Source organism: Mesorhizobium sp. WSM4828 (assembly GCF_055811175.1).
In genome coordinates this window covers 53,983-105,023 of the sequence record NZ_JBVVQK010000012.1, presented here as the reverse complement: position 1 = coordinate 105,023, position 51,041 = coordinate 53,983, and the positions used below count along the sequence as shown (strand labels likewise).

Genomic DNA, 51,041 nt, shown 5'->3' with positions numbered 1-51,041 from the left:
GTTGGTGATGCCGATACCGGTGATCCGGGTTCTGATCTCGGCCTCGCCGATCGTCAGCGTTACGTTCATCGCCGGCGGGTTGTTGATCGTTGCCCAAGCGGCTCGCACCGAGGCACGCATCTTCCCCAGCCGCGAGCCGAATTCCATCTTCTGGCGCAGTTGCACCATCCTTGCGTGCATGCCGATCGAGAATTGATGCACGAAAGGCCGGCCGTTGGCGGTTGCAATGTCAATCGCCATCACCTCGCCGTCGGCAAACGATTTCAGTGCCGCATCGAGCGTCTGCGGAATACCGAGGCCGCGCGCAAAAAGGTTCATTGTACCAGCCGGCAGAATTGCCAGCGCCTTCTCCCCATTCATCAAACGGGCTGCCGCGGCCGAAATGGTGCCATCGCCGCCGCCAGCCAGCACGACATCGATGCCGCGCCTGGAAGCTACGCCGTCCAGCGTGGCGACGATATCCTTGCCGGCGACGATTTCGATATCGATCGAGTGGCCGGCAGTCTCAAGCGTGCCGCGCATCCGACTGGCGAAGGCCTGAAGATCGATGGTGCGCAGGGTGCCCCCGTCCTTGTTCAGCACCGCTGCAAACCGCATGGCCGTTCCATTTTCCAGCACCTATCGGGCCGGGACGGGCCCCAGCCGGGAGTGGAACGGGGCGGCCGGGAAAATGTTCCTTTCGACCAGCGCGGCGAATCCGAGAACCATCGACATCGCACCGGGTGCACCACGGCTTTTTTCGGAACAACAGTGTGGTCACAACGTTGTGAACATGCAGAAGACGCTGCGCCCGCAGTGACGCCAGGCGGGCAGGGCGTGCACGAAATCACCGACGAGGAGACACTAAGATGATCCGCACCCTTTTAACCACGACAGCAGTCGCAACATTGATTGCGACGGGTGCATTTGCGCAATCGGCGACGACCCCGGCGCCGGCGCAACCACCCGCCGCCGAGGATACCGCTCCGGCGATACGTGCCGAGGGCAGCCTTGCCACCAACATCATCGGCGAATCCGTCTATAATGGCACCGGCGATGATGCCCAGAATATCGGCAACATCAGCGATATCGTCTTCGACGAGCGCGGCGAGGTAAAATCCGTCGTCATCGGCGTTGGCGGTTTTCTTGGCATAGGAACCAAGAACGTCGCTTTCGACTACAAGAAGATGCAATGGGCCGAAAGAAATGGCGACCGTTGGCTGATAGCGCAGACGACGAAGGATGAGTTGACGGCTCAGCCGGATTTCGACCGGAGACCTTACGATCCGCCGCCGCCACCAGCTTCGGCCGATAATGCGGTGCCTGCCGCCCCTTCCACCAGCGCGCAAAATACAACCCCTGCGCCTGCCGCGCCGGCTGAGCCAGTCAAGCGCGCCGAAGGCAATCTCGCCACCAATATCATCGGCGAGACCGTCTATAACGGCACCGGCGACGACGCCCAAAACATCGGTGACGTGAACGACATCGTCATCAACAAGGAAGCCAAGGCGCAATCGCTGATCATCGGTGTCGGCGGCTTCCTCGGCATCGGCGAAAAGAACGTCGCCTATGATTTTGACAAGGCGCAATGGGCCGAAAGAAACGGCGATCGCTGGCTGGTTGCGCAAACGACCAAGGAAGAGCTGCAGGCGCAGCCGGACTTCAACCGCAAGGCCTATGATCCGGCCCCGGCAACCACTGCCGCGGCTACTGCGCCCGCCACCGTCACGCCTACCGTGACGGCCAGCAACACCGCGACGACCAACAACACTGACCAAGCCAGCAAGACGGCTCAAAACGCTCCGGCAGCGGCGCCTCCGGCTAACTCGGCGGCCGACCAGACCAAGACCGGGTCGATCGACAAGTCGACGCTAACCGAAATGCCGATGGGCGAAATCCGGGCCGAGGATCTGGTTGGAACAACCGTTTACGGCGCCAACGATGTCAACGTCGGCGAAATTGGCGATATCGTGCTGGGCAGCGACAAGAAGGTCGACGCAGTCATCATCGACGTCGGCGGCTTCCTTGGCGTCGGCGAGAAGGAGGTGGCGGTCGGCATGGACAACCTGAAATTCATGACCGACAAGAACGGCAAGCGCTATCTCTACACGAACTTCACCAAGGAGCAGCTTGAGGCGCAGGCCCCCTACGACAAGGCCACCTATGCGCAAAATCGCGACAAACAGCGCATGATCATGCGTTAAGCTGCACACAGGCCGACAAAGAAGCCCGCGCCGGCAACGGCGCGGGTTTTGCTTATGTCTAGGGAAAGCCGGCGACATGGCCGGCAACACCATTGTCCGTCAATTCGGCGAGCGCCAGGGACTGGTCGAGATGCTCGGCCCGCCAGGCGAGCAATTTCTCGGCAAATTCCAACCGCGACGGCAGATAGGCTGGATCGTCAGCGACGTTGGTCAGCTCGCCGGCATCCTTCTCCAGGTCAATGAGCAAGGGCGGCAGGCCGCCGCCGAAATGCACATATTTGAACTTTTGCGCGCGGATGACGGCGAGATTGCACTGACGCGGACCGATGCCGAAATACCGTTCTGCATCACCATCCGCGATCGAGCGGAAATCGAATTCCCAATGCGCCGCATCGCGCCAATCGTCCGGCTCCGTGGCGTCCAGGAAAGGGACCAGCGAGCGGCCGTCGAGATGCGGCAGCACTTCGCCGCCAGTGAGCGCGAGCAAGGTCGGTGCCAAATCCACCGCCTCGGTGAAGCGGTCGACACTGCTGCCGGCAGCCTTGCGGCGGCGCGGATCGCGAATGATCAGCGGAATATGGAAGCTGCCGTCGAAGAAGCCGCCCTTGCCCAGCATGAAATGGTCGCCCATCATCTCGGCGTGGTCGGAGGTCAGCACGATGACGGTGTCGTCCCATGCATCGGCTGCCTTGACCGCTTGCCAGACACGGCCAAGCTGCGCGTCAACCTCCGAGATCATGCCGTAATAGAGCGCCCGGATGCGGCGAAAATTATCGTCGCCCCAGTCGCGCACCTTGCCCCCCGAGCCCGGGCGGAATTTCGACCGTTCCTGCCGGTCAAATTCAAAGGCGAGGTAGGGGTGGCTTGCTGCTTCGGCCTGCCAGCTTTTGGCGCGGTCAAAAGCTGGACCGATGGCCGGATCGTACATGGTATTGTAAGGCGCCGGCACGATGAAGGGCGGGTGGGGGCTGATGAAGGAAAGGTGCGCGAACCAGGGCGTATCGCGCTCCTGCTCGCCGAGCCAGCGGATGAATTCGCCGGCCAGGAAGGCGGACGGCGTCTCGTCGTTCGAATAGATTGGCGGAGCGTTGCTGATCGCGCCGTCGTTTTCCAGGATTTCGCCCACCGGGCGGTGAATGGCGGGGGAGCCGGCGCCGGCATCGACGCCGCGCGCCTTGAGCCATGACAGCCAGGGCTTCTGGTGCTCGGGCAGAAGCTGGCGCACGGTGAAGCCGGGCAGCACGCCTTCATAGCTCTTCAGCTGCGGGTCGCCAGGCGCCAGCGTGCGCGGGTCGCGCGCCATGTCGGTATAACCGAACAGCGTCGGATCATAGCCAAGGGCGCGCGCCCAGAGCGCTATGTTGCCGTGGCGGGCATCGAGCGGTGTGCCGTTGCGGCAAACACGATTGTTCATCTGGTAGAGGCCGGTGTAGAGGCAGGCGCGCGCCGGCGAGCAAGGTGCGGCGCCGCCATAGTGCTTCGGGAACAGAACGCCCTCGGCAGCCAGCGCGTCGGCGTTCGGCGTTTTTACCACCTTGTGCCCAGCAGCTGACAGGCAGTCGCCGCGCCATTGGTCGCAGGTGATCAGGAGAATGTTGGGGCGTTTTCCCGTCAACCGCGGTATCCTCACGCTGGCTACATGCGTCATTCATGGAGCGCAATTTCGGCGAGTATGCAAGCCGGTCCGGTTCGCCGAATGGTGAACAAAACCTGCTTGATCGTTCACTTTAACAGCACAGTCCATTCTGTGTTTGCCGCCTTTGCGGCCAGGAGGCGGATCCTCATATTTGCGTGGACAGCGGCAAGGGCCGCACCAGCACAAGGGAAGGAGCAGAAACATGCTCGACCAGGTCAAGGGCTTGCATCACGTCACCTCGATGGCCGGCGATGCACGCCAGAACAACGAATTCTTCACCGGTACGCTCGGCCTGCGCCGGGTCAAGAAAACGGTCAATTTCGACGCACCCGACGTCTACCACCTCTATTACGGCGACGAGGTCGGCACGCCCGGCTCGGTGATGACCTATTTCCCGTTCCCGAACATCGGCAAAGGCCGCCATGGAGTCGGCGAAGTCGGTACCACCGCTTACTCGGTGCCCGAGGGCACGCTCGGCTATTGGGAGAAACGGTTTGCCGAGCAAGGTGTCACCGGGCTGTCCCGCGGGGAGACGTTCGGCGAGAAGCGTCTTGCGTTCGCCGGTCCCGACGGCGACGGGTTTGCGCTGGTCGAGGACAGAGCGGACAGCCGTGCGCCATGGGCCAAGGGTGGCATTCCCACCGACGAGGCGATCCGCGGCTTTCACTCGGTGTCGCTGAGGCTGAAAGATGGCGGCGCCACCGAAGAGCTGCTGAAATTCATGGGCTATGAAGAGGTCGACAAGTCCGGCAACATCAGGCGGCTGGCGGTGAAGAACGGCAACGGCGCCGACGTCGTCGATATCGAATCGCTGCCAGGGGCCGGCTTCGCCAATCTCGGCGCCGGCTCGGTCCACCATGTCGCTTTCGCCGTCGAGAACCGCGCCAAGCAGCTCGAAGTGCGCAAAGCACTCCTCGATACAGGTTATCAGGTGACGCCAGTGATCGACCGCGATTATTTCTGGGCGATCTACTTCCGCACACCGGGCGGCGTGCTGTTCGAAGTTGCCACCAACGAGCCGGGCTTCGACCGCGACGAGGATACCGCCCATCTTGGCGAGGCGCTGAAGCTGCCGTCGCAACACCAGCATTTGCGGCCCTATCTCGAGCAGCATCTGCAGAAACTGGAAGACTGAGGGCAAGGTCATGAGCAAGGATTCGTATATTCACAAAGTGCTGCCCGGTTCGCCGGGCGGACCGTTGCTCTTCGTCTTCCATGGCACCGGTGGCGACGAGGCCCAGCTTCTGTCGCTTGGACGCGATCTCGCGCCGCAAGCGACGATCGTCGCTCCGCGCGGCGATGTCTCGGAACAAGGCGCCGCACGCTTCTTCCGCCGGACCGGCGAGGGCGTTTACGACATGGGCGATCTCGCGCGAGCGACAGAGAAGATGACCGGCCTCGTCAAGGCGCATGTCGAGGCGGCAAGGCCATCTTCGGTGCTCGGCCTCGGTTACTCCAACGGCGCCAACATCCTGGCCTCGGTGCTGTTTGCCGAACCATCGCTGTTCGACGCAACGGTGCTGATGCATCCGCTGATTCCGTTCGAGCCGAAGGTCAAGGGCAGCCTTGGCGGCGGCCGCATCCTGGTCACCGCCGGCAGGCGGGACCCGATCTGTCCGCCTGATTTGACGGCGCGGCTCGAAGCCTATTTGCGCGCCGATGGCGCCGATGTCACAGTCGAGTGGCATGACGGCGGCCATGAGGTGCGGCCGAGCGAGATCGAGGCGGCGCGGCGACTGTTCGCCGTGGCGTCGGATGAAAGGACCGCAAGCCATGTCTGACCTATTGCCGGAGATTGAACTGGAGGACCGCGGCTCGAAGGGCCGCTACCTCCTGCGTGGGCCGGTCGGCGCCGAGGCGGAGATGACCTTCACCAAGATCGGCGAGCACCAGATCATCATCGACCATACCGAGGTGCCGGATGCATTTCGCGGCCAGGGCGCGGGGCTTCGCCTGGTCAGCCGTGCCGTCGAGGATGCACGTGCGGCGGGCAAGACGATCATCCCGCTTTGCCCGTTCGCCAATGCTCAGTTCCGCCGCCATCCGGAATGGGCGGACGTGCTGAAGCGGTAAGGCACAGCCTCAACGAATGTCGAAAGAAGGGGTGCGCGGCTTTACCGCGTGCCCCTTTTGGCTATTGGGGGCGTACAAACGCAAGGGGGCAAACATACGGGATTTGCGCGGAGCGCCAACCTTGCCTAAGTATTGCCAGCAACCGGCTCGCCGTCCGCGGCCCGACCACTTCAACCGAATGGCCCTCCATGACCGAATCCGATCTCGTTCCCGTCTTTGACGGCCACAACGACACGCTGCTCAGGCTCTACCAGTCGAAGGATGCGGACGTCGAAAAGCTGTTCGTCGAGGGGACGCCGGGTGGCCATATCGACCTGCCGCGCGCGAAGAAAGGCGGGTTTGCCGGCGGCATGTTTGCGATCTTCCCGCCGCCTGTCGAGAAATCCAAACGCGGCGCGGTGCCGCTGGCGCCGAGCGACAGCGAGCCCTTGCCACCCGAGATTCCGCGCGCCGATGCGCTCAACTCCACCGTAGCGATGGCCTCGATCCTGTTCAGGCTGGAGCGGGCTTCGGCACTTACTGTCTGCCGCAGCGCCGGCGATGTGAGGAAGGCGATGGCGCAAGGCTCGATTGCGGCGGTGTTCCATATCGAAGGGGTCGAGGCGATCGACCCTGAGCTCACCCTGCTCGACGTTCTCCACGCAGCCGGCCTGCGCTCGCTCGGCATCGTCTGGAGCCGTCCCAATGCCTTCGGCCACGGCGTGCCGTTCCGCTTCCCGTCGTCGCCCGATACGGGACCAGGGCTGACCGATGCCGGCAAGGCGCTGGTGAAAGCCTGCAACCAGCTGAAGATCATGATCGATCTTTCGCATCTCAACGAAAAAGGTTTCCGCGACGTCGTCGAGATCAGCGACGCACCGCTGGTCGCGACCCATTCCAACGTGCACGCGATCTGCGGCCATTCGCGCAACCTCACCGAATGGCAGCTCGGCGCGATCCGCGACTCCGGCGGCATGGTCGGGCTGAACTTCGCCACCGGGTTCCTGCGTGAGGACGGCAGGATGAACGCCGACACCAGCCTCGACATCATGGTGCGCCATGTCGATTCGCTGCTGCAGGCATTGGGCGAAGACGGCGTCGGCCTGGGCTCGGATTTCGACGGCGCCATGATCCCGGCCGCGATAGGCGACGTTGCCGGCCTGCCAAGACTGCTCGACGCGTTCGCGGCACGCGGCTTCGGGCGCGCGCTGATCGAGAAGATCGCCTATCGCAATTGGCTCGGCGTGCTGGAAAAGACCATCGGCTGAGCGGGTGATGCCGGCTTGACCGGAACGCGATTTGGGGGCGGACTATTCGAAACCCATGCGTTTAAGCCAGTCCTGGCCAATGCCGCGGTCGCGGATGATCGGTAGCGGATCCGTCGAATCCAGCCGCGCGCAGATGCGGTAGACCTCGAGCGTCTCGGCGTTCATCTCGCCGCGTTTGTAGAAGAACATGGCCGCGGCATAGCGGGTGCGGCCCGACCATTTTTCGCCGAGCGGCGTGTTGACCAGCTGCCACTGTTCGGCGGCTTCGGCGTCTTCCTCATGACGTTCGGTTTCGTCGGACATGCTCAGAAATCCGCGGGTGGATTGGCGGTGCGGCGATCGAGCCTGACGAACGGCCGCGGCACCAGTTTGGCACGCTTCATCAGCTTGTGATACCGCAGCTCGCGCCTGGGATGGATCTCGACGCAGAGGTCCGCTGCAGGCGGCTCGGGGGCGCAAATCTGGTCCACGCATCGCCGGGTCGCTACCTTTCGCCGACGGTGCCTTCGACCTCGGTTTCTCCAAGGATCCCTATCTCGACGTGAACATTGGAACTTGGCAGCCATGCAGAAGTTGCTTGACAGTGGCGAGCACCGTTCCACTGATCTTCGGGGCCGAAAGCCGGTCGGCTAGCCGGCGATGCTGGAGACCATCACCGCTGGAGACTATCACCCCGATGAAGACGACAGAGGCGCGCGAAGCCCTCCTCGAACCGGCTCGAAAAAGCGACCCCGAAAAGCGCGGCCGCAAGGCGTCGAAAGAGACAAGGCAGCTTCAACTGATCGAAGCGACAATCGATTCACTGGCCAAGCGCGGCTTTTCGGAGACGACGATGGCCGACGTCGCAGACGGCGCCGGCCTATCGCGCGGCATCGTCAATTTCCATTTCGAGAGCAAGGAGAAGCTGCTCGTCGCCACTTTGCAATACATGTATGACGAGTATTCGGCGCATTGGCGCAGCGCCTTGCAAAAGGCCGGCGATGACCCTGCCCGTCAATTGCAGGCATTGGTCGCGGCCGATTTCGACCGCTCGATCTGCAACAAGCGCAAGCTTGCTGCCTGGTGTGCCTTCTGGGGGGAGGCCAAATCGCGGCCGAAATATCAGGCGCTGAGCAGCGCACGCGATGCCGTCTACCAAAACATCTTCATCGATCTTTGCGCGGCGCTCCAGAAGAGCGGCCGCTATGCCTATGAGCCACAAGTCATGGCGCTGGCACTCAGCGCCATGCTGGATGGTCTGTGGCTGCGTTTGATGATGGACACCGAAGACACCACACGCGAGACGGCGCTGCAGGCCGCGAACGAATTCCTGTCTGCGGCATTCCCCAAGCACTATCCGAGATCTGCAGCCAGCGCTGCCAAGCCGGCGTGAAACAATCAAAGAGGATGGAACAGCAATGAAGACATTGACGCGACCTCTGAGAGCGCTGGTGGCTTCGGCTGCAGCGCTGGGGCCGGACAAGGACCTCGTTTTGTTTGACCAGTCCCGTTACGAGGACCCCGGCTTCCATCCGCTGCCGGTGGCGCCGGAACTCAAACAGCGGATGATCGCGGAATTCGAGAAGATCAAGGCCGGCTATTGAACTCCGAGATCGAACGAGCCGATGTGGTCGTCGTCGGCGCCGGCTTCACCGGCCTTTCGGCAGCGCTTGAGCTGAAGAAGGCCGGCGTCGATTTCGTGCTGCTCGAAGCCCGCCATCGCGTCGGCGGACGCGTCGAAGCCATGCCGAATGGCCTCGGCGAGCGGGTCGACAGCGGCGGTCAGTTCCTGTGCGAAGATATGCCGGAAGTGATGGCGCTGCTGCGGGCGCGCGGCAAGACATTGGTCGAGACGCATTTCGCCGGCGAATTCATCACCCAGCCGCGGATGAACGAGGCGCAAGCCAAGCACACGTACGGCACCGCGATGCAAATACGCGAGCGGATGAACGCGATCGCACCGAACGATCCGGCCATTGCCGGTTTGACCGTCGCCGCATGGCTCGATCGCCAGAACGATCCTGATGAAGCCAAGGCGGCCTTTCATTCGCTGATTGAGGGCCTTTGGTGCCTGGCAATGGAAAAGCTGCCGCTGTGGTACGTCATCGACAATGACCGCCGCATCATCAACGAAGTGTCGGAGCTGCAGTATTTCGTGCGCGAAACCATGCATTCGCTGGCAGATGATCTTGCGCGGGATCTTGGCGATCGACTGCGGCTGAACACAGCTGTCGAGGCCATTGAGCACGGGCCGGGAGGGGTTCGCGTCGTTTCGCCTGCCGGCGCGATCGAAGCACGAGCGGTACTGGTCGCCGTACCGCCGATGATGACCTCGAAAGTGGATTTCGTGCCGCCATTGCCGGCTGCGCTGGAGAGAGCTCTCGGCGTCTGGCAAAGCGGCGTGGTGATCAAATTGCTGGTGCGCTATCCCAAGGCTTTCTGGCGCGACAGGGGCTTGAGCGGCATGGTGATGTGGCGCGACCCGCACGGGCTTTTTGCTTGCGATGCCAGCAATGACGAGGCTCATCCAGCACTTGTCGTCTTCATCGGCGGGCCGCTGGCCCGGCGCTGGCGCGAACTGGGCGAGGCGGCACTGCGCGCCAAGGTGACGTCAAAACTGGAGGAAGCGCTCGGCGCCGAGGCGGCCGGCTTCTCCGATCTCAGCTATCGTGACTGGACGGACGATCGCTGGAGCGGTGGCGGCTACAGCGACCTTATCGTCGATGCGACGGCAACCTATGCCGAACGCATCATCCGCGCCGGCGCGCCGCCGATCCATTTCGCCTCGTCGGAGCTGTCGCCATCATTTCCGGGCTACGTCGAGGGCGCCATCGTCGCCGGCCGCATTGCTGCGCTAAAAATTATTCAGTCGGCCATCGCCATCAGAGCCTCAGGGTCATAAGCCAGGCGGATCGAGCTGCCGACCGGGATCGACGCGCATTGCCACGAGCTCAGCCTGCTGGTCAGGCCGCTGATCAACATGTGCGTAATGTTGCCCCCGCTGATCATCACGCGCGAGCAGATCGACGACATGGTGTCGATCTTGCGCGAAGGCATTTCGCGCACGATGGACGATCTGCGCCGGGAAGGTGTCTGGGAGGAATAGGCGTTTATCGGCGGCGGCCTTGTCGACGTCTTGCCTTTGCTGGCGGCGGCCCGTGGCTCCATATCGGGTTTCCTGGAGGCGAACTGCCGTCTTGAACTATGCGTGGTGTGCCCGCGTTCTGGCGGCCTTCTGCGCCGCCGCCTTCCTTCCGCTGGCGCCTTTCGTCTCGGCGGCTTTCTTTGCGGCTGCCGAGCGCTCCTCAGCCGTCCGGCGCGAGGCCGCACGCTTGGCCTGCTGCGCCAGCGCCTCGTGCGATGCCGTGCTCTTCGGCTCGTGCTCGAGCACCTTGGAGACGGCTTTCGAGATCCGCGGGCGGCGTTTCGGCTTGCGTTCGCCCTGGCCGGCCTCATAGGCGTATTCGGCGCTTTTGCGCGTGCTCTCCTTCACCTTGCCCTTTTTGGGCGGGGGCAGGTCTACGCCTGCGCGTCTTGCCTCGGAAAGCCCGATGGCGATGGCCTGCTGGGTCGAGCGCGCGCCGTGCTCACCGCGGCGGATCTTATCGATCTCCTCGTGCACGAACTCGCCGGCCTGCGTGCTCGGCGATTTGCCCTCGCGCTTGTCCTTTCGGGCCTTCTCGATGGTTTTCTTGTCCGGCATTGTCTTTCTCCCACATACGGGTTGCGACAGCCATTCTGGTTGCAGCTGCGCGCTGTCTTATGAGGATCATAACGCGTTGAGGACGCAAATGATCCCGGGACGGGTGATCCAAGCCCCAGCTGTCAGGACGTCGACGCCGATCTGTCCGAAATCAGATGGCGCAAGAACCATTGGGTAGCGAGATCCGCGACTTCGTCCAGGGCACCGGGCTCCTCGAACAGATGTGTCGCGCCAGGGACGATGGCGAGCTCCTTCTCGCTACGAAGCGCCGCCAGCGCCGAGCGGTTGAGCGCGATCACTTGCGTGTCCGCGCCTCCGACGACGAGCAAGGTCGGCGCCCGGACGCGCGGCAGGGCGAGCGCTGCAAGATCGGGCCGGCCACCACGCGAAACCACGGCGGCGCCGGCGCCCGTGCTCGCGCCGAAATAGCCAAGAAGCAACCCCGACGTGTCCGGCGAGGCGCCGAGCCAATCGGTGATGCCGACCAGCCGGTCGGCGAGCAGTCCGATATCGAATCGCAACTCGGCCGTGACCTGGTCGATCCGCTCCTCTTCGGCCGTCAACAGGTCGACGAGGAAGGTGGCGAGGTTCGCCTCGTTCAGCCTTCCCGCCACGTAGCGGTTGCGCGGGCTGTGGCGGCTGCTGCCGCTGCCATGGGCGAAGAGCACAAGGCCGCGAGCATCCGGGGGCAGCGAAAGATTGCCCTCAAGGGCGACAGGCCCCGCGGGAACATGCACGACGTGCTCGCTATTCCGGTCCATATCCAACTTCCGCTATTGCGATCTGGTGCCGTCCGCCGGACCCGCGCTCGCGTGCCCAGCCAACTCCTCGTCGGAAGCGGCAGGCTTGGGCACGGACCTGGCGAGCAGCGCACGGACCTCTTCATCGCTCGTCTGAGAGAAATCCACGTACCAGCGCCCGACACCGAGCAGCGGCTCCGGTGTCGTCGCGCAAACGACCTCGTCGGCGTCCGCCCGCATCGCGTCGCAAGTGTCGGGACTACCGACGGGAACGGCCGCGACAATATAGGCGGCGTGGTTTTTTCGCAGCGCCCTGATCCCGGCCCGCATGGTCGATCCGGTCGCAAGCCCGTCATCCACGAGGATAATGGTTCGTCCATTCAACTGCGGTGGGGGTCGCCCGTTCCTATAGAGGTGCTCGCGGCGCAGAAGCTCTTTTTCCTCTTTTGCGGCGACCGCGTCGATAACATGTGGCGGGATCGCGAGACCGTTGACGATTTCGTCGTTCAGGACACGTACGCCTGAGGGCGCGATCGCCCCCATGGCCAGTTCCTCGTGACCGGGGACGCCGAGCTTGCGCACGACGAAGACGTCGAGCGGTGCCTTGAGTGCCTGCGCGACCTCGTAGCCGACCGGCACGCCGCCTCGGGGCAGCGCCAATACGATCACGTCGTCGCGGCCGGCAAAGCGAACGAGCTCCCCGGCGAGTCGCTGCCCGGCCTCGCGGCGATCTGAAAAGATGATTGCCATGACCTTCAATCCGCGTGCATCTGTTTTTCCCGGTGGATGTTTTTTCACCAGCCTGCGGCCACATCCCGTGGGATGGCTGAGGCACCGGTACCACTTTGGAACTCGCTCGCTGCCCTGGACGTTCCAAGAATAGTTTCGATCGCGAGGTGCCGGCACCCGCACGCGTTAACGCGGATCGGGAAGATCGAAGATAGCGATCCATATCGTCCGGCGATTTCGCGATGCGCGGCAACAGGCGCGTCTGGCGACTTGTTGCCTCAGCAGTCAGGGAAGGAATATCCCATGCAAGTTCAGGAGATCATGAGCCGTCGGACCGAACTGGTCGGCCCGAACACGACAATCAGGGATGCCGCTCGGAAAATGCGGGCCGATAATCTCGGCGCCCTTCCGGTCGGCGAGAACGACAGGCTGGTCGGCATGGTGACGGACCGCGACATCGTGATGCGCGGCGTCGCCGAGGAGCGCTCAGCCGGCAACACGACCGTTCGCGAGGTCATGTCCGAGCATGTCTATTGGTGCTTCGACGACGCCGACATTACCGATGCGGCCAAGATCATGGCCAAGCATCAGGTGCGTCGCCTTCCGGTGATCAACCATGACAAGCGCCTCGTCGGCGTCATTGCCCTGGCCGACCTCGGGCGGACCGATGAGGAAGCCGCCAAGATCGCACTCGAAGGCGTTTCCGAGCCGACGGACGATCCCCGGCGCTAGACGCTCGCCTGAGCGGTTGCCGTGCTCGCCGTTCTCCCCTCCCTCGGGGGTGAACGCCGCTTGTCAGGCAGCATTCAGTTTGGCTATCGCGCTTTCACTTCTATGCGCCGTGTCTTGTCCTTTGCGGCGGGATTCTTCGGAAGCTCGACAGTCAAAACGCCGTTCCTGAAAGTGGCCTGCACTTTGTCGGCATCGATCTCCGCTTCCAGGGGGATCGTCCGCTGAAACCGGCCATAACTGCGTTCGCTGTAGGTTTGGCCGCGGTCGCTTTCCTTGTGCTCCGAACGCTTCTCGCCCGTAATGGAGAGGGTGTTCTCGCGCAGCTTAAGCTCAACATCCTTCTGCTCGAGCCCCGGCAATTCGGCGGTGACCTTATAGGCTTGGTCTGTTTCATGTACGTCGACGCTCGGCCAAAGATCGCCGGCCGTAGTCGCTTCGGCCATTGGCGCAAAGAAGTCGTCGAACAGGCGATCGATCTGCCGGTGGAATGACGTGAGTGGGTCTCGCGCGGACGGGTAGAGGCTGCGCGATGGCGTCCTGGGCGCCAAATCGTGATGTGCCATGGTTCTTCTCCTGTTTTCGTGTCTGCATCACTCGTCGCCATGCGATCGGCGGCAGCAAACAAAACTCGTCCACCCATGAGGATGTTCCGGGCGCCGGCCAAGAAAGGCGCTCGAAAAAACAGCGGCAAAAAGCCGGCCCGAATCCCCTTGCAACGGAACCTCCGACAATGAATGCGCACCAGGACATACGCATCGGGGAACAACGGGCAGGTACGGCTGTTTGGTCACAACAGCCTAGTCGGATTTGAACGGAAGGAGGATTTTCGATGAACGCCACCGGACTCGACGTATTCGACAAGACACTGCAGACCACGAACATCTGGCTCGACGAGATCATGGACGAGATCGGACCGGATCGGCAGGTCGCCTGGCACGTTCTCGGAGCGGTGCTGCACGCCCTGCGCGACCGTATGCAACCCGATCTTGCAGCCCACCTCGGCTCGCAGCTTCCGATCCTGGTGCGCGGCGCCTTCTATGACCAATACCAGCCTTCCAAAGCTCCCGAGAAGATGCGGTCGCTCGACGAGTTTCTGGCCAAGATCAAGGCGGAGCTGGAATTTACCCGTCCGGTCGATTCCAAAGATGCATTCAGGGTCGTGTCCAAGGTGCTCGCCCATCACGTCGGAGAAGGACAGATGCACAAGGTCTGGGAATCCCTGCCAGGAGAGATCAGACGCATCGCGGAAGCTCAGCAAGCGGCGTGAACGGCGCCAGCGCGGGTTTCTCGGTCGCAATCTCCCGGAGAAATAGCAATGCCACTCACCCTTATCAGCCCGGCGTTCCGGGCAGGCGGAAGAATTCCCGAAAAATATGCGCGTGACGGCCAGAACGTCTCGCCGCCGCTCAAATGGTCCGGTGTCCCGGATGGAACCAAGAGCCTTGTTCTTGTCGTGCGCGATCCCGATGCGCTAAGCGGGATTTTCGGGCACTGGGCGGTCTTCAATATCCCGCCGGATGCCGGCGGACTCGCCGAAGCCGAAGACGGCAAGCCCGGCCCGTCCGCACTCAGGCAAGGCACCAACGATTTCGGCAATGCCTATTACGATGGTCCGCAGCCGCCTGCAGGGCATGGCGTCCACCATTACCACTTCCTACTGGCCGCGCTCGATGTGCCGAGCCTCAGCGTACCGGGACAGGCGGGCGTGCATCAGGTCTGGAAGCAAGCCCAGAAACACGCGTTGGAGGAGACGGAGTTGGTCGGAACCTACGAACGGCCGGCGTGATGCGGGCCGCGCCGGTCGCCGCCTTCACAATGTAATCTGGGCAAGCGGTTTTCGGGCAGGGCCGTGGATGACCGAACCGTCGGCGGCGAAGATCGAGCCGTGGCAGGGACAATCCCAGGTGTGGTCCGCATTGTTCCAGGTCACGGTGCAGCCCTTGTGGGTGCACGTCGCCGAAACCGCCTGGAGTGCGCCTTCGGTGTCTCTCCACGCCGCAATCTTTTCGTCTCCCCTGACGATCACGCCACCCATGCCGGGCGCAATGTCATGGGTGCTCGAGACGATCGATTGACTGCGGCCGTTCTTGTGGAAGTCCTCGGGATAGGGCCGGGCCGGATCGTAGAGTTTTTGCCATGGGCTCGGGCGGCCGCAGATCAGGTCGGCGATCATCGTGCCCACGGCCGTCCCGTTGGTGATGCCCCAGGCGTTGAAGCCCGTGGCAATGTGGAAGCCGGCGGCCTTGGCGGGATCGGGTTCGCCGGCATATGGGATCCTGTCGGCCGTATCATAATCCTCGTTGCACCAGCGCCACGCGACGTCGCCGACCGGAAGGTTCTTTTTTGCCCATTTTTCCAGTTCGACAAACCGCTTCGCCACGTCGCCATCCCCGCCGGTGTTGAATTTGGGGCCGAGCGTGACCAGCAGCGGTCCTTCGGCATCACGGCCTGTGCGAATGGAATGCGTCGGGTCGTCGATGCCGATGAACATGCCGTCGACAGCGAGGGGATCATCGATCCGAAAGGCCATCACGGTGTGGCAGCGCGGTTGCGTCCGGTTCGCCATGCCGACGGGGCTCTTCACCGTCATGTTGGTGGCGACGACAACGTGACCGGCATCAACGGCGCCGCCATCGGTGACGAGGCGCCAGCGGCTTGCCTCGTCGATCGAGGTGGCGCGGCTGTTTTCGAAGATCCGACCGCCACGGGCCGTCACCGCTTCCGCCAGGCCAACCAGATACATCGCCGGATTGAACTGCGCCTGGTCGGGGAACCGTAATGCCGCGGCCGTTTCGAAAGGCAGCGGTGCGCGTTCGAGAACCTCGGCCTCCAGCCCGACCTGACGCGCGGCCTCCGCCTCGGCCGCGACCTTCGCGCGCCGGCCATCATCGCAGGTGTAGGTATAGGCGTCCTTGCTCTCGAAATCGCAGACGATGGCGCAGTTGTCGACCCAATCGCGGATTTGTCGGGCGCCGGCGGAATTCGCATCGGCGTAGACTTGGGCCAACTCCCGGCCGACAGTGCCGATGAGATGGCGATAGATCAGCGCATGCTGCGTGGTGATCTTGGCCGTCGAGCGGCCGGTCACCTGGCCACCTATGCGCAGGCCTTCGAGGACGACCACCGACCGGCCCGCCTCACAAAGGCGAAGCGCCGTCGTCAGCCCGACAATTCCAGCCCCCACGACAACGGCGTCCGCACGGATCGAACCTTCCAGCTGGGGATAGTTCGTGGATCTGGCTGCCGCCACCCAACAGCTTCCCGGTTTTCCCAAGAGAATGGCCATTTCAACCGCGCCCCTTGCGTCTCGATTTACTTCCATCGACAACCGCGCCGGCAGGGGAACGTTCCCGAGCTTGGTCGCTTTCAATCGATCTCTCGCCCCTCCGGGTCAGAAAAGCACCGGAAAGATGCGAGGTGCAGGCCATCACCCAGGTGATCGCCTCGCGGTCGTATTCGTCGCCGGAGCGCCAGTTCTCGAAGAAGGCGTTCAGCCTATCGACACGCCCCGGCCACATACCGGCAGCCTGCAGGCCGAGCGACACGCCGTAATTGGTGAAGGCGAACTTGGTATCGCGCAGCCATGGCGCGCGGCTGAAATAGCCGGGCGGGTCGACCCACATCGTTTCCAGGGTTCGCTGCGAACGCCTCGTCTGCGCCCCGGCCCACGGCTCGGCGGGAAAGAAATGGGCGAGCCACAGCATCATGCCGAGGCCGAGGTCCTGCTCGATGTCGAGGGTGCGCCAATCGCGCTCCATCAGGTTACGCATCTGCGCGATCTCGGGCGCCAGTGCGTCCTCATCGAGCATCCGGTAAGAGACGTAGCCGTCATAGGCGTCCATGCTGCCGAGGCCGTAGCCGGGGTAAGGACCGCTCAGATCCTCCTGCATCTTCCAGATCACGCCGCGGCCGGGGACCAAAAAGGCCGGGTGAATGTTCCGCGCTAGCGCAATGCCGCGCTTGCGGTATTCCGGCTTCAGATCGCCGAGACGCGCCAAGGCGAACAGCCACATCGCCAGATAGTGGAAGTACTGGCCGTCGCGATCGGCCGCTTCGCCGATCCTCAGTCCGCGCCGGCGGCCGAGCACACGCTCGACATCGGCCACCAGCCGCTCGGCCGCGTCCAGCCAGCGCGCTTCGCCAGTTTCCGCGAAAAGCGAGACGTAGAGCACGACCCCGAATGCATCGGTCCACAGATACCGCAAGCCGTTGGGCCAGATGCCTTCGGCGCGCATCCAGTCGAGTTTTTGCAGGACGTAGTCGACGTCACGCAGCATCGCGGCAAGTCCCGAATCCACGGCAGACTTTGCCGATTTTCGGTTCCATGCGATTGCGAGCATGCGGCATATCTGCCTCCCCTCCGGTTGACCTGGCCAGATATCGCGAAACGATCTGATCGGCGGCAGGTTCCTTGGCCGCGTCCAACGGCGCGACCCGGGAACCCTCCGCCTGATCATGAGTTTGCGAATTGGCCTGGCTGGTACCGGGACCACACGCCCCGAACTCGTGCCCGGACTGGCCGGGAATCCGGCGACAGTGCACTTTTGCGGCTGCAGCGATGCAGCGTCAGGCAACTCATTGAAAAGCATGGTGATCCCGACAGGAATCGAACCTGTGACCTACAGATTAGGAATCTGCCGCTCTATCCTACTGAGCTACGGGACCATCGCGCCCGACACATAACCGCTTCGGACCGTTTCGCCAAGAGGCAGCTAGGCCGCTCGCTTGGGTTCGACCGCGAATGGGCTCAGGCCCAGCCACGTCTGCATTTTGCGGGCGATATTCTGGTCGCCCGTCAAGATCACTTTCGGGCCGGCCTTCTCGACGGTGATCAGCCCCATCCAGATTTCGGTCATCGTGTGCAGGTCGGTCGAGACGTAGAGATCGACATCGAAGCCTGGATCGTACCAGCAGAGGTCGACCTCGCCGTGCTTCTCGACGATCAGCCACCACGACCGTTTGGAGGCGGGAAGCTCCTGGTATAGAAATTGTATCACGGTGCGGCCGTCGGGCAGCGGCGACGCGTTGAGGTTGCGCCGCATGTCCCACATCAGCAGCGATGGATCGAGGTTCTTCAGCGACAGCCGCGACTCGACCCATTTCTGCCCCCAAAAGCCCATCGCCTCGACGACGGAACGCAGATCCCTGCCTGCCTCGGTCATCCGGTATTCGAAGATGCCTTTCTCGCCGCGCACCTCCTTGCGCTCGACGATCCCGGCCAGCTCGAGCTCCTTGAGGCGTTGCGACAGAAGGGTCGGCGACATTTTGGGGACGCCGCGGCGCAGATCGTTGAAACGGGTCGAGCCCGCCACCAATTCGCGAAGCAGAACCATGGTCCAGCGGGTGCACAGCACCTCCGCGGCCATCGATAACGGGCAGAACTGTTTGTATCCGGACTGGGTCACGATGTTGCCTTCCCCTCAAACTCAGCCGGGACCATAGGCCTTTCCCGGCGGCGCGGCGAGTACAGAAACTGTACCGGCCCGGTGTGGTGGATTTGAAGTTCCTGCGTTCTGGGTGGCATCAGCGTCAGGAACTTCAAATCCAAAACCACACTGGAAATCCAGGCATTTGCTGGTGTTGCATTCGAATCCGAAATTCGCTCGCTGCGTTGCTCCAAAGTGAATGCGAATTTCGGATTCGTCACACCAGTACAGATCGCGGACTGGCTGGCGCCGGCCTTGCCATGCGACCCCTCTGCCGCTGCACGGGATACCCCTGTGCACGACAGGAGACATGACCCATGACCGCTTACGTTATCGCAGACATCAAGGTGAGGGACCCGAAGTGGATGCCGGCCTATGCCGCGTCGGTCCACGACCTCGTACACAAGCACGGCGGCAGATATCTGTCGCGCAGCGGCAATGTGAAGACGCTCGAAGGCAAGCCGCTCGACACGACGCTGATTGCCTTGATGGCGTTCCCGACCGAGGCCGCGGCGCGCGCCTTCACCGACGATCCTGCCTACGCACCCTTCGTTTCGGCCCGTCAGGGCGGCAGCGACAGCCGTTTCCAGCTGATCGACAACTCCGATCTGGCCGGAACCATCCCGTATTTGCCGAAGGGATGATCTTCCTCTGCATTCGTCGCATCGGGACAGGGATCTCCCAGCAACAACAGCCACAGCGCCCACCTGCCGGGCCTCCTTACTTCCGGCGGCCGGCCGGGCTGTGCTTTTCAAGAAGAATGGAACGACTATGACAATCAACTTTCGCAACAAGTTCCTCGCTGCCGCGGCGCTGCTGTCGGCCTGCACTGCGCTGGCGCAGGCGCATCAGGCAGCGCCCGCGTCCGGTCCCAATCCGCTGGCCGACAAGGTACGCGCGGCCAACAGCCGCTTCGAGAATGTGGCGGCGGCGACTGCCGAGGGCTATGCGCCGATTCCTTGCGCCAGCGGCATCACCGGCGGCGCCATGGGCATCCACTACGTCAATCCCGGCTACCTCAAGGATGACGCGGTCGATGTCGCCAAGCCTGAAGCCGTCATGTACGAGCCGCTGGCTGACGGCACGCTAAAACTAATCGCGGTCGAATACATCACCTCGAAAGGCCCGGCCTCGCTCGATGGGCATCTGTTCAACTTCAACAGCGCGCCCAATCGCTACGGCCTCGGCCCGTTCTACGAGCTGCATGTCTGGGCCTGGAAAGGCAACCCGACCGGCGCGTTCGCGGACATGAACCCGAACGTGTCGTGCGAACCGACGACTGCTGCCAGCCAGTAAGCAGCCGAGCCAGGCGGCGCCCGTTGCCGCCTGGCCGCGCTGAATTGCGGGGCAGCCGGCAACGGGCGCAAAGACGGCTCAGATAGCGGAACTTTCGGGATGCCGGCGCGCTTTAGTGTCCCGAAGGAGAGACCGCATGAGCGCCACCAAAGAGTTCTTTGAAACCTGGCTGCAGGAGAATGTCGGCAATCTGCCCGCCGAGAGCGAGGTGAGCGTCGCCGTCCTGGCGCAGCAATTCGAGCAGGATGCCGATGCTGCCGGCTATGGCCACGAGGTTCGCGAAGACGAACTCGGCAATATCCAGGAGGCGATCGAGGCAGCCCTGAAGAAGGCGAGGACAGGCGAAGAACCGCAGCCCGCCGACGACAATGAGCTGGCGCCGGTTATGGAGGCACTGGAGGTCGAGGATCCGAAGAGCGGGCCGTAGCGGTTGCGGCTCTTCCCTTCCACGCTACATGACCGGGCATAATGGATGCCAAACACCTCACACTCGGCGTCGTGATCGGCGTGGCTATCGGCGTCGTGTTGGACAACATTGTTGCGGGCATTGGCATAGGTATTGCTCTGGGCATTGCCTTCGGCCTTGCCCGGAAGTCGTCCGGCCGGAAGTGACCAGCAGAACATGTCCTGCCGGGCCGCTCAGAGGTGCGGCGGTCGCGGCACCGCCGTGCCAAATGCTACGCCGCCAGCGCCGTCTCCGCCAACTTCACCCAATAGCTCATGCCGTGCGGGATGACCTCGTCGTTGAAATCGTAGGCCGGGTTGTGCAGGCCGGCGGTATCGCCATTGCCGATGAAGATGAAGGCGCCCGGCCGCGCTTCCAGCATGTAGGAGAAATCCTCGCCGCCCATCACCGGCTGGATCGCGCGGTGCACATGGCTGTCGCCGGCGACGTCGGCCGCGATGTCGCTGGCAAAGACCGTCTCTTCCGGATGGTTGAAGGTGACGGGATAGTTGGCATTGTAGTCGACCTCGATCGTCGCACCGAAGGCAGCGCCCAGGCCTTGGCAAAGCGCGCGGATGCGCTCTTCGGCCTTCTTGGCAACCTCCTTCTTCAGCGTGCGTACGGTGCCGGCGATCTCGGCGGTCTCGGGAATGACGTTATAGGCGTCGCCGGCGTGGAATTTCGTCACCGAGACGACCACCGCCTCGACCGGATCGGTGCTGCGCGAGGCGATCGTCTGCAATGCGCCGACCAGCTGGCTGGTGATGACGATCGGATCGATGGTGCCGTGCGGCATCGCCGCGTGGCCACCCCGGCCCTTGACGGTGATGGTGAATTCGGCGGTCGCCGCCATGATCGGGCCCGGCCTGATGGCGAACTGGCCGACCGGCAGGCCCGGCATGTTGTGCATGCCGAAAACCTTGGAGATGCCGAAGCGCTCCATCATGCCGTCCTTGACCATCTCGTTGCCGCCGCCGCCGCCCTCTTCGGCCGGCTGGAAGATGACCGCGACGGAGCCGGCGAAATTGCGCGTTTCGGCGAGGTATTTGGCGGCACCCAACAGCATCGCGGTGTGGCCGTCATGGCCGCAGGCGTGCATCTTGCCGGGGACGGTCGAGGCATAGGATTTGCCGGTGATCTCGTTGAGCGGCAGGGCATCCATGTCGGCGCGCAGGCCGATGGTCGAGCCTTCGCCGTGGCGGCCGCGGATGATGCCGACGACGCCGGTCTTGCCCAGACCCGTCACGATATCGTCGCAGCCGAAAGCCTTCAGCTTCTCGGTGACGAAGGCGGCGGTCTTGAAGACGTCGAAATTCAGCTCCGGCGTCTGGTGCAAATGGCGGCGCCAGCCGGCCACCTCGTCCTGCATTTCGGCGGCTCGGTTCAGGATCGGCATGATGGTTCCATTTCGCTGTTGGAGCAGGCGGTCTTGGCCTGCTGCTTTGCAATTGTGCCTGCTGCCTTGCAACCATGCACGCAGCTTTGCATTGTGCTGCTGCTTCCACATTGTGATCGGCAGCACTTTGCCATGTTGACGTCACATAGAGTAAATAGCACCGCGACTGTGGTCCGGGAACAGAGGGCCGGACCATTATCCTGGCGATCGTGTAACGAAATCTTACGGAGCCAGGTGCGACTGCGGCAAGAGGCTATTTCGGTTTTTATGATGCGCTACAGGCATTTCCTCAAACTGTTGGTGGCGGGCGCGGTGGCGCTTCCGGCGCTGGCCGGGCCTGCCTTGGCCAATCCGACCATCCTGTTCGACCTGAACAGCGGCAAGATCCTGCAGCACCAGGACGCATTCAGGCGCTGGTACCCGGCATCGCTGACCAAGCTGATGACCGCCTATGTGGCGTTTCGTGCGATTGCCGCGGGTGAGGTCCAGCTCGATTCGCCGATCAAGGTGACGAAACATTCGGCCGGCGAGCCGCCGAGCAAGATGGGCTTCAAGCCGGGCTCGGTGATGCGGCTGGACAACGCGCTGAAGATGATGCTGGTCAAATCGGCCAACGATATCGCCATGGCGGTCGGCGAGAATATCGGCGGCTCGCAAGCGGCTTTCGCCGAACGCATGAATGCCGAGGCGCAGAGGCTCGGCATGAGCGGGTCGCATTTCGTCAATCCGAACGGGCTCTATTCGCCGGACCAGTATACGACAGCGCGCGATCTCGCTTTGCTGGTGATGGCGATCCGCAAGGAATTTCCGCAATATGCTCCCTGGTTCTCGATCGAAGGCCTCGCCGTCGGCAAGAAGGCAATCTCCAACTACAACCTCCTGATCGGCCGCTATCCGGGTGCCGACGGCATGAAGACGGGCTTCGTCTGCTCGTCCGGTTTCAACATGATCGGCTCGGCGACCCGCAACGGCCGCACCGTGGTCGCCGTAGTGCTCGGCGAACGATCGGCAATTACCCGCGCCGAGACGGCGGCAAAACTGCTCGACCAGGGCTTTGCAACGCCGGCGCCGAGCGAGCTGACGGTCGCGGCGCTGCCTGTCTATGGCGACACCATGTCGGCCAACGACATGAATGACGAAATCTGCAAGAAGAAGCCGGTCGCGGAGCAGTCGGAAGCAGCACCGGCCGTCGGCGACAAGGGCAAGGACCTGCCGAAATCGCCCTATAAGGAAAAGCTCGACCATGTGCCGACGCTGATCGCGGTCGGCCTCGGCGGCGCCACGGGACCGACGCCGAAGGCGATGCTCGACGCCTCCGGGCAGGAATATGCCGACGTGCCGCTACCGACATGGCGGCCGGACCGGGCGCCGCCGGCCGGCGCCGAGCCTGTTGTGGCGGGATCCGCCACTGCCGCGCAGGTCCAGCAGCCGGCCAAGGTGCTGAACTAGCCGCATGGCCGGCTTCCCGATCCCCGTTTCGGTGCTCACCGGCTTTCTCGGCGCCGGCAAGACGACGCTGCTCAACCGGCTGCTCCGGGATCCGGCGCTCGCCGACACCGCGGTCATCATCAACGAGTTCGGCGAGGTGGCGATCGATCATCTTCTGGTCGAGCAGGCCTCCGACGGCATCATCCAGCTCTCCGACGGCTGCCTCTGCTGCACGGTGCGCGGCGAGTTGGTCGACACGCTGGCCGACCTCGTCGACCGGCTGCAGACCGGCCGCATCGACCGGCTTGCCCGCGTCGTCGTCGAGACTACCGGGCTCGCCGATCCCGCCCCCGTGCTGCAGTCGATCATGGCGCATCCGGCCCTGGTCCAGGCCTTCCGGCTCGACGGCGTCATCACCCTGGTCGATGCGGTCAACGGCAATGCGACGCTCGATGCCCATGTCGAGGCGGTGAAGCAGGTGGCGGTCGCCGATCGCATCGTGCTCAGCAAGGCCAACTTGGCCACGGATGCAGACGAGGTTGAGGCGTTGCGGGCACGGCTCAGTCAGCTCAACCCGGGCGCCGTGGTGCTCGACACGAGCCAGGCAAGCGCCGCGACCCTGTTCGATTGCGGCCTCTACAATCCGGCCACCAAATCGGTCGATGTGCAGCGTTGGCTCGGCGAAGAAGCCGGCCACGACCATGACCATAGCGGGCATGACCACAGCGGGCATGATGACGACGGGCATGACGGTGGCGACCACCATCACCATGGTCATGGTCATAGGCATGATTCCCGCGTGCGTTCGTATTCGCTGGTCCATGACGGGCCGGTGCCGTTTTCGGCAATCGAGATGTTCCTCGATCTGCTGCGCTCGGCGCATGGCGAGCGCCTGTTGCGGATGAAGGGCGTCATCGAGCTTGCAGAAGACCCGTCGCGGCCGCTGGTTATCCATGGCGTGCAGAAGATCCTGCATCCACCGGTGCAACTGCCGGCCTGGCCGGACAGCCAGCGCGGCACCAGGCTGGTGCTGGTCACGCTCGACATGCCGGAAGACTATGTCCGCCGGCTGTTCGCCGCCTTCACCAACCGGCCGTCGATCGACACGCCGGACCGCGCAGCACTGGAAAGCAACCCGCTGGCTATTGCCAGGCGTGGGTGAAGCTGCCGATCTCCCCCCTCGAGGGGGAGATGGCCGGCAGGCCAGAGGGGGTCGGCCCGACCGGACGCGGCCTCCTGCGGCAGATCAAGGTTGGCGCTTTACGCGAGGCGACCCCCTCTGTCGCCTTCGGCGACATCTCCCCCGCGAGGGGGGAGATTATCCCGCTCAGCCGCGCTCGACCAGGAAGCGGTGGCCGCCCGATATCGCCGTCGTCTCGATCAGCCGATGGCCGGTCTCGGCGCAGAAGGCGGGAATGTCTATGACGGCGAGCGGGTCGGTGGTTTCGAGCCACAGCCGGCTGCCCGGCGGCATTGCGGCCAGGCGCTTTTTTGCCTTGAGCACGGGCAACGGGCAGTTCAAGCCTTTGAGGTCGTAGACGGCGGCGCGGCTGGAAGGCCTGTTTTCTTGGCCCCCATCTTCCTGTCCAAGCATGAAACTCAGCCGCCAAACATGCCGAGCAGCTTTTTCTTCAATCTTGTCGCCGTGCTTTCGGCGTCCGCAGCCTGCGTTTCGACTGCTGGGGCCTCAGATGGCGCTACGGTGGCGGTGGCGACAGGCATCTCTGCGGCGGTCTTGGCAGCTTCCTTTTCGGCGAGCGCCTGGGCCTTGGCAGCTTCCTTCTCGGCCAGGGCTTGCGCCTTGGCTGCCTCTTTCGCGGCCTTGGCCGCTTCTATGGCGGCAAGCCTTTGTTCCTCGGCCTTCTGCTTGGCAGCCTTTTCGGCGTCGAGCGCCGCCATCTTGCGGCCGGCCGGCGAATCGACGCGGCCCATACGCGCCGTTTCGGTCACCGTGCCGTCCGGGTTGAGCGACGGCGGCTCGATCGGCACGCGTTCGCCGCGGGCACGCCGTTTCGACCAGTCGGAAACGATGCTGGCTTCCTTGATCCCGGCGATGGTCGGCTTGGGCGCCGGCACGCTGGCCTTGACGGCGCCGTTGAAGGCCGCCTCATAGGTACTTTGATAAGCGTTGATGGCGCTCTTCAGCGAATCGGGCTGGGTGGTTGCAGGGCAAGGGCCGGTCGGATTGAAGGTCGAGCCGTCGGCCGCAACCTGGTTGAAGACGTAGCGCTTCTCGCAGACGTCGATTTTCGGCGGCACCTTGGTGACCTCGAAATTGTCGTAGCCGACCTTCAGCATCTTCCAGAATTCGTAGTTCGGGTCGTTGCGATAGCGCGCCATGTTGGCTGCAGTCATGCGGAACGGAAAAGCCTGGATCTGGAACTCGGTCTGGCCGCCCTGGAAGGCGTCGCGGCCGAAGGCGTAGATCTGCTCGATCTGCGCGTCGGTCATCGAATAGCAGCCAGACGACGAGCAGGCGCCATGGACCATCAGGTTGGAACCGGTGCGCCCATTGGCGCGGTCATAGGCGTTCGGGTAGCCGATGTTGAAGGACAGGTGGTAATTCGACCGCGGGTTCATCTGTGCCGGGCGGACCGTGTAAAAGCCTTCCGGCGCCTGGCGGTCGCCTTCGGTGAACTTCGGCCCGAGCTTACCCGACCATTTGCAGATGTCATAGCTGGCGACCAAGTCGTAGCGGCCGTTGGTCTTGGCCTTCCAGATTTCGAGCTTGCCTTCTTCCTTGAAGATGCGGGCCATCACCGAGGAGGTGCGGACCATGCCCTTGGCTTTCATCTCGGCCAGGATCTTGTCCGGCAGCGGCTTGTTGGCTTGCGGCGCAAAATCCTTCATCGAAGCGTCATTGCAGCCGGCGACGCCGATCGCAGCGATCAGAACTCCGGTGCGGGCAAGCTTGGCAAACATGGATATGGCTATCGTCTTCATCTTTGCGCCGCGGATGCCGCGGCTGCTAAACTGACCACTGACGGACCCTAAGCCCGTTAACCTTGAAAATTCCTTACCGCAATCATGCTGGCGCGTCCCCTTACGGCAAGCCCACTGAGCCGAATGCAGCGGCATTTTTGTGGCGAAACTGGTTCACGCCGCCACATTTCGGGCCGCGTGCCTGCCGGTTGTTACAGATTGCGGCCCATCGCCAGGTATTTCTCGCGGCGATGCTCGCGGAAGTCGGTGTTGGCGCCGGAGAATTCCTTCATCGTCCTGGCGATGAGGTCGCCGGTGGCGGCGATCACCGTTTCGGGGGCGCGATGGGCACCGCCGAGCGGCTCGGCAACGATGGCGTCGATGATCTTCAGCTCCAGCAGGTCCTGCGCCGTGATCTTCATGTTGGTCGCAGCATCCCTGGACCGCGTGGTATCGCGCCACAGGATCGAGGCGGCGCCCTCCGGCGAGATCACCGAATAGATGGCGTGTTCGAGCATGTAGACGCGGTTGGCGGTGGCGATCGCTATGGCGCCGCCCGAGCCGCCTTCGCCGATCACCACCGAGATCGACGGCACCTTCAGGCCAAGGCAGGCCGAAGTCGAGCGGGCGATGGCTTCCGCCTGGCCGCGCTCTTCGGCGTTGACGCCCGGATAGGCGCCGGCAGTGTCGACCAGCGTCAGCAGCGGGATCTGGAAGCGGTCGGCGAGTTCCATCAGCCGCACCGCCTTGCGATAGCCCTCCGGCCGCACCGAGCCGAAATTATGCTTCAGCCGGCTTGCCGTATCGGAACCCTTCTCCTGGCCGATGATCGCCACCGGCTCGCCACGGAAGCGGGCGAAGCCGCCGACGATCGCCTGGTCCTCGCCGAAATTGCGGTCGCCGGCGAGCGGCGTGAAATCGGTAAGCAGGCCCTTGATGTAGTCGATGCAATGCGGCCTGTCCGGATGGCGCGCCACCTGCACCTTCTGCCACGGCGTCAGCGCCTTGTAGGCGTCGCGCAGCGCATCGCGCGAGCGCTTCTCGAGACGGGCGATCTCATCGCCGACATCGACCGCCTCGCCGTTCTCGGCAAGCTTCTTCAGCTCGAGGATCTTGCCTTCGAGATCCTGCACAGGCTTTTCGAAATCGAGGTAATTGTACATTCTTGGGCGGACCGGCAAGTCGGAAGGCAATGACTGACGCAAGCCTGAAAATGCAGGCTGGGCGCGGTGGAACGTCGTTCTCACATAGCGACATGACGCCTAGTCGGCAAGCGGATGATGATCGTTGACCAGACGCACCAGCCGCTCCTCCAGCACATGCGTGTAGATCTGCGTTGTTGAAATATCGGCATGGCCGAGCAACTGCTGCACGGCCCTGAGATCGGCGCCGTTCTGCAGCAGATGGCTGGCGAAGGCATGGCGCAGCACATGCGGAGATATCTTCGCCGTGGCAATGCCGGCTCGCGCGGCAAGCCCTTTCAGCTCGCGGGCAAATACCTGTCTCGAGAGATAGCCGCTGTCGGAGGCAGCCGGAAACAGGAACGGGCTGTCGGCAAAAGCCGGCACCGCTGCCCGTGCGGCAAGCCAGGTCCGCATCGCTGTGCGGGCCTTGGCCGATAGCGGCACCATGCGCTCCTTGTTGCCCTTGCCGCGCACCATGAAGAAGCGGTCGTCGCGCTGCGCCACCGTCACGGGAAGGGCGACCAGCTCCGAAACCCGCAGTCCGGTGGCGTAGAGCACCTCGACCAGCGCGTGCAGGCGCAGCGCCGCCAGGCTGTCGCCGTCGTTGAGCGAGGGGTCCATCGCGTCTTGCGCGGCCCGGTCGAGCAGCCGGCCGGTATCGGTCTCGCTCATCGTCTTCGGCAGCGGCCGGCCCTTCTTCGGACTGTCCAGCGTGCCGGTCGGATCGTCACCGCGCAGGCCCTCGGCGTAGAGGAACTTGAAGAACTGCCGGATCGCCGACAATTTGCGCGCCTGCGAGGTGGCGGCAAAGCCACGCGCGGCGATGTCGTCGAGATAGGCGCGGATGTCAGCGCTGGTGGCAGCGGCAAGCCCGCCGCCGATCCCGGCGGAAGCGTCCTCGAGGTCGCGGCGATAAGAGGAAAGCGTGTTTTCGGCAGCGCCGCGCTCGGCGCTCATCATCTCCAGGAAAGCTTCGATGCGGGCGGCGCTGTTCATTTTTTGGGATTGAGCTTTTCCGGAGGGATATGCACGCTCATTTCCGCCTTTCTCGGCTCGACGAACATGACCAGGGCGAACATCGCGCCATAGACAATGCCGGCCAGAATCGCGAGCGTCACGACAAAGCGAAACAGTGTTGGCATTAATTTTCGCCCGTCGTCTTATTCTGCATTTCCAACCCTGTGTCCTTATGAGGCGCCAATCCGGCCAATTCAAGGGTGAAGCCGATAACAGATCCCGGTTGCGCCGCGCTTGACGCAAACAGGCTTTTGATGTCGATACGCCGGCAAAGAGGCCCTAGAAACAAACATGAACGCGCTACCAGCAAATCCTCCGGGCGAGAGCCATGCCGCGCTGCTCGGCCGGCTGGGCGGCCGTTCCATCGTCTTTGTCGGGCTGATGGGCGCCGGCAAGACGGCGATCGGCCGCAAGGTGGCGGCGATGCTGGCACTGCCCTTCATCGACAGCGACCAGGAGATCGAAACCGTTTCGCGCATGAGCGTCCCGGACCTGTTCGAGCGCTATGGCGAGGCGGAGTTCCGGGCGCTGGAGCAGCGCGTCATCCTGCGCGTGCTGGAGCACGGGCCGCAGGTGCTGTCGACGGGCGGCGGCGCCTTCATGAACGCGCAGACGCGCGAGGCGATCGCCAACCATGGCGTTTCGGTTTGGCTGAAGGCCGAGATCGGCCTGTTGATGGAGCGCGTTTCCAAGAAACAGAACCGGCCGCTGCTGAAAAGCGCCGATCCCCGTGCCGTGCTGGAACGGCTGATGGCGGAACGCTACCCGGTTTATGCCGCGGCCGACGTCATCGTGCCGACCCGCGACGACCGCAAGGAGATCATTGCCGCCGAAGTGGTAGACGCGTTGCGCGGCCACCTTGGCGTTGCCGACATCGACGAGGTGCGGTCGTGAGCGCTGATGCAACGGTGTCTGTCGAAGTCGGGCTTGGCGAGCGTGCCTACGACATCTTGATCGGTCCCGGCCTGCTGTCACGCGCCGGCGCCGAGATTTCGCGCCGTCTGCCGGGCACGCGGGCGGCGGTCGTCACCGACGAAAACGTGGCTAGCGCGCATCTCGCGACGCTTGCGGCCGGCCTGGCAAGCGGTGGCATCCAACATGCCGTCATCACGCTGCCGCCCGGCGAAACGACCAAGAGCTTTGCGCATCTCGAAGAGGTGGTCGACGGCGTGCTGGCCGCCAAGCTGGAGCGCGGCGACGTCGTCATCGCGCTCGGCGGCGGCGTCGTCGGCGACCTCGCCGGCTTTGCGGCCGGCATCGCGCGGCGCGGCATGAACTTCGTGCAGGTTCCGACCTCGCTGCTGGCGCAGGTCGATTCCTCCGTCGGCGGCAAGACCGGCATCAACAGCAAGCGCGGCAAGAACCTGGTCGGGGTGTTTCACCAGCCGAAGCTGGTGCTGGCCGACACCGAAGTGCTCGACACGCTGCCGATCCGCGAGTTTCGCGCCGGCTATGCCGAACTGGCCAAATACGGGCTGATCGACCGGCCCGAGTTTTTCGCCTGGCTGGAGGAGAACTGGCGCCAAGTGTTTGCCGGCGGGCCGGAGCGGGCTGCGGCCATCGCCGAGGCCTGTCGCGCCAAGGCCGACGTCGTTGCCCGCGACGAGTTCGAGACCGGCGACCGCGCCCTACTCAATCTCGGCCACACCTTCGGCCATGCGCTGGAGGCGGCGACCGGCTATGACGGCACAAGGCTCGTGCATGGCGAGGGCGTCGCCATCGGCATGGCGCTGGCGCACCGCTTTTCGTCAAGGCTCAATTTGGCGAGCCCCGACGACGCGGCGCGTGTCGAGGCGCATCTTCGCGCCGTCGGCTTGCCCTGGCGCATGGCCGACATTCCAGGCGAACTGCCCGACGCCGAGACGCTGTTCTCCTTCATCACCCAGGACAAGAAGGTGTCGCGCGGCGCGCTGACCTTCATCCTGACGCGCGGCATCAGCCAGGCCTTTATCGCCCGGGATGTGCCGGCCTCGGAAGTGCTGGCATTCCTCAGGGAGAATCATCCGGGATGAGCCAGGCCGGCTGGATCGCGGCTGCCGTGCTCGCCGGCCTCGGCCTGCTGGGCTTCGTCCTGCGCCGGCACCTGCTCGCCGGCTTCGGCTACGAGCTGCAACGCATCGAGCCGCAGCGCTCGGCGCGCGAGGAACTGCGCGGCGCCGTCAATGATTTCCGCCGCGACGGCCAGGTGGTGCGCGAGGACCGCGCCCGCATCGGCGGCCTGTTCGACCTCGAGGAGCTCGAAGTGTCGGACGTCATGGTCCACCGCACCAATATGCGCTCGGTCAATGCCGACGACCCGCCGGAAGCGGTGGTTCGCGAGATCCTGCAGAGCCCGCACACCCGCATGCCGTTGTGGAAGGGGTCGCTCGACAACATTGTCGGCGTGCTGCACGCGAAGGATCTGCTGCGCGCGCTGAACGAGGTCGGCAACGATTTCTCCCGGATCGACGTGATGAAGATCGCGTCGAAACCGTGGTTCGTGCCCGACACCACGACGCTGCAGGAGCAGCTCAATGCCTTCCTGCGCCGCAAGGCGCATTTCGCCATCGTCGTCGACGAATATGGCGAGGTCGAAGGGCTGGTGACGCTGGAAGACATCATCGAGGAGATCGTCGGCGAGATCGCCGACGAGCACGACATCGACATCCAGGGCGTCAAGCAGGAGGCCGACGGCTCCGTCGTCGTCGACGGCACGGTGCCGATCCGCGACCTGAACCGGGCGCTCGACTGGAACCTGCCGGACGAGGAGGCAACCACCATTGCCGGCCTTGTCATCCACGAGGCCCAATCGATTCCGGACGAAAAGCAGGCCTTTACGTTTCACGGCAAGCGCTTCGTCGTCATGAAACGCGACAAGAATCGGATCGCGCGGCTGAGGATCAAGCCGGCGATGCTTGGAGAATGACGGTGCGCACCGTGTGGCAGCCGTGGGCAGTCAGGCGTTTATGACAATCGATCGGCGAAGCCTGCTTCTGGCGTCGATGGCGGCGCTGCTGCCGGGACAGGCTCGTGCCGCATCGCGGCTGCGTTTGCCATCGCCCGAAACCTTCGACTATGGGCCGGCCAAGCTCGATATCTATTCCCGCGACGGCGCAAGCGGCCTGCCGGTCGTCTTCTTCGTCCATGGCGGCGCCTGGCGGGTCGGCAACCGCAACAATGTCAACTCCAAGCCTGGTTTCCTGCTCGACAATGGCTTCTGCTTCGTCTCGATCGACTACCGGATGTTGCCTGAAGCAGACGTCGCCATCCAGGCGGCTGATGTCGAACTGGCCTATCGCTACGTTCGCGCCAACATTGCCAGGCATGGCGGCGATCCGGACCGGATCGTCGCGATGGGCCATTCGGCCGGCTGCCATCTCGTCGCATTGACCGGGCTGCGCGGCGGCCTGCCCGGCGTCGCGGCGCTGATCCTCGACGACACCAGGGCTTACGATTTGGCGGCACTGGCCAGGAGCGGCGGCATGGCAGGGGTCTATGCCCGTGCCTTTCCCGATCCGGCGCAGTGGCGCGCGCTGTCGCCTGTCACCTACGTCGAAGGCCGCAAGCACCCGCCGACCTTCATCGCCCATTCGCGGGCGAAAGCCCGCGCGGCGGACGCGCAGGCCTTCGCCGGGCGTCTGCGTGCAACCGGAACCAGGGTCACGCTGTTCGACGGCAGCGCCTATTCGCACATGTCGATCAATCGCGACTTCGGCACGGAAGGCGACGCATTGACAGCTGCGGTGATGGCTTTCCTGAGGGCGAGCCTCGGCTGAGTTACCAGCGCATCTTTTGGATGGCGGCAGGCAGGTGAGGGGCGCGCGGACGCGGGGAACGAGGGACGGCTAAGCCGAGCGATTGCTGTGACCGTGGTCATTGACCATGGTCACTTCTAATCCTACATAGTGAACGGCAATTTTGTTCATTGAGGTGGCGCATGGCCGCGCAGGTGTCGAAATCGAAGTTCAAGGCAAGGGCTCTTGAGTATTTTCGTCAGGTTGAAACGAGTGGCGAGCCAATCATTGTGACCGATCACGGCCAGCCCACACTGGAGATACGACGCTATGAATCGGTCGCGCGCGACCCTTTGGAGGTGCTGCGTGGGTCTGTCCTGCGTTACGACCGGCCCACGGATCCGGTGGCCGAAGATGATTGGGAAGCCAGCAATTGATCGTGCTGGACACGCATGTTCTCGTCCGCTGGGTCGGCGGTGAGACCGATCTGCTTTCAGAACCAGCACTTCGCGCAATCGAGCGGGAGAGGATAGGCGGCGAGATTTTGATCTCCTCGATATCAGCATGGGAAATCGCCATGCTGATTTCCAGGGGGCGCCTCCTGCTATCGATGGATGTGGGTGAATGGCTGGCGACGGTCAGCAAGCTTGAAAAACTGAGCTTCATTTCCGTCGACAATGAGATTGCCGTGAACAGTACCGAACTTCCGGGAGAATTTCACAAGGATCCGGCCGATCGGATCATTGTTGCGACCAGTCGAAAATTTGCGGCACCTTTGGTGACCGCGGATCAGAAGCTGCGAGACTATCGATATGTAAAGACAATCTGGTAGGGCAACTACCAGCGGGTCGTTTCGCCGGGCGCTGCCGGCTCGATCGCCAGGGCGTGGACGCCGGATTTCAACTCCTCGGCCAGCAGATCGTTGACGGCGCGGTGACGCTCGACGCGGCTCATGCCGGCAAACGCTGGCGCGACGATGCGGACGCGGAAATGCGTCTCGCCGACGCCGTCGAAGGTGGCGTGATGGCCGGAATCCACATGATGATGCCCGGCATGGAGATGGCTTTCGTTGATGACGGCCAGCCGTTCCGGCGAAAACGCCTTTTTCAGCTTATCTTCCATCGTTGCCTGTATGGACATCGCCGCTTCCCTTCACCACATCTATGTCATCGCACAAAATTCGCCATTCGCCGGTTTTATGCCGCGATTCAGCGGTTAGGGCGATCATCGCGAAAATGTCAATTCTTGTTTCGCATCCGCGAACAGCCCATAAATGGGTGAGATGAAGCCGTACCCAAAATATTTCGAGAAGATTCGCATCCGCCCGGAGAAGGACGCGGAGCTGAAGTCGCGTTCGCCGATCTGCCAGTGGGATGGCTGCAAGGAGGCCGGTACCCACCGCGCTCCGGTCGGACGCATGAAGGAAGGCGAGTATTTCCAGTTCTGCTTCGACCATGTGCGCGAGTACAACAAGGGCTTCAATTATTTCTCGGGCGTTCCCGACACCGAGATCGCCCGCTTCCAGAAGGAAGCCATGACCGGCCACCGGCCGACCTGGAAAATGGGCGTCAACGGCGCCTCGACACGCTCCTCGCCCGACTTCGCCCAGGCGCGCTCCGGCCGCGCCGGCTACTACAATCGCATGCGCGATCCGTTCGACCTGTTCAAAGGCCCGAAGGACCCGCGCGAAGCACGCGAGCGCAAGGCCAAGCCGCTTGAGGCCAAGGCACTGGAAACGCTTGGCCTTGATACAAAGGCAAGTGGCAAGGATATCAAGGCGCGCTATAAGGAACTTGTGAAACGCCACCATCCGGATGCGAATGGCGGCGACAGAGGTTCGGAAGACCGGTTCCGCGATGTGCTCCAGGCGTATCGCGTGCTCAAGCAGGCAGGTTTGTGCTGAGCGACCATACGGTTCGTGTCGCTTTCCAACTTTCATAAGGTTGGAAAAGGCTCTAAGACCGCCCCCGAACAAAATCGATTGCCAGCGAAACGCGGCGTTTCGCTTGTGGAGACGTTGATAGAGATGAACAAGGTCGATCGCGACATCGCCAACCTGCCCGACACAACGGTGTCGGTGAAGGAGACATTCGGCTTCGACTCCAGGATGGTGGTGCCGGCCTATTCGGTGACGAGCGAGCATGTGCCCGATATCGACCCGGACTACCTGTTCGACAAGAACACGACGATGGCGATCCTCGCCGGCTTTGCCTATAACCGCCGCGTCATGGTGTCGGGCTATCACGGCACCGGCAAGTCGACGCATATCGAACAGGTCGCCGCCCGCCTCAACTGGCCCTGCGTGCGCGTCAATCTCGACAGCCATGTCAGCCGTATCGATCTCGTCGGCAAGGACGCCATCGTCGTCAAGGACGGGCTGCAGATCACCGAATTCCGCGACGGCATCCTGCCGTGGGCCTATCAGCACAATGTCGCGCTGTGCTTCGACGAGTACGATGCCGGCCGCCCGGACGTGATGTTCGTCATCCAGCGCGTGCTGGAATCGTCGGGCCGGCTGACGCTGCTCGACCAGAGCCGGGTCATCCGCCCGCATCCGGCCTTCCGGCTGTTTTCGACCGCCAACACGGTTGGGCTGGGCGACACCACCGGCCTCTATCACGGCACCCAGCAGATCAACCAGGCGCAGATGGACCGCTGGTCGATCGTCACCACGCTGAACTATCTGCCGCACGACAACGAGGTGAACATCGTGCTGGCCAAGGCCAAGCATTATCGCGACGGCAAGGGCAAGGAGATCGTCAACAAGATGGTGCGCGTCGCCGACATGACGCGGTCGGCCTTCATCAATGGCGATTTGTCGACGGTGATGAGCCCGCGCACGGTCATAACCTGGGCCGAGAATGCCGAGATATTCGGTGATATCGGCATGGCGTTCCGGCTGACCTTCCTCAACAAATGCGACGAGCTGGAACGCTCGCTGGTCGCCGAGTTCTACCAGCGCGCCTTCGGCCAGGATCTGCCGGAATCGGCGGCGAATGTGGTGCTGGGCTAAGCAGAGTCTCGATGGCGGGTCCGGGCGACAACACGCGAAACAAATCCAAGACCGGCGCTGAGAACGACAGCTTCAAGCGCGCGGTCACCGTCTGCATGCGCGCCATCGCCGGCGACAAGGATCTCGAGGTCGGCTTCGCCAAGGACCGGCCGGCGCTGGCCGGCAGCCGTGCCCGGCTGCCGGAATTGCCGAAGAAGGCATCGAAAGCGGACATCGCCATCACCCGCGGGCTCGGCGATTCCATGGCGCTGAAGCGCGCCTGCCACGATGCGCGCATCCACACCAGGCTGGCGCCGGAAGGCAAACAGGCCCGCGCCATCTATGACGCGGTCGAGCAGGCCCGGGTCGAGGCGATCGGCAGCCGCGCCATGCAGGGCGTTGCCGACAATATCGGCTCGATGCTGGAGGACAAATACGCCAGAGCCAACCTCGTCGACGTCAAGGACAAGGCCGACGCGCCGATCGAGGAAGCGCTGGCGCTGATGGTGCGCGAAAAGCTGACCGGCCGCGCTGTGCCGAAGAGCGGCGAACGGCTGGTCGACCTCTGGCGGCCCTGGGTCGAGGAAAAGGCCAGCGCCGACCTCGATGGGCTGTCGGCAAAGCTCGACGACCAGCAGGCGTTCGCCCGCGTCGTGCGCGAGATGCTCGCCTCCATGGAAATGGCGGAGGAACTCGGCGACGACCAGGAGACGGAAGACTCCGAGGACAACGACGAAAACCAGCCGCAAGGCGAGGAGCAGAACGAGGAGAGCGGCGAAGACGATTCCGGCTCCGAGCAGTCGCAGTCCGAGGATACCGAGGCATCGTCGGACGACGAGCAATCGGCCGAGACGGAAGCCTCCGACGCCACCGCCGAGGATCTCTCCGACGATGACGACGCCGATGCGGAGACGCCCGGCGAGGCGCGCCGCAACGACAATCCTTTCACCAATCTGCCGAAAGAGATCGACTACAAGGTCTTCACCACGGCCTTCGACGAAACCGTAGGCGCGGAAGAACTGTGCGAAGAGGAGGAGCTCGACCGGCTGCGCGCCTTCCTCGACAAGCAGCTCGCCAATCTTTCCGGCGTTGTCGGGCGGCTGGCCAACCGGCTGCAGCGCCGGCTGATGGCGCAGCAGAACCGCTCCTGGGATTTCGATCTCGAAGAGGGCTATCTCGATCCGGCGCGGTTGGTGCGCGTCGTCATCGATCCGATGCAGCCTCTGTCCTTCAAGCAGGAGCGCGACACCAAATTCCGCGACACGGTGGTGTCGCTGGTGCTCGACAATTCGGGCTCGATGCGCGGCCGGCCGATCACGGTCGCGGCGACCTGCGCCGACATCCTGGCGCGTACGCTGGAACGCTGCGGCGTTTCGGTCGAAATCCTCGGCTTCACCACCCGCGCCTGGAAGGGCGGGCAGGCGCGCGAGAAATGGCTGAAGGAAGGCAAGCCGCCGAACCCCGGCCGTCTCAACGATCTGCGCCACATCATCTACAAATCCGCCGACCATCCGTGGCGGCGGGCGCGCCGTAATCTCGGCCTGATGATGCGCGAGGGGCTGCTCAAGGAAAACATCGACGGCGAGGCGCTGCTGTGGGCGCACAACCGGCTGATCGCGCGGCCGGAGCAGCGCAAGATTCTGATGATGATCTCGGACGGCGCGCCGGTCGACGATTCGACGCTGTCGGTCAATCCGGGCAATTATCTCGAGCGGCATCTGCGCGCCATCATCGAGCTCATCGAGACGCGCTCGCCGGTCGAGCTTCTGGCCATCGGCATCGGCCACGACGTCACCCGCTACTATCGCCGCGCCGTCACCATCGTCGATGCCGAAGAACTGGCCGGCGCCATGACCGAGCAGCTGGCCTCGCTGTTCGCCGAGGAAACCGTGCGCGATACGCGGCGGGGCGGCATGCGGCGCGCCGGATGATTTTTTCCCGCGGCGGCTTTTGGCAGACGCTTTTGGCCGCCATTGCGTTGTTAGGCATCAGTTTGGCGCCGGCTGTCGCTGCCGGGCCGGCCTCGGTTGAGCCGGCCGAAATCTCGGCACGGCCAATCAGCGAATTCCATATCGGCCGGCCGGACAAACAGTTCGGGCCGCTCGAATTCGTCGGCGGGCTCGAAATGGCCTCGCCGACGCGCGATTTCGGCGCGCTGTCGGCGCTTCGGTTTCTCAAGCCGGGCAGCGATTTCATCGGCGTCGCCGACACCGGCTTCTGGTTCTTCGGCACCCTCGTCCACGATGCCGACAAGCGGCCTTCCGGCATCGAGAATTTTCGCATGCAGCAGATGGTCGATGCGGCCGGCCAGCCGATCGACCTGAAATGGGCGGTCGACGCCGAAGGTCTCGCGGTCCGGAACGGCATCGCCACGGTCGGCTTCGAGCGCGATCACCGTATCGCAGAGTTCAAGATCGACCCGGACGACATGAAGGCGCCGTTCAGGCAATTGGACTTCCTGATCCCGGCCTGGGAACTCCGCCGCAATCGCGGCTTCGAGACCGTCACTCGCGCCAATCCCAACGGGCAGCACGAGGGCGGACTGGTCGTGGTGTCGGAAAAGAGCCTCGACGAGGCCGGTAACATCTTTGCCGCGATCATCGAAGGGCCGCACAAGGGCGTCTTCACCGTCAAGCGCAATGGCGATTTCGACATCACCGACGGCGCCTTCCTGCCGGACGGCGACCTGTTGCTGCTGGAGCGCAGTTTTTCGATGGCCCGCGGCGTCAAGATGCGGCTGCGGCGCATCTATGGCGAAAGCGTCGAGAAGGGCGCCGTCGCCGACGGGCCGGTGCTGCTTGAAGCCGACATGGGTTACCAGATCGACAACATGGAAGCGCTCGACGTCTGGACCCGCGACGACGGCGCGCTGATCGTGTCCATGATGTCTGACGACAACCACTCGATCCTGCAGCGCAATCTTTACCTGGAATTCATCTTGCACGAGGATTGACGCGCGATCGCCCGTTGCGGGGCTGATGGCGATGCTGGCGTTTCCGCGTCGTTCGCAGCGCATGCAATGTCATTGGCGATTTCCTCGGCAATGACCGGCATCGTTTCCAGCCAGCTCCCACCATCTGCAAAAAATACCTTAGCCGTGACTTGACAATTTGTGTCATCGGCGAAATACTCAAGTCTATGCTTAAGTATTCCGAGATCGACAGCATCCTGCGGGCTCTTGCCGAGCCGACGCGCCGGGCAATCCTGGAAAGGCTGAGCCGCGGGCCGGCCACCGTCAGCCAGCTGGCGGAGCCGTTCGGCATGACCTTCGCCGCCGTGCTCCAGCATCTCCAGGCGCTGGAAGCGTGCGGGCTGATCCGAAGCGAGAAGGTCGGACGCGTGCGCACCTGCCGGATCGAGCCCGGCGGGCTTGCCCCGCTCGCCGACTGGATCGCCGCGCGCCGTACGCCGGCCGAACGCCACCTCGACCGTCTCGGCCAGATTCTGGCGGAGACGGACCAACCGAACGCAACACTCCACGACCAGGAAAAGGACGACAAGAAATGAACCAGATTGCCCCGGCTGACGACGATCACTCCGTCATCCATTCGACCTTCAGCATCGAGCGGACCTATCCGCAATCGCCCGAGCGCGTCTTCTTCGCCTTTGCCGACAAGGCGACGGTACGGCGCTGGCGCGTCGAAGGTGACGGCTTCACCATCGCCGAATTCACCTTCGATTTCCGCGTCGGCGGCGGCGAGGTTTCGCGGTTCAGCCATCAGGGCAGCCCGGAGATCAGGCTCGATGCGCAATTCCAGGACATCGTCCCCGACCGGCGCATCGTATTTTCCTATCGGATGGCGGTCGGGCCGCAGGCGCTGTCGGCGTCTCTCACCACCGTCGAGTTCGCACCCTCCGGCGACGGCACCCGCCTGACCTATACCGAACAGGGTGCGTTCTTCGATGGCGTCGATTCAGCGCAAGGGCGCGAAGAGGGCACGCGCGGGCTGCTGCAGGCACTCGCCGCCGAGCTTCAGAAAGCGAAGTAGTAGGTGGCGGCATGCCGGGCGGAGCCCAAACAGTAATCCGCCCGAAATGCTTCCGCTATGCTTTGCTTGCCAGCCAGACGACGTGACGGGCGCCGCGCTTGCCGTGAGCCCGCACCTTGACCTTCTCGACCGTGAAGCCCGCCTGCTTGAGCCTTCGGGTGAAACCTGCGTCAGGGCCCTGCGACCAGACCGCCAGCACACCGCCGGGCTTGAGCGCTGCTCTCGCGCTGATCAGGCCGGCTGCGCTGTAGAGCGCATCATTGGCCTTGTAGACGATGCCTTCGGGGCCGTTGTCCACATCGAGCAGGATCGCGTCCCAAGCCGATGCCTGCGAACGGATGAGCTGACCGACATCGGTCTCGCGAATGCCGACGCGCCGGTCGTCAAGACAGCCCTCGAAAACCTCGGCCATCGGGCCGCGCGCCCACGTCACGACCGCCGGTACCAGTTCGGCAACGGTGACCTTCGCATCGGCGCCAAGCTCGGCCAGCGCCGCGCGCAAGGTAAAGCCCATGCCGAGGCCGCCGATCAGGATGCTTACGTTCTGCCGGCCGGCTATCCTTTGACAGGACAGTTTCGCAAGCGCCTCTTCGGAACCGCTGAGCCGGCTGTTCATCAGCTCGTTCGCGCCAAGCATGATCGAGAATTCGCCGCCGCGCCGTTTCAGGCGGAGTTCCTGTCCGCCGTCAGGCGTTTTTGCCGTGTCCAGTTGAAGCCAGGGGATCATGCTCGATAGTCTTTGAGCATGATCTTGTCCGAAAACCGGTTCCCACTTTTCGCTAACGCGGACCTTCGGTTCGGGATCATGCTCTATGCCGCCAGTGCCGGCTGGCTCCAGCGGGCGGCAAGCAGCCGGTAGGGGATCAGCGCCACCACCGCTATGACCAGCTTGACGCTGAGATCGCCGAGCGCCCAGGATATCCAGCGCATCGTCTCGACCGGCAGCACGCCCATCAATGGCGCGGTTTCCAGCGCAAAGCCGTCGTTCGGCCCGGCGAAGGCAAAGGCCGCGGCAAAGGCGACGGTGAAAAACACCACCGTATCGAAGACGGAGCCGACCAGCGTGCCAACGATCGGTGCGCGCCACCAGCTCTGCCGGCGCAGCCGGTTGAACACGGTGACGTCGAGCAATTGCGCGGTGAGGAAGGCGGCGCCCGACGCTGCGGCAATGCGCACCAGCCGGTCGGCGGCGGTCTCGAATTCGATCAGGCCGTGGCGAAACAGCAGCGGTGGGATGACGACCGAGCAGACCACCGCTGTCATGAAGCCGACAAAAACGATCCTGCGCGCCACCGCCGGCCCATAACGGCGATTGGCGAGATCGGTGACCAGGAATGAGAACGGATAGGTGAAGGCGCCCCAGGTCAGGATGTCGGCCAACGACAACCCGCCGATTGCACCCTGCATCGGGAACTGCACAAGGATGTTCGAGGCCACGACGACGAGCGCCATGGCTGCCACGAAGGGCAGGTACCGCGAGAGGAAAATCATTTTTTTATCCTGGGTAATGGAACCAGCGGAACGCGATCCGGAACCCGGGTCACGCCCTGGAAGGCGACTGACCGCCGAAAAACTCAGGCAGCCGGCTGTTCGGCGAGCTTCTTGGCGATCTGCTTCTTCAACAGGCGGGCGCGCTGCGACAATTCCTTGGCATCTGCCTTGACCAGGAAGGCATCCAGGCCGCCGCGATGCTCGACCGAACGCAGCGCGTTGGCCGAAATGCGCAGGCGCACATTCTGGTTCAGCGCTTCCGAGATCAGCGTCACATTGACGAGATTGGGCAGGAAGCGACGCTTGGTCTTGTTGTTGGCGTGGCTCACATTGTTGCCGGACATGACTGCCTTGGCAGTGAGTTCGCAAGTGCGGGACATGATACTAACCTTCGGTTCTCGGTCCTGGCCAAACATTGGACCCGCGCCGGATGGCGCGCGGTTTCGGTCAGGCGGCCTTATGGAAAAAGTTGGCGTTCCATAGTTGCATTTCGTCGATGCGTCAAGCTTGGGGTTGGTTAGCGCCAAGGGAATCAATCAAAAGGACGTCTGATGCCGGCGCCGCCCCTCATCCGCCTGCCGGCACCTTCTCCCCGTATAGTGACGGGGAGAAGGGGCTGGTCGCAACCTTGGCGCGTTTTCTGCAACGTTCGAGGTTGGCGAAATCCTTCGCGAAGGCGCCCTTCTCCCCGTCACTATACGGGGAGAAGTGCCCGGCAGGGCGATGAGGGGCGGCGCAAACTTATCAAGATTGTCCGGGTAGCCACATTTTGTTCTTGCTTTGTGCCGGCAGCTATGCTATTAATTTGGGTATGGTGCCAATTGGCTCCAACGACCCGCCCGCCGAGGCGGGTTTTTCATTTCCGGCTTCCGTCACCTCCCACCAACCAGCCCCAACGTTGCCTGCCGACGCCGCCTTTCACATTAAGGCCGGAATTCAGCCTATAAGCGGTCGCACAGGGACATGCCAGACCGGAGCCGCCCCGTCCGGTCGACAATCAAGGACCCGCCATGCCTCGTTCTTTCCTCCATGCCCTGGTCGTGCTGCTGGCCGTCGCGCTGCCGACAACGGCTTCGGCCGATCCGCAATCCTTCACGGGCGAGTATTCGGTGTCGTTCCTCGGCCTCTCCGTGGCCAAAGCGAAATTCTCCAGCCATTACGAGGGCGACACCTATTCTATCGAGGGCAGTGTTTCCGCCGCCGGGCTCGCCACTTTGTTCGACGATACGAAAGGCACGATCTCGTCGAAGGGCAAGATTTCGGGCAAGCAGTTGCAGCCGCAAGCGTTCCACGCCGACTACACGTCCGGCAAGAAGGCATCGATGATCGACATCCAGTTTGCCAACGGCGTCGTCACCTCGACCAAGGTCGTGCCTGAGCCGAAGAAGCGCAATCCCGAGAACTGGATACCGCTGGCCGGCAGCCATCTCGTATCGGTCCTCGATCCGATGGCCGCGACCGTTATCCATGCCGACAGCCTCGATCAGGTCTGCGGGCGCACCGTGAAGCTCTATGACGGCGAAATGCGTGCCGATTTGAAACTGACCTACGAGTCCAAAGGCTCGATCTCGGTGACCGGCTACCAGGGTGATACGGTCACCTGCAGGCTGGGCTTCGAGCCGGTGGCCGGCTACCGCAAGAACCGCAAGGCGCTGAACTACCTGAAGAAACGCAGCCGCATCATGGTGACGTTTGCACCAGTCGGCCAAAGCGGCGTATATGCGCCGATCCGCGCCACGGTCAGCACGCAAATCGGCCCGTTGACGATCAGCGCGGAGCGGTTCGAAGCGAACGAATAGGCGTGATCGTGCGCCGCCAACGGGCATGGGGGCGACGGGTATGGCGCGCGCAACACTGATCGGCTTCTCCGCAGTCGCTATGTGGGCGCTGCTGGCGCTGCTTACCGATGCTTCGGGCGCCGTGCCGCCGTTCCTGCTTTCGGCAATCACCTTTACGATCGGCACTTGCGTCGGGCTGGTTGCCCGGCTGTTCATGCCGGCAGCCGGCGGCGCCGCGAAGATACCACGCAAAGTCTGGGTGATCGGCATTGCCGGCCTGTTCGGCTACCACTTCTTCTATTTCACCGCGCTGCGCAATGCGCCGGCCGTCGAGGCCAGCCTGATCGCCTACCTGTGGCCGCTGCTGATCGTGCTGGGGTCGGCGCTGATGCCGGGCGAGCGGCTGGCCTGGAACCACGTCGCCGGCGCGCTGCTCGGCCTTGCCGGCACGGTCCTGATCGTCACCAAGGGCGGCGGGCTTGCCTTCGACGCGCGTTATGCCTTCGGCTACGCCATGGCCGGCGTCTGTGCGTTGCTGTGGTCGTCCTATTCGCTGTTGTCGCGGCGTTTCCCGTCGGTGCCGACCAGCATCGTCACCTGGTTCTGCGCCGCCACCGCGGCCCTTTCGCTGGTCTGCCATCTGTTGCTTGAACAGACGGTGCTGCCCGCCGGCGCCGGCCAGTGGCTGGCCGTGCTCGGCCTCGGTCTGATGCCGGTGGGGGCGGCCTTCTATGCCTGGGACATCGGCGTCAAGCGCGGCAACATTCAGGTGCTGGGGGCGGCAAGCTATGCCGCGCCGCTGCTGTCCACCCTGGTGCTGATCGCCGCCGGCTTCGCCGAGCCGTCATGGCGAATCCTCGCCGCCTGCGTGCTGATCACCGGCGGCGCGGCACTGGCGGCGAAATCGCTGTTCCTGCGCAAGAGGGCCACGAGCGAGGCAAACGCATGATGCCGTTTCCCGGCGGCATCGATGCCAATGCCAATGCGACGCTGGTATTTTCGCTGGCGGCGGCGGTGATTTACGCGTTCAGCCTCGGCATGCCGCCGCGCCTTTCGCGGTCGGCTGCAAGGACATTGGCGGTTGCGATGTTGGCGGTGCTGGTCGTGCAACAGCGCGGCCCATGGCTGCTCGTCGCCGCGCTCGGCGTCAGTGCCATCGGAGACACCTTCCTGTCGCGCGACGGCGAGAAGGCATTTCTTGGCGGCACGGCCAGTTTTCTTGCCGCGCATGTGCTTTACGTCGTGCTGTTCCTGCGTGCCGGCGCCGGCCTCGGGCTGCTTTCGGCCGAGCCGTGGCGGGCAGCGATCGTGCTGGCGATGATCGTGTTGGTGCTGGCGATGCTTTTCGCGCTCTGGCGCCGCATAGGCCCGGCCTTGCGTTTGCCGATTGGCATCCATGCCGCGGCACTGCTTGCCATGGGCATTGCGGCGTTCACCCTGAACAGCGTCGGGGTCGTCGGCGGCGTCGTCCTGCTCATCCTGTCCGACGGGCTGCTCGCCGCGGAAAATTTCATGCTGCCCGCCATCTCGCCGCACCGCATCTGGGTGCGCCATGCGGTCTGGGCGGTGTATTACGTCGGCCAGCTGGCGATCACGCTGGGTTTCCTGTTGGGCTAGGTGCCTAGGGCGTTCCCGGCAGCCAGCCTGGTTCGGCAAGTTCGAAGGCGGCGAAATCGAAACCCGGCGCCACGGTGCAGCCGACCAGGGTCCATTCGCCGAGGCTGCGTGCCGACTGCCACCAGCCTGCCGGCACGACGATCTGCGGCCGCTCGCCTGCGGCAAGCGCCGTACCGAGGATCTCCTCGATGACGGGACCGCCTTCTCGATGTATCGACAGCGCCAGCGGCGCACCGTTATAGAAATGCCAGACCTCGGCCGCGTCCTTGACGCGGTGCCAGGCCGACAATTGGTCCTTCTCGAGGAGGAAATAGATCGCCGTCGAATGGCCGCGCGTGCCTGCCGCCCCGTCGCGAAAGGTCTCGGCATACCAGCCGCCTTCCGGATGCGGCTTGAGGCCGAGCAGGGCGATGATTTCGGCGGAACTGGTCATGACCCTAGCTCCTGGCGCCGCTCAGAAATTGTCCTTGCGCTTGCGGATCTCGGCGAACACTTCGGCGTCGGAGGCCTTCTCCAGGCCGAGATGCCTGCGGATCGCCGGATCGTGCCAGCGCAGGAACGGATTGGTCGACAGTTCCTCGCCGATCGTCGTCGGCAGCGTCGGTTTGCCGTCGGCGCGCAGCGCCTCGATTTTCGCGGCGCGCTCTTTCAGCGCCGAATTGGTCGGGTCGACGGTGAGCGCGAAACGGGCGTTGGCCAGCGTATACTCATGGCCGCAATAGACGACCGTCTCGGCCGGCAGCGCCGCGAGCTTCTTCAGGGATTCGTACATCACCGGCGGCTTGCATTCGAGCAGCCGCCCACAGCCGAGCGCAAACAGCGTATCGGCAGCGAATGCCACTTTCGACGCCGGCAGATGATAGGTGACATGGCCGGCGGTATGACCGGGTGTGGCGATGACCTCGATCCGCTCGTCGCCGAGGTGGACGACCGAGCCTTGCTCGACAGTTTCGTCAATGCCGGGAATCTTTGCCTTTTCGGCTTCCGGCCCGACGATGCGCAGCTTGAAGCGCTCCTTCAGCGCCAGATTGGCCTCGACATGGTCGAGATGGTGGTGAGTGGTCAGGATCATCGTCGGCGTCCAGCCGGTGCGCTTGATCGCTGCCAGGATCGGCGCCTCCTCGGGCGCATCGATGAGCGCCGTCTGACCGCTTTTGGGGTCATGCACCAGCACACCGAAATTGTCGCTGCGGCACATGAATTGTTCGATCACGACCGGCATCGTATCTCTCCGTTTATAGGCGCAGACATAGGGCGCCTGCCAGCCGATGTCATCTGCCTTTGTTGAACTTGGACTGCTTCGAAGCTACCGTTCCGCCCATGCATTCAGACATTGTCGATCTCCGTTCGTTTTATTCGACCACGCTCGGCCGCCTGGCCGAACGCTCGATCACCATGGCGCTGTCCTCGATATGGGCCGTCGTGCCCAACGAGCGGCTGGTCGGCCTCGGCTACACCTTGCCGTGGCTGGAGCGCTTCGGCAGCGATGCCGAGCGTGTCTTTGCCTTCATGCCGGCGACGCAGGGCGCGGTGGTCTGGCCGGCGACCGGGCCGACGGCGACCGCCCTGGTCTTCGACGAGGAACTGCCGTTGGTCGATTCCTGCATCGACCGCATGCTGCTCGTCCATTCGCTCGAACATGTCGAGAACCCGCGCGAGACGCTGAACGAGATCTGGCGGGTGCTGTCGCCGGCCGGCCGTGTCGTCATCGTCGTGCCCAACCGGCGCGGCGTCTGGGCGCGCTTCGAGCATACGCCTTTCGGCAATGGCCGACCGTTCTCGCGCGGCCAGCTCACCGAATTGCTGCGCGAAGCGAATTTCACGCCGGCGGCGTGGTCCGATGCGCTGTTCTTCCCGCCGTCGCCGCGACGTTTCATGATGCAGTTTCACAATGTGCTGGAACGCGCCGGCCGGCGCTTCTGGCCGATCTTTTCGGGCGTTATCGTCGTCGAGGCGCAGAAGCGGCTCTATCAAGGCGTGCCGGTTGCCCAGCGCGCGTCGCGCCGTGTCTTCGTGCCGGTTCTCTCGCCGCATGGCGCGCCGACGCTTGGCCGGCTGTCGCGGACCGAACGTCTGGCGCCGCCAAGATGACGCGTTCGTGATCCGACGCAGCTTTTTCTCACCTATCTGTCGCGGACAGGTTGGCTGCCCGATTGAAGGCATACGCGGTCGATTCTATGACCGGGTTTCAGCACCGCCTCCGAATGCAAGGATCCACTCATGGCTGATCTTCCGGATGTCGAGGCCAGCGCCCAGAAGCTTGCCACGTCGATTGAAGCCAGCAGCCTGCGTGAGCAGCTGGCAACAATCAAATTGGCGCTGACCACCTCGCCAGTGCGAAAACAATTGTTTTGGGCCGCGATCGGCATCGTCGCCGTCATCGTGGCGAGCTCGATCGGGCAGATTCTGCTCAATCGCTGGAACCAGCCTTTCTACGACGCGCTGGCGCGGCGCGACATGCCGGCTTTCCTGCATCAGCTTCTGGTCTTTGCCGGCATCGCCGGCGGGCTTGTGGTGCTCAATGTCGGCCAGACCTGGCTCGACCAGATGCTCCGCCTGAAGCTGCGCGAGGCGCTGACGCTCGACCTGATCGACGAATGGATGCGGCCGGCGCGTGCCTTCCGGCTGACCCATGCCGGCGCCATCGGCGTCAATCCCGACCAGCGCCTGCAGCAGGATGCCGGGCATCTCTCCGATCTTTCCACCGGTCTCGGCATCGGCCTTCTGCAGTCCTGCATCCTGCTTGCCTCCTTTGTTGGGGTCCTGTGGTCGCTGTCTTCCGGCTTCGTCTTCCATATAGGCGGCCATTCGCTGGCCATACCCGGCTACATGGTCTGGGCGGCGATCCTTTATGCTGGCACCGCCTCCTGGTTGAGCTGGCTGGTCGGCCGGCCGCTGATCCGCTTCAACAACGATCGCTATACGCGTGAAGCGGAGCTGCGCTCCTCGGTGGTTCGCGTCAACGAGAACGTCGATGCCATCGCGCTGGCGCATGGCGAGGCCGATGCCAGGCGCCGGCTCGAATTCGATCTCGGCATGGTGCTGGGCGCCATGCGGCGCATCTACAGCGCCCAGATAAATCTTTCCTGGGTTACCGACACCTATGGCTGGATCACTGTCGTCGCGCCGATCCTTGTCGCCTCACCGGTCTATTTTGCCGGCGATATCAGCTTTGGCGGCTTGATGATGGCAGTCGGCGCTTTCAACCAGGTGCATTCCTCGCTGCGCTGGTTCATCAACAATATCGGCGGCATCGCCGATTGGCGCGCTACGCTGATGCGGGTCGCCGACTTCCGCATCGCGCTTGGCGACACCGACGCGCTGCACCATACGGAAAGGCGCATTTCGTTCGGCGAAAACCCGGACGGCAGCCTGACCTTCGAGAGACTCGAGATCGCCTCGCCGGAGGGATGCACCAAGCTTGCCGACCCGCATGTCGAAATCCGCGCCGGCGACCGGGTCATGATCACCGGAGATCCGGGCGCCGGCAAGACGCTGTTTTTCCGGGCCATTGCCGGTCTGTGGCCATGGGGCAGCGGACGGATCGGCATGCCGGCCGGAGAAGCGCCGATCTTTGTTCCGCGTACCCCCTATTTCCCGCTCGGCAGGCTGCGCGAGGTGCTCAACCATTCAGATGGCGCTGCGGAGGCGAGCGATGCCGAGATCTCGGAGGTGCTGGCCGATGTCGGGCTGCAACGCCTGTCGTCCTCGCTCGATCGCTCGGCGCGCTGGGAGCGTGAGCTCAGCGACGACGAGCAGCGTCTGCTGGCCTTTGCCAGGCTGGCCTTGCGACGGCCGAAATGGGTGATCATCGACGAGGCGCTGGACGCATTCGACGGCCCGACGCTGAGGCAAGTGCTGTCGATGCTGGAGAAGCGCCTTCCCGACGCCGCGATCCTCAATATCGGCCGCGGCCAGCACAATGCCCGCTTCTTCCGGCGGGCGTTGACCATCGTCAAGGATACCGGCCAACCGCCACTCAAGCCGGCCCGTATCAGGGCAGGTGCCATCGAACCGCCCCCGGCTATCGCTTCGGCTGGCCGAAAGAAATAGAAGGCAAGCTTTATTTCGCCGCGATCGCGGCGAAAAACTGTCGCGATCGTTTCAGATGGGAACGTTCCGATCGGCCATGCTTGACGCTCTCGCCCTGCTCGCCTGCCTTGCCTGCACCCCGGCGGCACCTGCGGCCGCGCCGGCCATTGCAATTGCCGTCGATGTCGAGCTGGTGCTGGCCGTCGACATCTCGCAGTCGATGGATGAAAGGGAATTTGCCCTGCAGCGCGCCGGCTATGTCGCGGCACTGCGCCACCCCGACTTCATCAACGCCGTGCGTGCCGGCACCTCCGGCCGCATCGCCATCGCCTATTTCGAATGGGCCGGCACCATCCGCGACGATGCGGTCATTGCCTGGCAGGTCGTCGACAGCAAGGAGAGCGCCAACGCTTTCGCCGACAAGATCGCGGCCCGCCCGTTCAGGAGCTTTCGCGGCACCTCGATCTCCGGTGCAGTGGCTTTCGGCGCCGAGCTTTTCGACGGCACGGCCTTCGCCGGCAAGCGCCGCGTCATCGACGTCTCGGGCGACGGCCCAAACAACACCGGCCTGCCGGTCACAACGGCACGCGATGCGGCGCTGGCGAAGGGCATCGTCATAAACGGCCTGCCGATCCTGATCAGCCCGTCACCCACCTTCAGCCATCTCGACCGGTATTATGCCGAATGCGTTACCGGCGGGCCGGGCTCGTTCGTGCTGCCGATCTATGCTGCTTCCGAATTTTCCACCGCCACTCGCCGCAAACTGATCCTCGAGGTCAGCGGCATCGAGTATCCCAAGGTGGATCCGAGGACGATCCGCATCGACGCACCGATCGACTGCCTGCAAGGCGAGCGCGACCGGCGGTTTTTCTCGGACCCATATTTCCCGGAACTTGACCGATAAGGCTGGCCAAGGGGTAAGCTAGGCTGGTGGCAGGCCGAAGGCCGGGAACAGAGATGGCCCGAGCGGCCCTATGAAGATCGTCAAGGAAGCGATCCCGCCCTCGGCTGCGTCGAACACATGCAGGGAATGGGCCCGCCATCCAGGACCATCGTGGCTGCGGGAATAAACTCCGACCGCCGGTTGGGCATTGGCCCGGGTGGCCAGCGTGCGGAAGCCGCCAAACTTCGGCCAGACGGTCTCGAAGAAACCGCGGATCGCTTCGCGGCCTTGATACCATTCGCGCCAGGGCGGCATGGTATAGATGGCGTCCTCACGCAGCAGCTCGATCAAGCTGTCGAGATTGGCGGCCTGCCAGGCCTGCATGTAGCGTTCGAGCAGCAGGCCTTCTTCGGGGCTGGGCCGTGATCGGCTGGCCGGCCGTCCCCGAGGATAGCGCGCCGCCAGCGTTGCGCGGGCGCGCTGCAACGCGCTGTTGATCGAAGCCGTCGATCCGCCCAGCAAACGCGCCGTCTCGACAGCCGACCATCCAAGGACGTCGGCAAGCAGCAGCGCGGCGCGCTGTCTGGGCGGCAGATCCTGGATGGCGGCGACGAAGGCGAGCTGGACGGCCTCGCGGCTCTCGTAACGGGCTTCCGGACCTGGCTCGCTGCCGGCAATGTCTGGAAGCTCGGCGTCGGGATAGGGCTCCAGCCAGGCGATGTCGGCTATCGGCCCGCCTGTGGCCGCCCCGTGCGACGGCGGCAGTCCGGGTTCCCGGAGAATGCGGTGCGCCCTCGACCTCGCCTTGATGGCGTTGAGGCAAGCGTTGGTGGCAATCATGTAGAGCCAACCGCGAACCGAACCTCGCCCGTCGAACTCCGATCTTGCGCGCCAGGCGCGAAGCAACGTGTCCTGGACGAGGTCGTCGGCCTCGTGCAGCGAACCCATCATGCGATAGCAATGCAGCTTGAGTTCGCGGCGATGCGTGGCCGTGACCTTCTCGAAGGCCAGCCGATCGAGGATCGGCTGTCGTGCTGGTTCCAGAGGTGGTTGAGCGTCTGTCATGCGGCTTGTGCGGCTACGAGTGAGCGTTGCATTACGCGCGCCTCAGGCGGCCGGGGCAAGCCCGCTACCGCTTACCATGAAGGAACTGCCTTGCGGCTGGTTGGTGGCAAGCGCGACCACCGCCCGTCCGACATCGGCCGGCGTTTGCATGTCGGTCATGGCGGCGATGAAGTCCGCCGGCTGGATGCCCATATAGGCAGCGATGCTGTCGACGCCGGCCTTGCCGACGCCGGTCTCCGGCATGATGCGCATCGGCGCGAGCGCCATGAAGCGCAGGCCGAGGCCAAGCCGGTCGGCCTCCTTCTGGCTATGACCGGCTAGGAACATCTGCATGCGTTTTGCGCCGGCATAGCCGCCGGCGTTCGGTGGTCCGCCGGTCAAGGCCGCGCCGCTGGAGATCAAGACGATCCGGCTTCCCGGCTTGAGCGGACGCCGCAGAGCGGCCCGGCAAAACAGAAACGACGCCTTGACGTCCGTGTCCCAGTTTGCGGAGAACGCCTTCCAGTTCTGTTCATGCACCGGCGCGGAAGGGGCCAGGGCGCCTGCGCAGATCACCAGCACGTCCGGCTCCAGCGCGGCGAAGACCTTGTCGGGGGCGGAGTCCACCGTCGCATCGACCGCGAGCGTCTTCACGCCCGAGACCTCCCAGGCAAATTGCGCCAGGGCCTGTTTTCCGCGGGCGACGGCCAGCACCGTCGCTTTCTCTTTGAGGGCGGCCTCCGCGATGGAGCGGCCGACACCACGGCTGCCTCCGACGACGACGACATTCTGATTTTGCAACGATCCCATGGATCACCTCTCTGTTCCCGGCCGCCGGACCATCCAGGCGCGCTCATCGATAAGGACAGCGCAGGTGGGTGGAAATCATCGGTGCCAGGCGGAAATATCTTTCAGCTGAGGGCAGCGGCGCGCCAGTTTTGTATTCAGTGTCATTACCTCGGGGGTAATCGACCTGTGCGCTACGTCTCGGCAAAACTGCGCCCATCAAGCCGGTTGTCCGGCCTTCGACCACAAGGAGTTACGCCATGACCGCCTACGCCGTCGCCCATATGCGCCAGGTCACGCCGGGGCCGCAGATCGTCGAGTATCTGCACAAGATCGATGCCACGCTGGAGCCGTTTGGCGGGCGCTTCATCGTGCATGGCAGCGAGGTGGAAGTCGTTGAAAACACCTGGCCGGGCTACCTCATAATCATCGAATTTCCAGACAGGCAGCAGGCGCGCGCATGGTACCGCTCGCCCGCCTATCAGGTGATATTGCCGCTGCGCACCGAGAATTCCCAGTCCGATGTGGTCTTCGTCGACGGCGTCCAGCACCCGCACAAGGCCACCGACGTTCTCGAATA

General features: G+C 63.7%; 60 protein-coding genes, 1 tRNA gene and 2 pseudogenes (2 of these 63 only partly in view). 37 read left to right on the top strand and 26 right to left on the bottom strand.

Going from position 1 to position 51,041, the window contains the following annotated elements; genetic code table 11:
- On the bottom strand, positions 1–597 hold the 5' portion of the coding sequence (locus AC0L2X_RS16095) for a diacylglycerol/lipid kinase family protein (protein ID WP_473600016.1). Its footprint begins 324 nt before the window's first position; 597 of the gene's 921 nt are visible here — the first part of the coding sequence; the start codon lies at positions 595–597; the stop codon falls past the left edge of the window.
- Between the two features lie 251 nt (positions 598–848).
- Between AC0L2X_RS16095 and AC0L2X_RS16090 the strand changes: the two genes are divergently transcribed.
- Entirely contained in the window at positions 849–2,183 is a 1,335-nt protein-coding gene (locus tag AC0L2X_RS16090) for a PRC-barrel domain-containing protein (RefSeq protein ID WP_473554931.1), read from the top strand.
- A gap of 58 nt (positions 2,184–2,241) precedes the next feature.
- On the opposite strand, the gene AC0L2X_RS16085 is transcribed toward AC0L2X_RS16090, so the two are convergent.
- Complete coding sequence (locus tag AC0L2X_RS16085; protein ID WP_473600015.1) at positions 2,242–3,831, bottom strand: alkaline phosphatase family protein; 1,590 nt, start codon at positions 3,829–3,831, stop codon at positions 2,242–2,244.
- Positions 3,832–4,021: 190 nt separating this feature from the next.
- Between AC0L2X_RS16085 and AC0L2X_RS16080 the strand changes: the two genes are divergently transcribed.
- The 4 genes from AC0L2X_RS16080 to AC0L2X_RS16065 all read left to right on the top strand — a co-directional run bounded on the left by AC0L2X_RS16080 (position 4,022) and on the right by AC0L2X_RS16065 (position 7,139).
- Positions 4,022–4,954, top strand: a complete 933-nt coding sequence (locus tag AC0L2X_RS16080) for a VOC family protein (RefSeq protein ID WP_473600014.1) — start codon at positions 4,022–4,024, stop codon at positions 4,952–4,954.
- 10 nt (positions 4,955–4,964) lie between these two features.
- Positions 4,965–5,600 carry an alpha/beta hydrolase gene (locus AC0L2X_RS16075; RefSeq protein ID WP_473600013.1) on the top strand — a complete coding sequence of 212 codons (636 nt, stop codon included), beginning with the start codon at positions 4,965–4,967 and terminating at the stop codon, positions 5,598–5,600.
- Positions 5,593–5,892, top strand: coding sequence for a GNAT family N-acetyltransferase (locus AC0L2X_RS16070; RefSeq protein WP_473600012.1), 300 nt, complete (start codon positions 5,593–5,595; stop codon positions 5,890–5,892). Before AC0L2X_RS16075 ends, AC0L2X_RS16070 begins: the two co-directional genes overlap by 8 nt.
- A gap of 188 nt (positions 5,893–6,080) precedes the next feature.
- Complete coding sequence (locus AC0L2X_RS16065) at positions 6,081–7,139, top strand: dipeptidase (RefSeq protein ID WP_473600011.1); 1,059 nt, start codon at positions 6,081–6,083, stop codon at positions 7,137–7,139.
- 42 nt (positions 7,140–7,181) lie between these two features.
- Here the strand turns inward: AC0L2X_RS16065 and AC0L2X_RS16060 are convergent, their stop codons facing one another.
- Together AC0L2X_RS16060 and AC0L2X_RS16055 are read right to left on the bottom strand one after the other, a co-directional pair.
- Positions 7,182–7,442: a hypothetical protein gene (locus tag AC0L2X_RS16060; protein WP_473600010.1), complete on the bottom strand. Its 261-nt coding sequence runs from the start codon at positions 7,440–7,442 to the stop codon at positions 7,182–7,184.
- A gap of 2 nt (positions 7,443–7,444) precedes the next feature.
- Positions 7,445–7,573: pseudogene (locus AC0L2X_RS16055) on the bottom strand (aminomethyl transferase family protein); the annotation flags it as partial.
- Between the two features lie 242 nt (positions 7,574–7,815).
- Here AC0L2X_RS16055 and betI point away from each other — a divergent pair.
- From betI to AC0L2X_RS16035, 4 genes and pseudogenes are all read left to right on the top strand, one after another.
- Entirely contained in the window at positions 7,816–8,511 is a 696-nt protein-coding gene (gene betI, locus AC0L2X_RS16050) for a transcriptional regulator BetI (RefSeq protein WP_352489362.1), read from the top strand.
- A gap of 25 nt (positions 8,512–8,536) precedes the next feature.
- Positions 8,537–8,722 carry a hypothetical protein gene (locus tag AC0L2X_RS16045; RefSeq protein WP_352489363.1) on the top strand — a complete coding sequence of 62 codons (186 nt, stop codon included), beginning with the start codon at positions 8,537–8,539 and terminating at the stop codon, positions 8,720–8,722.
- A complete protein-coding gene (locus AC0L2X_RS16040; protein ID WP_473600009.1) occupies positions 8,719–10,020 on the top strand; it encodes a flavin monoamine oxidase family protein in 1,302 nt (433 codons plus the stop codon). Before AC0L2X_RS16045 ends, AC0L2X_RS16040 begins: the two co-directional genes overlap by 4 nt.
- Positions 10,021–10,047: 27 nt before the next feature.
- Positions 10,048–10,224, top strand: a pseudogene (locus tag AC0L2X_RS16035) (aspartate aminotransferase family protein); the annotation flags it as partial.
- Between the two features lie 96 nt (positions 10,225–10,320).
- Here AC0L2X_RS16035 and AC0L2X_RS16030 read toward each other — a convergent pair.
- The 3 genes from AC0L2X_RS16030 to AC0L2X_RS16020 all read right to left on the bottom strand — a co-directional run bounded on the left by AC0L2X_RS16030 (position 10,321) and on the right by AC0L2X_RS16020 (position 12,311).
- A complete protein-coding gene (locus AC0L2X_RS16030) occupies positions 10,321–10,821 on the bottom strand; it encodes a DUF6496 domain-containing protein (protein WP_352489365.1) in 501 nt (166 codons plus the stop codon).
- Positions 10,822–10,943: 122 nt separating this feature from the next.
- Entirely contained in the window at positions 10,944–11,582 is a 639-nt protein-coding gene (locus AC0L2X_RS16025) for a dienelactone hydrolase family protein (RefSeq protein ID WP_473600047.1), read from the bottom strand.
- Positions 11,583–11,594: 12 nt separating this feature from the next.
- Positions 11,595–12,311, bottom strand: a complete 717-nt coding sequence (locus tag AC0L2X_RS16020) for a phosphoribosyltransferase (protein ID WP_473600008.1) — start codon at positions 12,309–12,311, stop codon at positions 11,595–11,597.
- Positions 12,312–12,593: 282 nt separating this feature from the next.
- On the opposite strand from AC0L2X_RS16020, the gene AC0L2X_RS16015 reads away from it, so the two are divergent.
- A complete protein-coding gene (locus AC0L2X_RS16015) occupies positions 12,594–13,022 on the top strand; it encodes a CBS domain-containing protein (RefSeq protein WP_473600007.1) in 429 nt (142 codons plus the stop codon).
- A gap of 83 nt (positions 13,023–13,105) precedes the next feature.
- Here the strand turns inward: AC0L2X_RS16015 and AC0L2X_RS16010 are convergent, their stop codons facing one another.
- Positions 13,106–13,585 (bottom strand): Hsp20/alpha crystallin family protein, encoded by a 480-nt coding sequence (locus AC0L2X_RS16010; protein ID WP_473600006.1) that lies wholly within the window; start codon positions 13,583–13,585, stop codon positions 13,106–13,108.
- A 266-nt stretch (positions 13,586–13,851) separates the two neighbouring features.
- On the opposite strand from AC0L2X_RS16010, the gene AC0L2X_RS16005 reads away from it, so the two are divergent.
- Positions 13,852–14,289, top strand: coding sequence for a DUF2267 domain-containing protein (locus AC0L2X_RS16005; protein ID WP_352489370.1), 438 nt, complete (start codon positions 13,852–13,854; stop codon positions 14,287–14,289).
- Between the two features lie 48 nt (positions 14,290–14,337).
- Positions 14,338–14,808, top strand: coding sequence for a YbhB/YbcL family Raf kinase inhibitor-like protein (locus AC0L2X_RS16000; protein ID WP_473600005.1), 471 nt, complete (start codon positions 14,338–14,340; stop codon positions 14,806–14,808).
- Positions 14,809–14,832: 24 nt separating this feature from the next.
- Here AC0L2X_RS16000 and AC0L2X_RS15995 read toward each other — a convergent pair whose 3' ends face one another.
- The 4 genes from AC0L2X_RS15995 to AC0L2X_RS15980 all read right to left on the bottom strand — a co-directional run bounded on the left by AC0L2X_RS15995 (position 14,833) and on the right by AC0L2X_RS15980 (position 18,427).
- Positions 14,833–16,308: an FAD-dependent oxidoreductase gene (locus AC0L2X_RS15995; RefSeq protein ID WP_473600004.1), complete on the bottom strand. Its 1,476-nt coding sequence runs from the start codon at positions 16,306–16,308 to the stop codon at positions 14,833–14,835.
- A 1-nt stretch (position 16,309) separates the two neighbouring features.
- Complete coding sequence (locus AC0L2X_RS15990; RefSeq protein WP_473600003.1) at positions 16,310–17,362, bottom strand: hypothetical protein; 1,053 nt, start codon at positions 17,360–17,362, stop codon at positions 16,310–16,312.
- Between the two features lie 248 nt (positions 17,363–17,610).
- Positions 17,611–17,687, bottom strand: a tRNA-Arg gene (locus tag AC0L2X_RS15985).
- A 47-nt stretch (positions 17,688–17,734) separates the two neighbouring features.
- Positions 17,735–18,427, bottom strand: coding sequence for a winged helix-turn-helix transcriptional regulator (locus AC0L2X_RS15980; protein WP_352710048.1), 693 nt, complete (start codon positions 18,425–18,427; stop codon positions 17,735–17,737).
- A 338-nt stretch (positions 18,428–18,765) separates the two neighbouring features.
- Here AC0L2X_RS15980 and AC0L2X_RS15975 point away from each other — a divergent pair, with 338 nt between their 5' ends.
- The 4 genes from AC0L2X_RS15975 to AC0L2X_RS15960 all read left to right on the top strand — a co-directional run bounded on the left by AC0L2X_RS15975 (position 18,766) and on the right by AC0L2X_RS15960 (position 20,356).
- Complete coding sequence (locus AC0L2X_RS15975; RefSeq protein WP_023677873.1) at positions 18,766–19,092, top strand: DUF1330 domain-containing protein; 327 nt, start codon at positions 18,766–18,768, stop codon at positions 19,090–19,092.
- Between the two features lie 127 nt (positions 19,093–19,219).
- Entirely contained in the window at positions 19,220–19,744 is a 525-nt protein-coding gene (locus AC0L2X_RS15970) for a hypothetical protein (protein WP_473600002.1), read from the top strand.
- A gap of 136 nt (positions 19,745–19,880) precedes the next feature.
- Positions 19,881–20,171 carry a hypothetical protein gene (locus tag AC0L2X_RS15965; protein WP_352468681.1) on the top strand — a complete coding sequence of 97 codons (291 nt, stop codon included), beginning with the start codon at positions 19,881–19,883 and terminating at the stop codon, positions 20,169–20,171.
- A gap of 41 nt (positions 20,172–20,212) precedes the next feature.
- Positions 20,213–20,356, top strand: a complete 144-nt coding sequence (locus tag AC0L2X_RS15960) for a glycine zipper domain-containing protein (RefSeq protein WP_198023575.1) — start codon at positions 20,213–20,215, stop codon at positions 20,354–20,356.
- 65 nt (positions 20,357–20,421) lie between these two features.
- Here the strand turns inward: AC0L2X_RS15960 and AC0L2X_RS15955 are convergent, their stop codons facing one another.
- Positions 20,422–21,585 (bottom strand): M20 aminoacylase family protein, encoded by a 1,164-nt coding sequence (locus AC0L2X_RS15955; RefSeq protein WP_352451192.1) that lies wholly within the window; start codon positions 21,583–21,585, stop codon positions 20,422–20,424.
- A 270-nt stretch (positions 21,586–21,855) separates the two neighbouring features.
- Here AC0L2X_RS15955 and AC0L2X_RS15950 point away from each other — a divergent pair, with 270 nt between their 5' ends.
- Both AC0L2X_RS15950 and AC0L2X_RS15945 read left to right on the top strand, forming a co-directional pair.
- Positions 21,856–23,034: a D-alanyl-D-alanine carboxypeptidase family protein gene (locus AC0L2X_RS15950; RefSeq protein ID WP_473600046.1), complete on the top strand. Its 1,179-nt coding sequence runs from the start codon at positions 21,856–21,858 to the stop codon at positions 23,032–23,034.
- A gap of 4 nt (positions 23,035–23,038) precedes the next feature.
- Positions 23,039–24,175, top strand: a complete 1,137-nt coding sequence (locus AC0L2X_RS15945; protein WP_473600001.1) for a CobW family GTP-binding protein — start codon at positions 23,039–23,041, stop codon at positions 24,173–24,175.
- A 165-nt stretch (positions 24,176–24,340) separates the two neighbouring features.
- Here AC0L2X_RS15945 and AC0L2X_RS15940 read toward each other — a convergent pair whose 3' ends face one another.
- From AC0L2X_RS15940 to AC0L2X_RS15920, 5 genes are all read right to left on the bottom strand, one after another.
- Complete coding sequence (locus AC0L2X_RS15940) at positions 24,341–24,607, bottom strand: sulfurtransferase TusA family protein (protein ID WP_473600000.1); 267 nt, start codon at positions 24,605–24,607, stop codon at positions 24,341–24,343.
- 5 nt (positions 24,608–24,612) lie between these two features.
- Entirely contained in the window at positions 24,613–25,935 is a 1,323-nt protein-coding gene (locus AC0L2X_RS15935) for a L,D-transpeptidase family protein (RefSeq protein WP_473600045.1), read from the bottom strand.
- A gap of 212 nt (positions 25,936–26,147) precedes the next feature.
- Positions 26,148–27,098 (bottom strand): acetyl-CoA carboxylase carboxyltransferase subunit alpha, encoded by a 951-nt coding sequence (locus AC0L2X_RS15930; protein WP_023721141.1) that lies wholly within the window; start codon positions 27,096–27,098, stop codon positions 26,148–26,150.
- Positions 27,099–27,197: 99 nt separating this feature from the next.
- Positions 27,198–28,115 carry a site-specific tyrosine recombinase XerD gene (locus AC0L2X_RS15925; protein ID WP_473599999.1) on the bottom strand — a complete coding sequence of 306 codons (918 nt, stop codon included), beginning with the start codon at positions 28,113–28,115 and terminating at the stop codon, positions 27,198–27,200.
- Positions 28,112–28,261, bottom strand: a complete 150-nt coding sequence (locus AC0L2X_RS15920) for a histidine kinase (protein ID WP_473599998.1) — start codon at positions 28,259–28,261, stop codon at positions 28,112–28,114. The genes AC0L2X_RS15925 and AC0L2X_RS15920 overlap by 4 nt, the downstream gene beginning before the upstream one ends.
- 166 nt (positions 28,262–28,427) lie before the next feature.
- Between AC0L2X_RS15920 and AC0L2X_RS15915 the strand changes: the two genes are divergently transcribed.
- The 6 genes from AC0L2X_RS15915 to AC0L2X_RS15890 all read left to right on the top strand — a co-directional run bounded on the left by AC0L2X_RS15915 (position 28,428) and on the right by AC0L2X_RS15890 (position 32,681).
- Positions 28,428–29,030 carry a shikimate kinase gene (locus AC0L2X_RS15915; RefSeq protein ID WP_473599997.1) on the top strand — a complete coding sequence of 201 codons (603 nt, stop codon included), beginning with the start codon at positions 28,428–28,430 and terminating at the stop codon, positions 29,028–29,030.
- Positions 29,027–30,148: a 3-dehydroquinate synthase gene (gene aroB / locus AC0L2X_RS15910; RefSeq protein ID WP_473599996.1), complete on the top strand. Its 1,122-nt coding sequence runs from the start codon at positions 29,027–29,029 to the stop codon at positions 30,146–30,148. The genes AC0L2X_RS15915 and aroB overlap by 4 nt, the downstream gene beginning before the upstream one ends.
- Entirely contained in the window at positions 30,145–31,041 is an 897-nt protein-coding gene (locus AC0L2X_RS15905; RefSeq protein ID WP_352489387.1) for an HlyC/CorC family transporter, read from the top strand. The genes aroB and AC0L2X_RS15905 overlap by 4 nt, the downstream gene beginning before the upstream one ends.
- A gap of 40 nt (positions 31,042–31,081) precedes the next feature.
- Complete coding sequence (locus tag AC0L2X_RS15900; RefSeq protein WP_473599995.1) at positions 31,082–31,891, top strand: alpha/beta hydrolase; 810 nt, start codon at positions 31,082–31,084, stop codon at positions 31,889–31,891.
- Positions 31,892–32,052: 161 nt separating this feature from the next.
- Entirely contained in the window at positions 32,053–32,286 is a 234-nt protein-coding gene (locus AC0L2X_RS15895; RefSeq protein ID WP_473555114.1) for a type II toxin-antitoxin system Phd/YefM family antitoxin, read from the top strand.
- Between the two features lie 2 nt (positions 32,287–32,288).
- The gene (locus AC0L2X_RS15890; RefSeq protein WP_352489448.1) at positions 32,289–32,681 is read left to right on the top strand and encodes a type II toxin-antitoxin system VapC family toxin; all 393 of its coding nucleotides are present in this window, start codon (positions 32,289–32,291) and stop codon (positions 32,679–32,681) included.
- 5 nt (positions 32,682–32,686) lie between these two features.
- Here AC0L2X_RS15890 and AC0L2X_RS15885 read toward each other — a convergent pair whose 3' ends face one another.
- Positions 32,687–32,989: a BolA family protein gene (locus AC0L2X_RS15885; protein ID WP_473555115.1), complete on the bottom strand. Its 303-nt coding sequence runs from the start codon at positions 32,987–32,989 to the stop codon at positions 32,687–32,689.
- Between the two features lie 133 nt (positions 32,990–33,122).
- On the opposite strand from AC0L2X_RS15885, the gene AC0L2X_RS15880 reads away from it, so the two are divergent.
- The 6 genes from AC0L2X_RS15880 to AC0L2X_RS15855 all read left to right on the top strand — a co-directional run bounded on the left by AC0L2X_RS15880 (position 33,123) and on the right by AC0L2X_RS15855 (position 38,830).
- Positions 33,123–33,752, top strand: a complete 630-nt coding sequence (locus tag AC0L2X_RS15880; RefSeq protein ID WP_254816626.1) for a J domain-containing protein — start codon at positions 33,123–33,125, stop codon at positions 33,750–33,752.
- 123 nt (positions 33,753–33,875) lie between these two features.
- Positions 33,876–34,862 carry a cobaltochelatase subunit CobS gene (gene cobS, locus AC0L2X_RS15875; protein ID WP_473599994.1) on the top strand — a complete coding sequence of 329 codons (987 nt, stop codon included), beginning with the start codon at positions 33,876–33,878 and terminating at the stop codon, positions 34,860–34,862.
- Between the two features lie 11 nt (positions 34,863–34,873).
- The gene (cobT, locus tag AC0L2X_RS15870) at positions 34,874–36,772 is read left to right on the top strand and encodes a cobaltochelatase subunit CobT (RefSeq protein ID WP_473599993.1); all 1,899 of its coding nucleotides are present in this window, start codon (positions 34,874–34,876) and stop codon (positions 36,770–36,772) included.
- Positions 36,769–37,794, top strand: coding sequence for an esterase-like activity of phytase family protein (locus AC0L2X_RS15865; protein WP_473599992.1), 1,026 nt, complete (start codon positions 36,769–36,771; stop codon positions 37,792–37,794). Before cobT ends, AC0L2X_RS15865 begins: the two co-directional genes overlap by 4 nt.
- Positions 37,795–37,979: 185 nt before the next feature.
- Entirely contained in the window at positions 37,980–38,348 is a 369-nt protein-coding gene (locus tag AC0L2X_RS15860; protein WP_352867153.1) for an ArsR/SmtB family transcription factor, read from the top strand.
- Positions 38,345–38,830 carry an SRPBCC family protein gene (locus tag AC0L2X_RS15855; protein WP_473599991.1) on the top strand — a complete coding sequence of 162 codons (486 nt, stop codon included), beginning with the start codon at positions 38,345–38,347 and terminating at the stop codon, positions 38,828–38,830. The genes AC0L2X_RS15860 and AC0L2X_RS15855 overlap by 4 nt, the downstream gene beginning before the upstream one ends.
- 55 nt (positions 38,831–38,885) lie before the next feature.
- Here the strand turns inward: AC0L2X_RS15855 and AC0L2X_RS15850 are convergent, their stop codons facing one another.
- From AC0L2X_RS15850 to rpmB, 3 genes are all read right to left on the bottom strand, one after another.
- Positions 38,886–39,557 (bottom strand): spermidine synthase, encoded by a 672-nt coding sequence (locus tag AC0L2X_RS15850; RefSeq protein ID WP_473599990.1) that lies wholly within the window; start codon positions 39,555–39,557, stop codon positions 38,886–38,888.
- 83 nt (positions 39,558–39,640) lie between these two features.
- A complete protein-coding gene (locus AC0L2X_RS15845) occupies positions 39,641–40,321 on the bottom strand; it encodes a queuosine precursor transporter (protein WP_473599989.1) in 681 nt (226 codons plus the stop codon).
- A gap of 83 nt (positions 40,322–40,404) precedes the next feature.
- Positions 40,405–40,701 carry a 50S ribosomal protein L28 gene (rpmB, locus tag AC0L2X_RS15840; protein WP_292664929.1) on the bottom strand — a complete coding sequence of 99 codons (297 nt, stop codon included), beginning with the start codon at positions 40,699–40,701 and terminating at the stop codon, positions 40,405–40,407.
- A 630-nt stretch (positions 40,702–41,331) separates the two neighbouring features.
- Between rpmB and AC0L2X_RS15835 the strand changes: the two genes are divergently transcribed.
- From AC0L2X_RS15835 to AC0L2X_RS15825, 3 genes are read left to right on the top strand one after another with little or no spacing between them, the layout of a single operon-like run.
- Positions 41,332–42,120 (top strand): DUF3108 domain-containing protein, encoded by a 789-nt coding sequence (locus tag AC0L2X_RS15835; protein ID WP_473599988.1) that lies wholly within the window; start codon positions 41,332–41,334, stop codon positions 42,118–42,120.
- 40 nt (positions 42,121–42,160) lie between these two features.
- Positions 42,161–43,048 (top strand): aromatic amino acid exporter YddG, encoded by an 888-nt coding sequence (gene yddG, locus AC0L2X_RS15830; RefSeq protein WP_473599987.1) that lies wholly within the window; start codon positions 42,161–42,163, stop codon positions 43,046–43,048.
- Entirely contained in the window at positions 43,045–43,716 is a 672-nt protein-coding gene (locus tag AC0L2X_RS15825; protein ID WP_473599986.1) for a lysoplasmalogenase family protein, read from the top strand. Before yddG ends, AC0L2X_RS15825 begins: the two co-directional genes overlap by 4 nt.
- Positions 43,717–43,720: 4 nt before the next feature.
- Here AC0L2X_RS15825 and AC0L2X_RS15820 read toward each other — a convergent pair whose 3' ends face one another.
- Together AC0L2X_RS15820 and gloB are read right to left on the bottom strand one after the other, a co-directional pair.
- A complete protein-coding gene (locus AC0L2X_RS15820; protein ID WP_352714212.1) occupies positions 43,721–44,149 on the bottom strand; it encodes a cupin domain-containing protein in 429 nt (142 codons plus the stop codon).
- Positions 44,150–44,170: 21 nt separating this feature from the next.
- Positions 44,171–44,938: a hydroxyacylglutathione hydrolase gene (gene gloB / locus AC0L2X_RS15815; protein ID WP_473599985.1), complete on the bottom strand. Its 768-nt coding sequence runs from the start codon at positions 44,936–44,938 to the stop codon at positions 44,171–44,173.
- A 98-nt stretch (positions 44,939–45,036) separates the two neighbouring features.
- On the opposite strand from gloB, the gene AC0L2X_RS15810 reads away from it, so the two are divergent.
- The 3 genes from AC0L2X_RS15810 to AC0L2X_RS15800 all read left to right on the top strand — a co-directional run bounded on the left by AC0L2X_RS15810 (position 45,037) and on the right by AC0L2X_RS15800 (position 48,652).
- Positions 45,037–45,807, top strand: coding sequence for a class I SAM-dependent methyltransferase (locus AC0L2X_RS15810; protein WP_352489400.1), 771 nt, complete (start codon positions 45,037–45,039; stop codon positions 45,805–45,807).
- 129 nt (positions 45,808–45,936) lie between these two features.
- A complete protein-coding gene (locus AC0L2X_RS15805; RefSeq protein ID WP_473599984.1) occupies positions 45,937–47,769 on the top strand; it encodes an ABC transporter ATP-binding protein/permease in 1,833 nt (610 codons plus the stop codon).
- Between the two features lie 76 nt (positions 47,770–47,845).
- The gene (locus AC0L2X_RS15800; protein WP_473599983.1) at positions 47,846–48,652 is read left to right on the top strand and encodes a DUF1194 domain-containing protein; all 807 of its coding nucleotides are present in this window, start codon (positions 47,846–47,848) and stop codon (positions 48,650–48,652) included.
- Positions 48,653–48,670: 18 nt separating this feature from the next.
- Here the strand turns inward: AC0L2X_RS15800 and AC0L2X_RS15795 are convergent, their stop codons facing one another.
- Complete coding sequence (locus AC0L2X_RS15795; protein ID WP_473599982.1) at positions 48,671–49,696, bottom strand: RNA polymerase subunit sigma-70; 1,026 nt, start codon at positions 49,694–49,696, stop codon at positions 48,671–48,673.
- A gap of 42 nt (positions 49,697–49,738) precedes the next feature.
- Positions 49,739–50,485, bottom strand: coding sequence for an SDR family NAD(P)-dependent oxidoreductase (locus AC0L2X_RS15790; RefSeq protein ID WP_473599981.1), 747 nt, complete (start codon positions 50,483–50,485; stop codon positions 49,739–49,741).
- A gap of 236 nt (positions 50,486–50,721) precedes the next feature.
- Here AC0L2X_RS15790 and AC0L2X_RS15785 point away from each other — a divergent pair, with 236 nt between their 5' ends.
- Positions 50,722–51,041, top strand: partial view of a DUF1330 domain-containing protein gene (locus tag AC0L2X_RS15785; RefSeq protein ID WP_473599980.1) — the 5' portion only. 1 nt of this gene lie beyond the right edge of the window; the window shows 320 of its 321 coding nt (coding positions 1–320); the start codon lies at positions 50,722–50,724; the stop codon is cut by the window's right edge — 2 of its three bases fall inside, at positions 51,040–51,041.

What these genes read in the sequence shown, in the direction of transcription:
- AC0L2X_RS16090 (WP_473554931.1), top strand. Translation starts at nt 849, where the DNA reads ATGATCCGCACCCTTTTAACCACGACAGCAGTCGCAACATTGATTGCG.
- AC0L2X_RS16085 (WP_473600015.1), bottom strand. Translation starts at nt 3,831, where the DNA reads ATGACGCATGTAGCCAGCGTGAGGATACCGCGGTTGACGGGAAAACGC.
- AC0L2X_RS16080 (WP_473600014.1), top strand. Translation starts at nt 4,022, where the DNA reads ATGCTCGACCAGGTCAAGGGCTTGCATCACGTCACCTCGATGGCCGGC.
- AC0L2X_RS16075 (WP_473600013.1), top strand. Translation starts at nt 4,965, where the DNA reads ATGAGCAAGGATTCGTATATTCACAAAGTGCTGCCCGGTTCGCCGGGC.
- AC0L2X_RS16070 (WP_473600012.1), top strand. Translation starts at nt 5,593, where the DNA reads ATGTCTGACCTATTGCCGGAGATTGAACTGGAGGACCGCGGCTCGAAG.
- AC0L2X_RS16065 (WP_473600011.1), top strand. Translation starts at nt 6,081, where the DNA reads ATGACCGAATCCGATCTCGTTCCCGTCTTTGACGGCCACAACGACACG.
- AC0L2X_RS16060 (WP_473600010.1), bottom strand. Translation starts at nt 7,442, where the DNA reads ATGTCCGACGAAACCGAACGTCATGAGGAAGACGCCGAAGCCGCCGAA.
- betI (WP_352489362.1), top strand. Translation starts at nt 7,816, where the DNA reads ATGAAGACGACAGAGGCGCGCGAAGCCCTCCTCGAACCGGCTCGAAAA.
- AC0L2X_RS16045 (WP_352489363.1), top strand. Translation starts at nt 8,537, where the DNA reads ATGAAGACATTGACGCGACCTCTGAGAGCGCTGGTGGCTTCGGCTGCA.
- AC0L2X_RS16030 (WP_352489365.1), bottom strand. Translation starts at nt 10,821, where the DNA reads ATGCCGGACAAGAAAACCATCGAGAAGGCCCGAAAGGACAAGCGCGAG.
- AC0L2X_RS16025 (WP_473600047.1), bottom strand. Translation starts at nt 11,582, where the DNA reads ATGGACCGGAATAGCGAGCACGTCGTGCATGTTCCCGCGGGGCCTGTC.
- AC0L2X_RS16020 (WP_473600008.1), bottom strand. Translation starts at nt 12,311, where the DNA reads ATGGCAATCATCTTTTCAGATCGCCGCGAGGCCGGGCAGCGACTCGCC.
- AC0L2X_RS16015 (WP_473600007.1), top strand. Translation starts at nt 12,594, where the DNA reads ATGCAAGTTCAGGAGATCATGAGCCGTCGGACCGAACTGGTCGGCCCG.
- AC0L2X_RS16010 (WP_473600006.1), bottom strand. Translation starts at nt 13,585, where the DNA reads ATGGCACATCACGATTTGGCGCCCAGGACGCCATCGCGCAGCCTCTAC.
- AC0L2X_RS16005 (WP_352489370.1), top strand. Translation starts at nt 13,852, where the DNA reads ATGAACGCCACCGGACTCGACGTATTCGACAAGACACTGCAGACCACG.
- AC0L2X_RS16000 (WP_473600005.1), top strand. Translation starts at nt 14,338, where the DNA reads ATGCCACTCACCCTTATCAGCCCGGCGTTCCGGGCAGGCGGAAGAATT.
- AC0L2X_RS15995 (WP_473600004.1), bottom strand. Translation starts at nt 16,308, where the DNA reads ATGGCCATTCTCTTGGGAAAACCGGGAAGCTGTTGGGTGGCGGCAGCC.
- AC0L2X_RS15990 (WP_473600003.1), bottom strand. Translation starts at nt 17,362, where the DNA reads ATGCTCGCAATCGCATGGAACCGAAAATCGGCAAAGTCTGCCGTGGAT.
- AC0L2X_RS15975 (WP_023677873.1), top strand. Translation starts at nt 18,766, where the DNA reads ATGACCGCTTACGTTATCGCAGACATCAAGGTGAGGGACCCGAAGTGG.
- AC0L2X_RS15970 (WP_473600002.1), top strand. Translation starts at nt 19,220, where the DNA reads ATGACAATCAACTTTCGCAACAAGTTCCTCGCTGCCGCGGCGCTGCTG.
- AC0L2X_RS15965 (WP_352468681.1), top strand. Translation starts at nt 19,881, where the DNA reads ATGAGCGCCACCAAAGAGTTCTTTGAAACCTGGCTGCAGGAGAATGTC.
- AC0L2X_RS15960 (WP_198023575.1), top strand. Translation starts at nt 20,213, where the DNA reads ATGGATGCCAAACACCTCACACTCGGCGTCGTGATCGGCGTGGCTATC.
- AC0L2X_RS15955 (WP_352451192.1), bottom strand. Translation starts at nt 21,585, where the DNA reads ATGCCGATCCTGAACCGAGCCGCCGAAATGCAGGACGAGGTGGCCGGC.
- AC0L2X_RS15950 (WP_473600046.1), top strand. Translation starts at nt 21,856, where the DNA reads ATGCGCTACAGGCATTTCCTCAAACTGTTGGTGGCGGGCGCGGTGGCG.
- AC0L2X_RS15945 (WP_473600001.1), top strand. Translation starts at nt 23,039, where the DNA reads ATGGCCGGCTTCCCGATCCCCGTTTCGGTGCTCACCGGCTTTCTCGGC.
- AC0L2X_RS15940 (WP_473600000.1), bottom strand. Translation starts at nt 24,607, where the DNA reads ATGCTTGGACAGGAAGATGGGGGCCAAGAAAACAGGCCTTCCAGCCGC.
- AC0L2X_RS15935 (WP_473600045.1), bottom strand. Translation starts at nt 25,935, where the DNA reads ATGTTTGCCAAGCTTGCCCGCACCGGAGTTCTGATCGCTGCGATCGGC.
- AC0L2X_RS15930 (WP_023721141.1), bottom strand. Translation starts at nt 27,098, where the DNA reads ATGTACAATTACCTCGATTTCGAAAAGCCTGTGCAGGATCTCGAAGGC.
- AC0L2X_RS15925 (WP_473599999.1), bottom strand. Translation starts at nt 28,115, where the DNA reads ATGAACAGCGCCGCCCGCATCGAAGCTTTCCTGGAGATGATGAGCGCC.
- AC0L2X_RS15920 (WP_473599998.1), bottom strand. Translation starts at nt 28,261, where the DNA reads ATGCCAACACTGTTTCGCTTTGTCGTGACGCTCGCGATTCTGGCCGGC.
- AC0L2X_RS15915 (WP_473599997.1), top strand. Translation starts at nt 28,428, where the DNA reads ATGAACGCGCTACCAGCAAATCCTCCGGGCGAGAGCCATGCCGCGCTG.
- AC0L2X_RS15905 (WP_352489387.1), top strand. Translation starts at nt 30,145, where the DNA reads ATGAGCCAGGCCGGCTGGATCGCGGCTGCCGTGCTCGCCGGCCTCGGC.
- AC0L2X_RS15900 (WP_473599995.1), top strand. Translation starts at nt 31,082, where the DNA reads ATGACAATCGATCGGCGAAGCCTGCTTCTGGCGTCGATGGCGGCGCTG.
- AC0L2X_RS15895 (WP_473555114.1), top strand. Translation starts at nt 32,053, where the DNA reads ATGGCCGCGCAGGTGTCGAAATCGAAGTTCAAGGCAAGGGCTCTTGAG.
- AC0L2X_RS15885 (WP_473555115.1), bottom strand. Translation starts at nt 32,989, where the DNA reads ATGTCCATACAGGCAACGATGGAAGATAAGCTGAAAAAGGCGTTTTCG.
- AC0L2X_RS15880 (WP_254816626.1), top strand. Translation starts at nt 33,123, where the DNA reads ATGGGTGAGATGAAGCCGTACCCAAAATATTTCGAGAAGATTCGCATC.
- cobS (WP_473599994.1), top strand. Translation starts at nt 33,876, where the DNA reads ATGAACAAGGTCGATCGCGACATCGCCAACCTGCCCGACACAACGGTG.
- cobT (WP_473599993.1), top strand. Translation starts at nt 34,874, where the DNA reads ATGGCGGGTCCGGGCGACAACACGCGAAACAAATCCAAGACCGGCGCT.
- AC0L2X_RS15865 (WP_473599992.1), top strand. Translation starts at nt 36,769, where the DNA reads ATGATTTTTTCCCGCGGCGGCTTTTGGCAGACGCTTTTGGCCGCCATT.
- AC0L2X_RS15860 (WP_352867153.1), top strand. Translation starts at nt 37,980, where the DNA reads ATGCTTAAGTATTCCGAGATCGACAGCATCCTGCGGGCTCTTGCCGAG.
- AC0L2X_RS15855 (WP_473599991.1), top strand. Translation starts at nt 38,345, where the DNA reads ATGAACCAGATTGCCCCGGCTGACGACGATCACTCCGTCATCCATTCG.
- AC0L2X_RS15850 (WP_473599990.1), bottom strand. Translation starts at nt 39,557, where the DNA reads ATGATCCCCTGGCTTCAACTGGACACGGCAAAAACGCCTGACGGCGGA.
- AC0L2X_RS15845 (WP_473599989.1), bottom strand. Translation starts at nt 40,321, where the DNA reads ATGATTTTCCTCTCGCGGTACCTGCCCTTCGTGGCAGCCATGGCGCTC.
- rpmB (WP_292664929.1), bottom strand. Translation starts at nt 40,701, where the DNA reads ATGTCCCGCACTTGCGAACTCACTGCCAAGGCAGTCATGTCCGGCAAC.
- AC0L2X_RS15835 (WP_473599988.1), top strand. Translation starts at nt 41,332, where the DNA reads ATGCCTCGTTCTTTCCTCCATGCCCTGGTCGTGCTGCTGGCCGTCGCG.
- yddG (WP_473599987.1), top strand. Translation starts at nt 42,161, where the DNA reads ATGGCGCGCGCAACACTGATCGGCTTCTCCGCAGTCGCTATGTGGGCG.
- AC0L2X_RS15825 (WP_473599986.1), top strand. Translation starts at nt 43,045, where the DNA reads ATGATGCCGTTTCCCGGCGGCATCGATGCCAATGCCAATGCGACGCTG.
- AC0L2X_RS15820 (WP_352714212.1), bottom strand. Translation starts at nt 44,149, where the DNA reads ATGACCAGTTCCGCCGAAATCATCGCCCTGCTCGGCCTCAAGCCGCAT.
- gloB (WP_473599985.1), bottom strand. Translation starts at nt 44,938, where the DNA reads ATGCCGGTCGTGATCGAACAATTCATGTGCCGCAGCGACAATTTCGGT.
- AC0L2X_RS15810 (WP_352489400.1), top strand. Translation starts at nt 45,037, where the DNA reads ATGCATTCAGACATTGTCGATCTCCGTTCGTTTTATTCGACCACGCTC.
- AC0L2X_RS15805 (WP_473599984.1), top strand. Translation starts at nt 45,937, where the DNA reads ATGGCTGATCTTCCGGATGTCGAGGCCAGCGCCCAGAAGCTTGCCACG.
- AC0L2X_RS15800 (WP_473599983.1), top strand. Translation starts at nt 47,846, where the DNA reads ATGCTTGACGCTCTCGCCCTGCTCGCCTGCCTTGCCTGCACCCCGGCG.
- AC0L2X_RS15795 (WP_473599982.1), bottom strand. Translation starts at nt 49,696, where the DNA reads ATGACAGACGCTCAACCACCTCTGGAACCAGCACGACAGCCGATCCTC.
- AC0L2X_RS15790 (WP_473599981.1), bottom strand. Translation starts at nt 50,485, where the DNA reads ATGGGATCGTTGCAAAATCAGAATGTCGTCGTCGTCGGAGGCAGCCGT.